Consider the following 57,671-nt stretch of genomic DNA (forward strand, 5'->3'; position numbering starts at 1 on the left):
GCCGACGAAGTAACGGTCGGCCGCACCACCCGGCACCAACCACCAACTCCATACCACCCCATCCGGACCAGCTAGGGGCCCACCTGTCCTGGTTCGGCTGGATTCGCCATGCCTGAAACGAGGAGACACGACCGTGGCTGTCGAGATCGAGATGCGCGCCCGCTTCGACAAGGAGACCCACGAACGGCTCATGGACCGTCTGAGGCGCGACGGCGAGGACCTGGGCGACGACGCCAAGCACATCTACTTCTATGTGCTGCCCGAGCAGCTACTCAAGGTCACGGACAACACCGCCGCCGGCACCGCCAAGATCACGCTCAAGGGCAGCAAGATCGGACAGGGTGCCGCCTTCCCCGAGACCGAGTTTGCCATCGCACGCGAGGACGTCCCGGCGGCCGTGAAGGTGTTCAACGCGCTCGGCTTCGAGTCCGCGATGCACGAGGCGTCCAACTTCCGCCACAACTTCCGCTTCCAGGGTGTGGAGATCGCCCTCAAGTGGAGCGAGGCATGGGGCTACCACGCCGAGTTCGAGGTGCTGCTCGACGACGGTGCCTCGGACGCCGCCCGCGACGAGGCGTCCGCCCAGATCGTCGATGTCGCCGCCGAGCTCGGCGTGACGCTGATGAGCGAGCAGGAGCTGGCCGACTTCGCCGCCGCCTTCGAGGCCGCCGAGCAGGAGCGCAAGGCCCGCGAGGCACAGGCCGCGCCGATCCGGTAGGAGCACGTCACCGCGGTAGACCACCAGAAGGGGGTGGGCACAGATGAGCACGACCCCGACGACCACGAGTCTGGTCGACCTGGCTGCCCGAAGGCAGCTGCCGTACCACCAGTACATGGACCCGGCAACCGTTGAGTGGATCAAGGCCAACCGGCCCGGCCTCGGCGCGGCCTGGCCGCCGCCCCTGCGGCCGGCCTCGAAGCACCTCCTGAGCCGGTCCGCTCTTCCAGCAACGTGGCTGGCGGAGCCTCGCCTCCACGACTCGCTCCACGGTCTCAGGCACAGCATGCGGACCGCCGCACTGGCCGCTCTGCTCGCTGAGATCCACGAGCTGGACGACACCGAGACCGCCACGGTCGTCCTGTCAGCAGCCGTCCACGACTGCCAGCGCCTGCACGACCAGGACGACCGTGGCCACGGTGCTCGTGCCGCCGTCTGGCTGGCCGCCAACGCCGACACCGTCTGGACCCACTTCGGCTTGGCGGCAACGCCCCGGCGGATCATCCAGGCAGCAACCGCCATCCGCCTGCACGACGTGCCGTACGGCGCCTTCTGCTTGGACGACCAGGCCGACTACCACCGCGCCGGGCTCATCTGCGACTTGGTCAAGGCGGCAGACGCGCTCGACCGTTACCGCCTGCCGAAGCTCAGCTGGTGGCCCGACGCGCGGCACGTTCGTGAGCCGGCCTTCGACCAGCTCCGCGCCGTGGCCTTCGACCTCGTCGCCGTCTCCGAGACCGCGCACCTCGCCGGAGCCAGCAGCGCCGAAGCCGTCCTGTACGCGCTCGCCGAGAAGGGGCTGGTATAGCCGTGAGCCTCCGCGACGCCTACGACCTGTGGGCCGACGCGCATGCCTTCTTCGACTCCGCGCTGCTGCCCCACGCCGGGCAGGCCGACCCGCTGGCAGCCCAGACGGCCGCCTGGCACAAGCGCCTGACCGACGAGACGCCGAACGGCAGCTTGCTCCGCAAGAACGCGCTCTTCGACAGCCTCAACAGCGACGGCAAGCTGCACCTGCTCCACGTCACCCACGCCCTGGAAGAGATCAGCGAGGAGGGGGTGCTCTACCCCTCCGGCGGATGCCTCGTGGGCAGCATCTACTGCGCACCGCTCACAGCGACCGAGCACGGCTTCCGCATGCACAACCTGGCCGCCTACGTCCTCACGAAGGAGGCCCCAGCCTCCCTCGCCAAGGTCGGCCTGAGCGGACGCGCACCCACACCGCTGATCTTCGAGATCACCGCGCCGCCCCAGGCGTACCGCGGATTGGCGGGCGTGGACTACCTGCGGCTGGGCTCGATCCACCTGCAGATCTACACCGACCTGGAGTACCTGCTCAGCAAGACCGAGCGACACCACCTGCGCGAGACCGTCGTCGGCCGGATCAAGAACTCGGCCGCGTTCCTGGCCCTGGCCGCCAGCATCGTCTACCAGGGCTCGACCGTGGCCACGGAGGGCTTCTTCCAGCTGCTGGATGCAGCCATCCCCCGGCTGCCCATCCTCGGCTACCTCTACTTCGAGGCCCTCGCCGAGCACCTGATGCTCCACTCCACTTCCGAACGAACCCGACAGCTGTCCGACCTCGGGGAGTTCAACAACTGGCTCTACAAGGAGATGCTGTTCGCCTCCTTCCCGGACATGGCCGGCAAGTTCAACCTCGCCAGATTCCGCCCCCGCCTGCAGGAGCTGGCGACGCTTCTCCAACGGGTGGACCCGACCATCGACGCTGACCACGCTCGCACCTACTTGGTCCAGCGGATCAGCTACCTCGTCGCCGCCCGGTTCTTCACCAGCGGCCAGGTACCGGAAGCCTGGCACCGCACGCGATGGGAGTTCGACAGCCTCGCCACCCAGCTCGGCCCACTGCTCGGCCACCTCATCCACCGCGAACTCCGCAGCTTCGGCCGCTACCCCGACTTCTACTTCTACTTCGACCAGCACAAGGCCCTGCAAGCCTGGAACTACTGGAACCACATGGACATCGTCGCGCCGTTCAACGGCACGATGCCCAAGGGCGAGATCGGCATCAACCCCGCCTACCCGAACCTGGACTACCGCGTCTGGCGTGCCGAGCCGGACGACGCCGGGCACCTCCATCCGACCGAGCAGCTGGCGCTGAGCATCGCGCCGCGCCTGGTCGACATCAAGTACACGCTCATGCGCAACAGCAGCCGCTGACCGCTGCCCCACGCCCCTCGACGACGATCGCAGAGGAGACGCATGCCCACCCACGGCCCCGCCGCCCCGTCCACCGCTGCCTGGCCGGCACCCACCCAGCCTGCAGAGACCCTCTTCACCGAGATCTACCGCACCAACCACTGGGGATCTCCCGAGTCGGTCTCCGGTCCCGGCTCCGAGATCCGTCAGACCGAGGCCGTCCGGGCAGCCCTCGCCTCGGTGCTCGCGCGCTACCCGATCCGCACCGTCACGGACGCCGGATGCGGTGACGTCAACTGGATCCGCCAGGTCGACGGGTTCGACCAGCTGGACGGCTACGTCGGCCTCGACGTCGTCCCCGACCTCGTCCAGCTCAACCAGGAACGGCACGGCAGCGAGCGCATCTCCTTCCGGCAGGCCGACCTGAGCAGGGACGACATCCCGGCAGCGGACCTCGTCATCGCACGGGACTGCCTCGTGCACCTCACCCACCACGAGGTACTCGCGTTCCTCGACCGTGTGGCCACCAGCGGCTCGACGTACCTGCTCGCCACCACGTACGTCGGTGTGGCCGAGAACCGCGACACCTCGGACACCCACTGGCGCCCGCTCAACCTCCAAGCGGCCCCGTTCCACCTGCCCGAGCCCGTCGAGCACTTCGACACCGACTTCACCGACGGCGGCCGGCACCACCCCGGCAACGGGCTGGGCCTGTGGACGATCGACGAGCTCAGCTCCCGAACCATCTGAACCAACAGCCCAGGCGACCCAGGAAGCGAGCCCCCCGATGACTCCGCACGACCGGCAGATAACCGCCCTCCTCGCCCAACTCGACCAGGCCCTCGACTCGCCCACGACCACGCACGGCCTCGCCCGCACCCTCCGGGCTGCGGTCAAGGAAGTCGAACTGCACCGCCACCACCGGGCCAGCGTCGCCGCCTTGCCCGATGGCGTCCTCAAGCCCGGCCCCGACAAGGTCCAGATCGGCGGCGGCGGCCACCGCATCGACGGCTTCTTCAACATCGACATCGTCCTGCCGGCAGACCTCGTGTGGGACGTGCGCGAGGGCATCCCGCTCGCCGATGCCAGCGCCGAGACGATCTTCTCGGAGCATTTCCTGGAGCACATCGACTACCCGCGCTCTGCCAAGTCCTATGCCCGCGAGGCCCACCGCGTCCTCGCCTCCGGCGGACAGCTCATCACCGGCGTCCCCGACGCGGCCTTCGTCCTGAACCAGTACCCGGCACCGCCGGACCGGACTGCCGAGATGATCGACCGGTGGTACGCCAAGCGGCAGTGCCGAGGTGACATCAACACCTATCTCGACCTCATCAACTACGTCTTCCGCGACCAGGACGATGACCCGACCTACAACCCCCACTACTGGGCGTACGACCACGAGAAGCTCGCCCAGCTCTTCAACGAGGCGGGCTTCAGGACCGTCGAGCCGTGGACCTTCGACCCGACCATGGCCAGCCCGAAGCGCCAGTGGGCCAGCGTCTACGTGATCGCCACGAAATAGCCCACGGGAGTGATGTCGTCCACCAACGAGCCGCCGCCCACACCGCCGCCCTCGACGAGACCACCACATCCCTGACCGGGCAGCGGGTGAGCGAGCACCTGGGCGACTTCCTGCTCGTCAAGTGCTTCTTCTTCCTCGCCCTCACGCGGCCCATGGACCCCGCACGGAACGACAAGCACGTCAAGTGGCAGTACCGACCAGCCCTCTTCGCGATGGGATTGATCAGTACGAGTTGTCCGGCGCGATCGACACTGGCACCTTCCCCACGCTGGAACGGTTCGCCGCTGAACACCGCTAGGCGGGTGCCCATGGTGGAACGCCGCGTCCAACCACCGGGCGTGCTCGACGACCACGGCCGGGTCGGTGATGATCTCGGCCCCGAGCAGGTCGGCTCGACGAGAAATATTCTTCCCCGGTCGCGGCAACCTTCGGGCGTGCGGCGGCAACTGGCAGGTAACCGAGGCCGAGACGAAGGCCCACTGTGTCAGAGGGACAAGCCCTTGCCAGATCAGAAAAGCTCTCATCGCCGCCGCCCGGCGACCCGCCGCGTGATCGCCATCTCGGCGGCCCTCGCGGCGGCGGGTGCCGCCGTACCGCTGGTCGCCATGGCCACCAACTCGACCGACGCCCCGACCGTGGCCGCCGACGCGGCCGCTCGCACCGGGCGCTACTTCGGTACGGCAGTGGCCTCGGGCAGGCTCGGCGACTCGACCTACTCGGGCATTCTCGACCGGGAGTTCAACACGATCACCCCGGAGAACGAGATGAAGTGGGACAGCACCGAGCCGTCCCGCGGCTCGTTCAACTTCGGCCCCGCCGACGGGATCGTCAACCACGCCGCCGCGCACGGCCAGAAGATGCGCGGCCACACCCTGGTCTGGCACTCCCAGCTGCCCAACTGGGTCTCGTCGATCAACGACGCCACCACCCTGCGCAGCGTGATGAACAACCACATCACCCAGGAGATGAGCCACTACAAGGGCAAGATCTACGCCTGGGACGTGGTCAACGAGGCGTTCGCCGACGGCGGCAGCGGCCAGCACCGCAGCTCGGTGTTCCAGAACGTGCTGGGCAACGGCTTCATCGAGGAGGCCTTCCGCACCGCCCGCGGCGCCGACTCCTCGGCCAAGCTCTGCTACAACGACTACAACATCGAGAACTGGACGGACGCCAAGACCCAGGGCGTCTACAGCATGGTCAAGGACTTCAAGGCCCGCGGTGTGCCCATCGACTGCGTCGGCTTCCAGAGCCACTTCGGTGCCGGCGGCCCCCCGGCCAGCTTCCAGACCACGCTGTCCAACTTCGCCGCGCTCGGCGTCGACGTCCAGCTCACCGAGCTCGACATCGCCCAGGCGTCCACCACCGCCTACACCAGCGCCGTCCAGGCCTGCCTCAACGTCGCCCGCTGCACCGGTATCACCCTGTGGGGCATCCGCGACAGCGACTCCTGGCGCGGCGGCGAGAACCCGCTGCTGTTCGACGGCAACGGCAACAAGAAGCCCGCCTACAACGCCGTCCTCACCACCTTCGGCGGCGCCGGCGGCAGCAATCCGGACGGCGCCATCAACTCCGGCACCGTCTACACGCTCTCCGCGATGGGCGCCGCCGGGCGCGTCCTCGACGAGCCCGCCGGACAGAACGGCAACGGCACCCGGCTCCAGGTCTGGGACGCCAGCGGCGCCACCAACCAGCAGTGGCGGGCCACCAGGAACGGCGACGGCTCCTACACCTTCACCAACGTCGCCAGCGGCCGGGTCCTGGACGATCCGGCCGGCCAGGCCGCCAACGGCACGAAGGTGCTGGTCTGGGACAACAACGGCGGCGCCAACCAGCACTGGAAGGCCGCCCGCAACAGCGACGGCTCCTACACCCTCACCAACGTCGCCACCGGCAAGGCCCTGGAGACGCCCGGCAACCAGACCGCCAACGGCACCGCCGTCCAGATCTGGGACTCATGGGGCGCCGCCAACCAGCACTGGACGCTCCGGTCGACCGGGTCGTCCACCCCGGCGCCGACCCCGACCACGCCCGCCCCGGGCGGCACGTGTGCCCTTCCCTCGACGTACCGGTGGTCCTCCACCGGCGCGCTGGCGCAGCCGGCCAACGGCTGGCTCGCGGTGAAGGACTTCACGGACGTCGTGTACAACGGCAAGCACCTGGTCTACGCGTCGAACGTGTCGGGGTCGTCGTACGGCTCGATGATGTTCAGCCCGTTCACCAACTGGTCCGACATGGCGTCGGCCGGGCAGAGCGGCATGAGCCAGGCCGCGGTGGCGCCCACGCTGTTCTACTTCGCGCCCAAGAAGATCTGGGTGCTGGCGTACCAGTGGGGTCAGTCGCCGTTCGTCTACCGCACCTCGACCGACCCGACCAACCCCAACGGCTGGTCCGCGCCGCAGCCGCTGTTCACCGGCAGCCTCCCCAAGTCCAGCACCGGCCCGATCGACCAGACCCTGATCGCCGACGACCAGAACATGTACCTGTTCTTCGCCGGTGACAACGGCAGCATCTACCGCGCCAGCATGCCGATCGGGAACTTCCCGAGCAGCTTCGGCTCCTCCTACACCACCGTCATGACCGACACGACCGCGAACCTCTTCGAGGCCCCGCAGGTCTACAAGGTCAAGGACCGGAACCAGTACCTCATGATCGTCGAGGCGATGGGCGCGAACGGACGCTACTTCCGCTCGTTCACCGCCACCAGCCTCAACGGCTCCTGGACCCCGCAGGCCGCCAGCGAGAACAACCCCTTCGCCGGCAAGGCCAACAGCGGCGCCGACTGGACCAACGACATCAGCCACGGCGACCTGGTCCGCGACAACCCCGACCAGACCATGACCATCGACCCCTGCCACCTCCAGTTCCTCTACCAGGGCAAGTCCCCCACCGCCACCGGCCCCTACGACCAGCTCCCCTGGCGCCCGGGTGTCCTCACCCTGCAGCGCTGATCCGGCCGATCGAAGTTGATCGCGATCGGGTGCGCTCTGCCGGCACGTGGACGAGCGGTTCACGGCCGGGGTGACCCCACCCGCTGACCGACACCCACCGCGTCGAGGAACCCCAGCCGTGCGTCGGCTGGGGTTCCTCCGGTTTCGCGGTGTCGGGCTGCGGCGAGACTCGCGCGGGTCCCGCGGCTGCCTCAGTGAGCGGCTCGGTCGGCGGCCTCCGCGGCCGGGAAGGCGACGGGGTTGTGGCACGGGTACGCCGTGACGGCCGCCCTGGCGGCCTTCAACGCGATGTCCAGCCGGGCCCGGTGCATCGAGGGCAGCGTCGGATCGGTGAGCCGGGAGTCCCCCCACACGCGGACCTCCGCGTACGGGAGGCTCCGGCCGTCCGCCACCGGGTTCTCGCACCGGAAGGCCAGGTGAACCGTACCGTCCGGCCACATCCACCCCTGGACGTCCTGACCGAGGTCCAGCCTCCGCGGCACCGGCTCGGTCACGGGAACGGCGCCCGGCCCGTAGTCCACGTGGTACGAGAGGTCGGTCAGCGGGCCCACCTTCAGGTCCAGCAGCACGGAGTGATCCCGCTGCACCAGGCACGTCTGGTCGTGCCCGCCCGCGCGGAGGCCGGCCCCGCCGCTGCCGCCGTCGGGGCCTTCCGCGTACCGCACGCCGAACGTCCCGCTCGCCCGGTCCGTCAACGGCCGCAGGTCGTTCCGGTCGAGCAGCGACCAGCAGGCGGTCGCGGGCAGGGTCAGCGGATCGCGCGCGGACCACCACCACAGCCCGCCGCCGGCCGCCGCGACGACGGCGGCCGACACGGCGGCGAGCAGCACCCGGTGCCGGCGGTACCGGGCCGCCCCGCGCCCGGCTCCACCGGCCGGGTGCGACGCCGGCGCGTCAGCCATGGATGGCCCTGCCGAACAACGTGGCACCGTCGCCGAGCCCGTTCTTGGTCTCGTTGGCGGCCGAGAGGGCCAGCGTGTTGAGGTACGGCTCTTCGAGCCCGGCGGCCCGCCCGGCCTTCACCACCGCGGCCTGGGCCGCCGCCGCCGCGGAGTTCTTCCCCGTGTCGTAGGCCACCGTCGCGTCGTCGCTCGGATGCGCCTCGATGTGGTACGCGTCGGCGATGCTGTCGATGAAGCCGTTCACCGGGTACGACAGCCCCGGGCCGACCCCGGGGATGTTGCCGAGGGCCTTGCCGCCGGTGATCGCCCAGACGGTCTTCGCCCAGACCCCGTTCTGGTCGATCGCGTCGTTGTACGCGGTCGCCTCGGCCTGGGCCCTGACGTAGACCTCGTCCGTCCGCGCGGCCGTGAGGATGCCGGCCACCTCGCCGCCGGGGCGGGCGGCGTTGCGGACGGCGTCACCGAACAGGTCCTTGTACTGGTCGCGGTGCTGCATCACGTCCTGGATGTGCGCCGTGGTGTAGGCCTGCTGCGCCTGCGCGATCGCGCCGTAGGCGTCGGGGTTGCGCCCGAGCGCGCCGAGCAGCTTCTCGGTGTTCTCCTGGTTGAGCGCGGCCCGGGCGCCGTGCGTCGGGAGGGTGTTGTCGCCCGGGTTGAGCGCGGCCTGGACGTCGCCCATGTACACCGCGGTCATGTGGCCGAGGCTGCCGTTCGTGCCCGCGAAGAGCCCGGACTTGGCGAGCAGCCCGGGACCGTCGCCGTTCCCGAAGCGGTCCACCACCTGCGCCATCACGGCCGCCATCTCCGGGGTGTGCGGCGGCAGCGGCGCGTCGGTCGCGTCGTACGCCCGGCCGGTCGTGGCGGCCTCCAGGGCGTGGCCGAGCGCGCCGGCCTCCATCGGCGCGGCCTTGCCGTGCGGACTGAAGTGGTCGGGCTGGTAGTCCTGGAGGAGGGAGTCGAAGCCGGTGCCGGTCAGCTGCTTCAGGTAGGTGTTGGGCTGGCCGGTGGCCTTGACCGTGCCGTCCTCGTCGTAGACGGTGGCCTGGTCGTGGAAGTACTTCGTCGCCGCCGCCGGGTTGTGGCCGAGGGCCTCCAGCGCGCCCGACATCGGGTTGATGCCGGAGCCGTCCCTGCCGAGGAAGAACACCTGGCCGATCGGGTTGGCCTTGCTGACGGCGTCCTCCCACCGGCCCGGGTTCTGCGCGCTGAGCTGGGTGACGTGCTCGACGACCGGGTTGAGGAAGTGCGGGTCGTACGTGCCGGTCCGCAGGATGTTGGAGAGGATCTGGTAGCCGTACGGGTTGCCGCCCTGGAGCCGGTCCGGCAGCAGCTGGTACTGCGCCGCGCCGGCCTTGCGCAGCCCGGCCTGCCAGGCGTCGCCCAGGTGGGGCACCTTGGTGCCGTCCGTCGCCGTGGCGAGGGTGCGGCCGAGGTTGCCCTGCAGTTCGAGGAGCGCCTTCTTGGTCGCGTCGCTGCCGTAGTAGCCGCCGAACTCGCTCAACGCGCCGTAGGAGCTGAGGAAGCCGTCCGGTCCGGTGGAGGAGTAGAACGCGGTGGCGAAGCGGGGGTCCCCGGCGTGGCTCCTGACCAGCTGGTTGAGTTCGAGGACCTGCGCCTCCGTCGCCCTGTCCCCGAGCCGCAGCAGGTCGGCCGCCTTCTTGGCCTCCTCCTCGGGCTGCCCGCCGAGCGGCTTCGCGTTGAAGGACGTGCGGTTGGCGCCGGTGTCCGCCGCGAGGGCGGCGGCCGCGGCGGCATCGGCCGCGGTGGCCCGGGCCACCGCCCTGGCGATCGCGTCGGCGACGCCGGTCGCCTTCTGCCGGTAGCTGTCGGCGTAGTCCGCGTCCTTCTTGTCCGCCGGGTTGGTCGCCGGCGGCCAGTGGACGCCGCCGGTGTCGTCCACCGTCAGCCCCTGGTCGGCGGCCGACTGGATGGCCGCCTTCAAGTCGGCCTGGGCCCCGGCGAGTTCGGTGTGCGCGTCGCGCAGGGCGAGGGCGATGGCACTGGCCTCGTCGAAGGCCGCGTCGATCTCGGTCCGCACCTTCTGGATGCCGCCGGCGGCCTGCTCGGCCGCGATGCCCCGCCAGCCCGAGCCCTGGAGGGGGTTGATCACGTCACCGGTCAGTTCGGAGGAGAACTCCCAACTCCGGACGAGCGATTCGAAGGCGCCGGCCACCCGGTCGATGCCGGAGAGCGGCGCGTACCGCAGTTCCCTGAAGTCCACCATGACGAGTCGCCTCAGCCCTTCCCGAAGTTCTGTGCGTTCGACTGCTCGGCGCGCGCGTAGGAGTCGGCGTTGGTGCCCAGGAACTCCGACACCCTCCCGAGTGCCGCGTCGAGCGCGTTGACCTGCGCCATCCAGACCTCGTCCGCGGTCCACAGCGCGCCCACCAGCGCCCAACCGCGCGGCAGGTCCTCCGTCGCTTCGTGCAGGCGCTCGAAGGGCTTCCGGCATGCCTGGGTGAACTTCGTCTGCAAGGTGGCCGCGTTGTTCGCGGCCTTGCGCAGGGCGTCCGGACTGACCGTCAGCGTCGGCCCCGCCGGCCCCGGCGTGCCCGGCGTGGCGGGCGTCCACGACGGTGCGGGCGCGCCCGACGCGACGGTCGCGAGGTCCGGGAACTGCTTCTTCGCCGCCTCCGTCAGATTTCCGGAACTGTCGAAGAGCCACGGATTCATCCGCCGCTCGAAGTCGAGATCGACCATTGTGGAACCCCCGTGAAGTGGCCGCCGAAGGGACGGCCCGTCCAACCCGCGGCCCGCCCTCCGATCTGGAGGAGAGACGGCCGCGCCCCCGACTGTGCGCAGCTTCTGCTGCCGGACGAACCCTTGCACGGGATTCCCGTCCGCCGTGGTGGAGTTGAGCGAACCTTGAGGATCACGTCCGCCGGGTGCGGCCCGGACCGGCGGTCGGCTCGCCGGGGGGCACCCGCCGCCGACGCGCGCGACGGCGCGCCGCCGGGCGGGAAGACGGCGGCCCCTCGCTCGACGGTGCGAGCGAGGGGCCGCCGACTGGCCTGACCGAGCGTCAGCCCTGGTTGCCGCCACGGCGCTTGCGGGCGACCAGGACGAGCGCGCCGCCGAGGAGCACCACGCCGCCGCCGACCGCGGCGATGAGCGGGGTGGAGTCGCTGCTACCGGTCGCGGCGAGCGCCGGGCCCGGGGTCGCGGTGCTCGGCGCCGGGGTGGGCGTCTTGGCCGGAGTGGTGGTCGCCGTCGGGCTGGCGGTCGCGGTGGGCGAGGCCGTCCCGGTCGGCGTCGTGGTCGGGGTCGGGGTCGGGGTCGGCGTCACCGTCGGAGTGGCCGTCGGCGTGGGGGTGGGGGTCTTGGTGGGCGTCGGCGTCGGGGTCGGCGTCGGGGTGTGGCAGACCTCGATCGTCTTGGTCTCGGTCTTGTTCCAGTCGTGGTTCTTCGGGTCCTCGGTGGTGGTGACCACGAAGGTCGCGCTGACCGGCTTGTTGTGGTCCTTGACCGGGTACGTCCCGTGGAACTCCCTGCCGAACTCCTTCTGGTCCAGCACCTTCTCGCCGTCGACGGTCAGGCTGACGACGTTCTTGACGCCCGCCTTGTCGCTGTAGTTGGTCAGGTCGATCTGGATCTTGTCGCAGCTCACCTGCCAGCTCGGCGTGTGCGCCGAGGCACTGGTGGCCAGTGCCATCGGCAGCAGGACGGCGGCCGCCGCCGTCCCGGCCAGTGCCGCACTCCTGATGCCGAGCTGCCGCTGCTGTCGCGCCATTTCGTTGTCCCCTCCGAACGGTCCTGTGCAGCAGGCGTGTTGAGTGGTCTGGCGGTGGCCCGCTACGAGTGTCCGGGGGACTCTACCGGCACTCCCGCCTCTCCCCACACCCCGTCGCACGGCCGGATTTCGCCTGTCCGTCCGGCCCCGGATGTGCATGACCAGCCCATCACACCTGTGACCTCGGAGGACACCGGTTCGGCACACTTGATCTGTTTCCGTCACACCGGCCAAAAAGTGACGCCCCCGGCGGTCGAACCCGACCACCGGGGGCATCGGAACGGTCACCCGCGGGGCGCTCGGGCCCGCTTGCCCGCCCGGCGGCGCGCCGCCACCACGATCGCGCCACCGGCGGCGATCACCCTGCCCCGCCGATCGCCAGCGGGACGACCGGACCGGAGCCGGTGTGCGCGAGGTCGCCGCCCCCGGTGGCCGTGGCCGAGGGGCTCGCCGGGGCGCCCGGCACGGCCGCCGAGGCGGAGGCGGAGGCGGACGGGGCCCCGTCGGTGCCGAGGCGGCGCGCGCCCGCCCCGCCCCAAGATCGGCTGTAAGGCCGCCTACGATTGACCCCGTGCGTACCCCCTTCTCCCTGCTCGCCGAGCGCTGGCAGCCGTCCGCCGCCGTGGTCAGGCGCGCCGCGTTCGCCGCGCTGGTGATGAGCGTGGTGATCGTCGTCACCGGCGGCGCCGTCCGGCTCACCGCCTCCGGCCTCGGCTGTTCCACCTGGCCCCGCTGTACCCCGGACAGCCTGATCCCGACGCCCGAGATGGGCTACTACGGCGTCGTCGAGTTCACCAACCGGATGCTCACCTACGTGCTGAGCGCCGCGGTCGGCTGGGCGATCCTGGCCGCCCGCTGCCACCGGCCGTGGCGGCGCGGCCTGACCAAGCTCGGCTGGGCGCAGTTCTGGCTGGTGATGAGCAACGCCGTGCTCGGCGGCATCACCGTGCTGACCGGCCTCAACCCGTACACGGTCGCGCTGCACCTGATCGCCGCGATGGGCCTGGTCTGGGTCGCGCTGCTGATGTGGGAGCGCGCGAAGGAGGGCGACGGCCCGCCGAGGCTCGCGGTGGCCCGGCCGATCCACCGGCTCTCGTACGTGGTGGTCACCGTGATCGGCCTGCTGGTCGCGGCCGGCACGCTGGTCACCGGCGCCGGCCACCACCCCGGCACGCCGAGGGACAACAAGATCGTCCCGCGCATCCCGCTGGACTACGACCGGCTCGCCCAGGCGCACGCCGACCTGGCCTTCGTCTCGGTCGGCCTGGCCATCGCGGTGATCTTCGTGTTCGCCGCGGTGAAGGCCCCGCCGGCCGCCCGCGCCCGGGCCCGCGACCTGCTCGTGGTGCTGCTGCTCCAGGGCGTGCTGGGCTTCGTCCAGTACTTCACGGACGCCCCCGAGCTGCTGGTGGGCCTGCACATGCTGCTCGCCACGCTGACCTGGATCGCCGCGCTGCGCGTCCCGCTCGCGCTGCGGGTCCGCACCGACGAGGGCGCGCCCGCCGCGCCGAAGGCCCGCGAGCCGAAGGCCCGCGAGCCGCAGGCCGCGGCCGTCTGAGCCGGCATGCGGAAGGGGCCCCGGTCACCGGACCGGGGCCCCTTCCGCGTGCTCGGGACCGGCGTCAGCCGCCGATCTGGATGCCCGCCATGCGCTTCCACTCGTACGGGCCGGTCCTCACCTTCAGGCCCAGCTCGCCCTCGAAGTCGTCGTGCAGGGTCACCCCGGCCAGCTCCGCGGCCCGGCGGCCCACGGCGTAGCTCGGGGCCACCTGGTCGCCCCAGGTGCCGTCCGCGCCGACCACCACGATGCGGGTGGCCACGGCGCCGACGTACTCGACGACACCGTCGGCGCTGCCGCCGTGCTGCTTGGCGAAGCTGGTGAGGTGCTTGGCGATGCGCTTGGCGCGGCGCTCGGCGCGGGCGTCCGTCGCGGCGGGGGTGGCGGTCTCTGCGCTGCTCATGACCGCATGCTACCCAGCGGTAGCGGCGCTGGCGACGGGAGCGGACTGTGCACCGGGCCACACCCCGCCCCGCCGCCCCACATACTGGCCGTGTGACCTTCCAAGGCTGGCCGGACGAGGCCCTCGACTTCTACGAGGGCCTTGAGGCCGACAACTCGAAGACCTTCTGGCAGTCCCACAAGGACCGGTACGAGCACGCCGTGCGGGAGCCGATGGAGCTGCTGCTCGCCGAGCTGGAACCCGAGTTCGGGCCGGGCAAGATCTTCCGCCCGAACCGCGACGTCCGGTTCAGCGCCGACAAGTCCCCGTACAAGACGCACATCGGCGCGCACCTGGAGGCCGGCGGCTACGTCCAGCTCTCCGCCGACGGCCTGGCCTGCGGCAACGGGTTCTACCGGCTCGCCCCCGACCAGCTGGAGCGCTACCGGGACGCCGTCGCCGAGGACGTCTCCGGCGCCGAGCTGGAGCGGGTGGTCGCCCGGGTCCGCGAGGCCGGCCCGGAGGTGGTCGGCCGGGACAGCCTGAAGTCCGCCCCGCGCGGCTACCCCAAGGACCACCCGCGGATCGAGCTGCTCCGGCACAAGGGCCTGATCGCCTGGCAGGAGTGGGCGCCGGAGGCCTGGCTCGGCACCCGGGCGGCGTACGACCGTGTCACCGGCTTCCTGCGGGCCTCCCAGCCGCTCAAGGACTGGCTGGACGGCCACGTCGGCCCGTCCGAGCTGCCGCCGCGCTGAGGGCGGAGCCGCTCCGGAACGCCGAAGGGCCCCTGCCGGTTCGGCAGGGGCCCTTCCGGGAGCGCGTCACTTCACGAACGGGTCGACCGCGATCACCACGAACAGCAGCGTCAGGTAGGTGATCGACCAGTGGAACAGCCGCATCTCCTTCAGCTTGGCGCCGACCACCCCGGCCTTGGCCCGGGCGTACAGCCCGTGCGCCTCCTTCAGCCAGGCCCCGCCGAGCACGGCCGCCGAGACGGGGTAGAGCCAGCTGGTGTCGGCCAGCGGCCAGAGCGCCATCGAGACGGCCACCATGACCCAGGAGTAGGCGACGATCTGCTTGGCGACCGCCAGGTTGCCCTTGATCACCGGCAGCATCGGCACGCCGGCCCGCTCGTAGTCCTCGCGCACCTTCATCGACAGCGGCCAGTAGTGCGGCGGCGTCCAGAAGAAGATCACCAGGAAGAGCACCAGCGCCGACCAGGACACCGAGTTGGTCACCGCCGCCCAGCCGACGAACACCGGCATGCAGCCGGCGATGCCGCCCCAGACGATGTTCTGCGCCGTCCGCCGCTTCAGCCCCAGCGTGTACACGAACACGTAGAAGAGCAGCGCCGAGAGCGCCAGCAGCGCCGAGAGCGGGTTGACCAGCGCGCCCAGCCAGATCGTCGAGCCGACGGCCAGCGTGATGCCGAAGACCAGCGCCTCGCGCGGCGAGACCATGCCGGTGACGAGCGGCCGCCGCTCGGTGCGCGACATCACCGCGTCGATGTCGCGGTCGATGTACATGTTGAGGGCGTTGGCACCGCCGGCCGACAGGTAGCCGCCGATGACCACCTCCAGCACCAGCAGCGGGTCCGGAACACCGCGCTGCGCCAGGAACATCACCGGCACGGTGGTGATCAGCAGCAGCTCGATGATCCGAGGCTTGGTCAGTGCGACGAAAGCGCCGACACGGGCCCCGAACGGCCGGTGCGCAGGCGTCGCCCCGGTGACCCCGGCGGGACGGGATTCGACGGCGGTCACTAACACCCCAACTGAAGATGAATCCTCACAGGCGGCCACAGGAACGAAGGTCCCGAAATCGTCCGCTCTGCGCGTACCACGCCACCTTAGACGCTCCATATCTCCCCATCCGCTCCGGGGTCCCCCGGCGAGGCGGAACGCACACCCCTGGGTGAACCGACGAAGCTGACCCCGTGCGCCACCGGTCCCTCGTCCTGACCATCGGAGGGGCAGAGGCCACGAAATCAGGAGAGCCTGAGACAAAACCCCCCATCGAACCCTCGTGGGAATCACCATACGGAAATCCCGGTTGTCTCAGCACGGAGGGTGAGCCTCGGCACGGACGGTAGGCTCGCTTCGAGAAGCGGGATCTACCCTCCGTGACCGGCACCACCCAAGCGTCCGGCCCCAGCGACGTGGCCGACCCGGTCCCCTTCACGGGGTCACTCTTCACAACGGAAGGAGCCCTGAGACAGGGTGAGCACGACGCCGACGAATGCATTCGAGTGGTCCGAACTGGACGAGCGGACTGTCGACACGGCCCGCGTCCTGGCCATGGACGCGGTCCAGAAGGTCGGCAACGGACACCCCGGGACGGCCATGTCGCTGGCCCCGGCTGCGTACCTGATCTTCCAGCGCTTCCTGCGCCACGACCCCACCGACCCGTCCTGGGCGGGCCGGGACCGTTTCGTCCTCTCCCCCGGGCACACCAGCCTGACCCTGTACACCCAGCTGTACTTCTCCGGCTACGGCCTGGAGCTGGACGACCTCAAGGCCTTCCGGGTCGCCGGCAGCCGCACCCCCGGCCACCCCGAGCACGGCCACACCGCGGGCGTCGAGACCACCACCGGCCCGCTCGGCCAGGGCATCGCCAACGCCGTGGGCATGGCGATGGCCGCCCGCTTCGAGCGCGGCCTGTTCGACCCGGACGCCCCGGCCGGCGAGTCGCCCTTCGACCACACCATCTGGGCCATCGTCTCCGACGGCGACCTGGAGGAGGGCATCTCCGCCGAGGCCTCCTCGCTGGCCGGCCACCAGAAGCTGGGCAACCTGGTCGCCCTCTACGACGACAACCACATCTCGATCGAGGGCGACACCGAGACCGCCTTCTCCGAGGACGTCCTCAAGCGCTACGAGGCGTACGGCTGGCACGTCCAGCGGGTCGCCCCGAAGTCCAACGGCGACATCGACGTGGCCGCCCTGGCCGACGCGCTGGCCGCCGCCAAGGCCGAGACCTCCCGCCCGTCGATGATCGCTATGCGCACGATCATCGCCTGGCCGGCCCCGGACGCCCAGAACACCGCCAAGGCCCACGGCTCCGCGCTCGGCGCCGCCGAGATCGCCGCCACCAAGAAGGTCCTGGGCTTCGACCCGGAGAAGACCTTCGAGGTCAGCGACAAGGTCATCGAGCACGCCCGCCTGGTCATCAAGCGCGGCAAGGCCGCCCGCGACCAGTGGCAGCAGTCCTTCGAGGCCTGGCGCGCCGCCCACCCGCACCGCGCCGCCGAGTTCGACCGGATCCAGGCCGGCGAGCTGCCCGAGGGCTGGAAGAAGGCCGTCCCGGTCTTCGAGGCCGGCAAGGACGTCGCCACCCGCAAGGCCTCCGGCGAGACCCTCAAGGCGATCGGCGCGGTGATCCCGGAGCTGTGGGGCGGCTCGGCCGACCTCGCGGAGTCCAACCTCACCACCATCGACGAGGAGAGCTCCTTCCTCCCCGAGGGCAACCCGCTGAAGACCGCCAGCCCGTACGGCCGGACGATCCACTTCGGCATCCGCGAGCACGCCATGGGCTCGACCATGAACGGCATCGCGCTGCACGGGAAGACCCGCGTCTTCGGCGGCACCTTCCTGGTCTTCGCCGACTACATGCGCCCCGCCGTCCGCCTGGCCGCGCTGATGAAGCTGCCGGTCACCTACGTCTGGACGCACGACTCGATCGGCCTCGGCGAGGACGGCCCGACCCACCAGCCCGTCGAGCACCTGGCCTCGCTGCGCGCCATCCCGGGCCTGACCATGGTCCGCCCGGCCGACGCCAACGAGACGGCCGTCGCCTGGCGCACCGTGATCGAGCGGCAGACCACCCACCCCGGCCCGGTCGGCCTGGCGCTCACCCGCCAGAACGTCCCGACCTTCGACCGCGAGGTCCACGGCTCCGCCGAGGGCACCGCGAAGGGCGGCTACATCCTGGCCGAGGCCTCCGACGGCAACCCGAAGGTGATCCTGCTCGGCACCGGCTCCGAGGTCCAGCTGGCCGTCAAGGCCCGCGAGGTCCTGGAGGCCGAGGGCATCACGACCCGCGTGGTCTCGCTGCCGTCCTTCGAGTGGTTCCAGGAGCAGGACCAGGCCTACCGCGACAGCGTGCTGCCGCCGTCGGTCAAGGCCCGCGTCTCGGTCGAGGCCGGCATCGCCCAGGGCTGGCGCGAGCTGGTCGGCGACCACGGCCGGATCGTCTCGCTGGAGCACTTCGGCGCCTCCGCCGACTACAAGGTGCTGTTCGAGGAGTTCGGCCTGACCGCCGAGCGCGTCGTCGCCGAGGCCCACAACGCCCTGCGCTCCCTCGAAGCCGTCAACCGCTAGCCCCACCGAGCACGAGCCGAAGGGCGCGCCGATGCCGAGAGCGACGAGCGACGAGCGACGGGTGAGCGAAGCGAGCGCCGGAGCGAGGAACGTCGGCACCCGGTACGAGCGCCCGACGGCGAGTGCGGAATAGCGGGCCGCGTACTCGCCCGCACGCGAGTACGCGGCCCCTCCGACGACCCCACGAAGACAGAAGAAAAAGGACTGAAGCACCATGACTGACGCACTGAAGCGCCTCAGCGACGAAGGCGTGGCGATCTGGCTGGACGACCTCAGCCGCGAGCGGCTGAACACCGGCAACCTGGCCGAGCTGGTGCAGAACAAGCACGTGGTGGGCGTCACCACCAACCCGACCATCTTCCAGAAGGCCATCGGCGGCAACGGCGCGTACGAGGGCCAGCTGCGCGACCTCGCCGTCCGCAAGGTCACCACCGACGAGGCCGTCCGCATGATCACCACCTCGGACGTGCGCGACGCGGCCGACGTGCTGCGCCCGGTCTACGACGCGTCCAACGGCCGCGACGGCCGGGTCTCCATCGAGGTCGACCCGCGCCTGGCCCACCAGACCGCGCCCACCGTCGCCGAGGCCAAGCAGCTGTGGTGGCTGGTCGACCGCCCGAACGTCTTCATCAAGATCCCCGCCACCAAGGCCGGCCTGCCCGCGATCAGCGAGGTCATCGGCAAGGGCATCAGCGTCAACGTCACGCTGATCTTCTCGCTGGAGCGCTACAAGGCCGTCATCGACGCCTACCTGACCGGTCTGGAGTCCGCCAAGGCCAAGGGCCTGGACCTCTCCCAGATCGAGTCGGTCGCCTCCTTCTTCGTCTCCCGCGTGGACACCGAGATCGACAAGCGCCTCGACAAGATCGGCGGCGACGCCAAGAACCTGCGCTCCAAGGCCGCCCTCGCCAACGCCCGCCTCGCCTACCAGGCGTACGAGGAGGTCTTCGGCACGGTCGACGGCAAGACCGAGGGCAGCGCCCGCTGGAAGGCCCTGGAGGCCGCCGGCGCCAAGCCGCAGCGCCCGCTCTGGGCCTCGACCGGCGTCAAGGACCCGGCCCTGCCGGACACCCTGTACGTCACCGAGCTGGTCGCCCCGGGCACCGTCAACACCATGCCCGAGGCCACCCTGGACGCCACCGCCGACCACGGCGTGGTCACCGGCGCCACCATCGTCCCCAACTACGCGGACGCCAAGGCCGTGATGGACGCGATCGCCGCCGCGGGCGTGGACTACGACGACGTCGTGCAGGTCCTCGAGGACGAGGGCGTGGAGAAGTTCGAGCAGTCCTGGAACGAGCTGCTGGACACCGTCACCGCCTCGCTCACCGCGCACGCCGACGAGAAGTGACCCCCCTGCTCACACAGCGCACGAAAGCGGAGCCCATCAAGTGAGCACTGATTTCCCCGAGTTGACGGCCGAATCGGACGCGGGCAACCCCCCGCCGGCGCCCGTCAACCCGCTTCGTGACCCCGCAGACCGACGGCTCCCGCGCATCGCGGGGCCGTCCGGTCTGGTCATCTTCGGGGTCACCGGCGACCTGTCCCGCAAGAAGCTGATGCCGGCCATCTACGACCTGGCCAACCGCGGCCTCCTGCCGCCGGGCTTCTCGCTCGTCGGCTTCGCCCGCCGCGAGTGGGAGGACGAGGACTTCGCCAAGGAGGTCCACGACGCGGTCAAGGAGCACGCCCGGACCCCGTTCCGGGAGGAGGTCTGGCAGCAGCTCGCCAAGGGCATGCGCTTCATCCAGGGCACCTTCGACGACGACGACGCCTTCGACAAGCTCCGCGAGACCATCGAGGAGCTCGACAAGGCGCAGGGCACCGGCGGCAACTTCGCCTTCTACCTGTCCGTCCCGCCGAAGTTCTTCCCCACGGTCGTCCAGCAGCTCAAGAAGCACGGCCTGGCCGACCCGCCGAAGGGCTCCTGGCGGCGTGCCGTCATCGAGAAGCCCTTCGGCCACGACCTGGAGAGCGCGCAGGAGCTCAACAAGGTCGTCCACGAGGTCTTCCCCCGGGACGAGGTCTTCCGGATCGACCACTACCTGGGCAAGGAGACGGTCCAGAACATCCTGGCGCTGCGGTTCGCCAACCAGATGTTCGAGCCGATCTGGAACCGGTCGTACGTCGACCACGTGCAGATCACCATGGCCGAGGACATCGGCATCGGCGGCCGGGCCGGCTACTACGACGGCATCGGCTCCGCCCGCGACGTCATCCAGAACCACCTGCTGCAGCTGATGGCGCTCACCGCCATCGAGGAGCCGGCGTCCTTCCACCCCAAGGCGCTGGTCGCCGAGAAGCTCAAGGTGCTCAGCGCCGTCAAGCTCCCGGCCGACCTCGGCCGGCACACCGTGCGCGGCCAGTACGCGTCCGGCTGGCAGGGCGGCGAGGAGGTGGTCGGCTACCTGGACGAGGACGGCATCAACCCGGACTCCAAGACCGACACCTACGCGGCCATCAAGCTGGAGATCAACAACCGCCGCTGGGCGGGCGTGCCGTTCTACCTGCGCACCGGCAAGCGGCTCGGCCGCCGGGTCACCGAGATCGCGGTGGTCTTCCAGCGCGCCCCGTACCTGCCGTTCGACTCCTACGCGACCGAGGAGCTGGGGCAGAACGCCCTGGTCATCCGGGTCCAGCCGGACGAGGGCGTGACGGTGCGGTTCGGTTCCAAGGTGCCGGGCACGTCCTTCGAGGTCCGGGACGTCACGATGGACTTCGCCTACGGCGAGTCCTTCACCGAGTCCAGCCCGGAGGCGTACGAGCGGCTCATCCTCGACGTGCTGCTCGGTGACGCCAACCTGTTCCCGCGCCACCAGGAGGTCGAGCTCTCCTGGCAGATCCTCGACCCGATCGAGAAGTACTGGGACACCCACGGCAAGCCCGCCCAGTACCCGGCCGGCACCTGGGGCCCGGCCGAGGCGGACGAGATGCTCGCACGAGACGGCAGGAGCTGGCGCCGGCCATGAAGATCGACCTCACCAACACGACGTCGAGCAAGATCAACGCGGCCCTGATGGAGGCGCGCCGGGCCAGCGGCTCCACCGCCGCCGGCATGGTGCTCACCCTGGTGATCGTGACCGACGAGGGCAGCGCGTACGACGCCCTCAAGGCCGCCAACGACGCCTCCCGCGAGCACCCCTCGCGCACCCTGGCGGTCATCAAGCGCGCCGGGCGCTCGCCCCGGGCCCGCGCCGAGACCCGCCTGGACGCCGAGATCCTGGTCGGGAGCGACGCCGGCTCCGGCGAGACGGTCATCCTGCGCATGCACGGCGAGCTCGTCGCGCACGCCCAGTCGGTCGTCCTGCCGCTCCTCCTGCCGGACGCCCCGGTGGTGGTCTGGTGGCCGGAGAACGCGCCGCTGCACCCGGCGCAGGATCCGCTGGGCGCCATCGCCCAGCGCCGGATCACCGACGCCGTCACCGCCGAGTCCCCGGTCGGCCAGCTCGCCCAGCGGGCCCAGAGCTACACGCCCGGCGACACCGACCTGGCCTGGACCCGGATCACCGGCTGGCGCTCCATGCTGGCCGCCGCGCTGGACCAGCGGCCGTCCACGATCACCTCCGCGGTCGTCGAGGGCGAGTCGTACAACCCCAGCGTCGAGCTGCTCGGCCTCTGGCTGCACAACCGGCTGCACGTGCCGGTCGAGCGGGTCGTCACCGGCGGCCCGGGCATCACCGCGGTGCACCTGCGCACCAAGGACGGGGACATCACCCTGGACCGCCCGGACGGCCTGATGGGCACGCTCTCCATGCCCGGCTCGCCGGACCGCCAGGTGGCGCTCAAGCGCCGCGAGACCTCCGAGCTGATCGCCGAGGAGCTGCGCCGGCTCGACCCGGACGACATCTACGCCTCGGCCGTCCGCACCCCGGTCGACCGGCTGCGCGAGCCGGTCAACGCCGAGACGGTGGCGGCCGCGAACGCGGCCCAGGCCGTGGTCGAGGCCGCGGTGGCCAACCCGGCCCGGGTGACCGCCAAGCTGCCGGCCGCCAAGAGCACCACGGCCAAGGAGACCGTCGCCAAGAAGGCCGCGCCGGAGAAGGCCGCCGCGAAGGGGGCCCCGGCCAAGCCGGGCGCCAAGCGTGCGGCCAAGAAGGCGGACTCATGAGCGGGCGCGGCGAGCTCCGGACAGCGCTGAGGCCCGCGCGGGCATCCGCCGACGAGCGCGGCGAGGAGTGCGCATGACCGCTTCCACTCCGCAGCTGGTCGTCCACCGGGACAAGGAGCTGATGGCCCAGGCGGCCGCGGCCCGGCTGATCACCCGGATCGTGGACGCCCAGGCCGCCCGCGGCACCGCCTCGGTGGTGCTCACCGGTGGGCGCAACGGCAACGCGCTGCTGGCCGCCATCGCCGCCTCCCCGGCCCGGGACGCGGTCGACTGGGCCCGGCTGGACCTCTGGTGGGGCGACGAGCGCTTCGTGCCCTCCGCCGACCCGGAGCGCAACGCCGTCCAGGCCCGGGCGGAGCTGCTCGACGCCGTACCGCTCGATCCGGCGCGGGTGCACGAGATGCCCGCCTCGGACGGTCCGGACGGCTCGGACGTGGAGGCCGCCGCGGCCCGCTACGCCGAGGAGCTGGCGAAGGCGGCCGGGCCGGGCGACCGGCTCGGTGTGCCGGCCTTCGACGTGCTGCTGCTCGGCGTCGGCCCGGACACCCACGTCGCCTCGCTCTTCCCCGAGCACCCGGGCGTCCGGGAGACCGAGCTGACGGTGGTCGGCGTGCGCGGTGCGCCGAAGCCCCCGCCGACCCGGATCTCGCTCACCCTCCCGGCGATCCGGGCGGCCCGCGAGGTCTGGCTGCTCGCGGCGGGCGAGGACAAGGCCGACGCGGTCGCGATGGCCCTGTCCGGCCCGGGCGAGCTCCAGGCGCCCGCCTCGGGCGCGTACGGCCGCAGCCGCACGCTGTGGCTGCTGGACCGCTCCGCCGCGACCCGGATCCCGCCGCAGCTCTACCCGCCGGCCTCCGCCTGATCCACCGGGGCCGGGTACGCGCGAAGGGCGCCACCGTTGCGAACGGTGGCGCCCTTCGTGCTGTGTCGTCTCAGATCTCGCCGCGCAGCTTGGCCAGCGCCTCGGCGAGGATCGCCTCGCCGTCGGCGTCGGTGCGCCGCTCACGGACGTAGGCGAGGTGGGTCTTGTACGGCTCGTTGCGCGAGGGGGCGGGCGGGTTGTGCTCGTCCTGGCCGGCCGGGAAGCCGCAGCGCGGGCAGTCCCAGGTGTCCGGGATGACCGCCTCGGCGGCGAAGCTGGGACGGGTCTCGTGCTTGTTGGCACACCAGAAGGAGATCCGATTGCGCGGGGCGGACTCGCCGCGCTCCGCCTCCCCCATCGGGCCGGCTCCGACCCTGCTGCCACGGATGGCGTTGCCACTTGCCACGGTCTGACTCCCTGCGTGCTGGTGCGCCGACCCGTCGCGGTCCGCGTCGGTGGCGAAAGTCGTCCTAGTGTAAGCAGGAGTTAAGGATCCTCCACCACCGGCTCCGCCCCGGACCGTTCCAGCATAGGTCTCGGGGCGACGGGACGTCAGGGTTACGTCAGCTCTTGTACTTCAGCACCAGGCTGAGCACGATGATGCAGGCGAACCAGGCGATGCCGACCACGATCGTGATGCGGTCCAGGTTGCGCTCGGCCACCGCGGAGCCGCCGCCGGTGGACATCGCGCCACCGCCGAACATGTCGGACAGGCCGCCGCCCTTCCCCTTGTGCAGCAGCACCAGCAGGATCATCAGCAGGCTGAAGATGATCAGGGCAATCGAGAACCCGATAACCACGACGGGACCAACTCTCTCGTATCTTCGGCGAAGGGGCCGGGCCCGCGGTGAGCGGTCCGGCCCCAAAGCCTACGTTGCTGCGGCGGCGTTAGCCTACTGCCTGCTCACGGTACCGCACGATCTTGACGAACTCCTCGGCGTCCAGGGAGGCACCGCCGATCAGGCCGCCGTCGATGTCGGGCTTGGCCATCAGACCGGCCGCGCTCGACGACTTGACCGAACCGCCGTACAGCACGCGGACCTTGTCGGCCAGCTCGGCGTCGTACAGCTCGGCGATCCGCCGGCGGATCGCGGCGCAGACCTCCTGGGCGTCCTCGGGGGTCGCCACCTCGCCGGTGCCGATCGCCCAGACCGGCTCGTAGGCGACCACGATCGACTCGGCCTGGGCGGCCGGGACGTCCTGCAGGGCGCCGTCGAGCTGGGCCAGCGTGTACTCGACGTGGGTGCCGGCCTTGCGGACCTCCAGCGGCTCGCCGATGCAGAGGATCGGGGTGAGCCCGCTGCGGTAGGCGGCCTTGACCTTGGCGTTGACGATCTCCTCGTTCTCGCCGTGGTACTGGCGGCGCTCCGAGTGGCCGATCACCGCGTAGGTGCACTTCAGCTTGGCCAGCATCGGGCCGGAGACCTCGCCGGTGTAGGCACCGGAGTCGTGCTGCGAGATGTCCTGCGAGCCGTACTTGATCTTCAGCTTGTCGCCGTCGACCAGGGTCTGCACCGAACGCAGGTCGGTGAACGGCACCAGGACCGCGACCTCGACGGACTCGTAGTCCTTGTCGGCCAGCGCGAAGGCCAGCTTCTGGGTGTGCTGGATGGCCTCAAGGTGGTTGAGGTTCATCTTCCAGTTGCCCGCCATCAGCGGGAGACGCTCAGTCATTGCCTCAGCCTTCCAGGGCGGCGAGACCGGGGAGCGTCTTGCCCTCCAGGTACTCGAGGCTCGCGCCACCGCCGGTCGAGATGTGCCCGAACTCCGTCTCGTCGAAGCCCAGGATGCGGACGGCCGCGGCGGAGTCGCCGCCACCGACCACGGTGAACGCGTCGCTGTCGAGCAGGGCCTGCGCGACGGCCTTGGTGCCCTCGGCGAAGGTCGGGTGCTCGAAGACGCCCACCGGGCCGTTCCAGAACACCGTCCTCGCGTCGGCCAGCTTCGCCGCGAACAGCTCGCGGGTCTTCGGGCCGATGTCCAGGCCCTCCTTGTCGGCGGGGATCTTGTCCGCGTCGACGATCTCGAAGTCCTTGACCGGCGCGTGCGTCTTGGTGTCGGGGAAGTCCGCGGAGACCGCGACGTCCACCGGCAGCACGAACTCGACGCCGTTCTGCTTCGCCCGCTCCAGGTACTCCAGAACGGTCGGGACCTGGTCCTTCTGCAGCAGCGAGATGCCGACCTCGTTGCCCAGCGCGTGCAGGAAGGTGTACGCCATGCCGCCGCCGATCAGGATGCGGTCGGCCTTGCCGAGCAGGTTGTCGATCACGCCGACCTTGTCGGACACCTTGGAGCCGCCGAGCACCACCACGTACGGGCGCTCGACCTCCTCGGTGAGGCGCTTGAGCACGCCCACCTCGGTGGCGATCAGGTCGCCGACGGCGTGCGGCAGCAGGGCCGGGAGGTCGTAGACGGAGGCGTGCTTGCGGTGCACCGCACCGAAGCCGTCGCCCACGTACAGGTCGGCCAGCTGCGCCAGCTCGGCGGCGAAGGCGCCGCGCTCGGCGTCGTCCTTGCTGGTCTCGCCGGCGTTGAAGCGCAGGTTCTCGAGCAGCGTGACCTCGCCGTCGGCCAGGGCGGCGACGGTGGCCTTCGCGCTCTCGCCCACGGTGTCGGTCGCGAACGAGACCGGCTTGCCGATGATCTCGCCGAGGCGGACGGCCACCGGCGCGAGGGAGAACTGCGGGTCCGGCTCGCCCTTCGGGCGGCCGAGGTGGGAGGCGACGACGACCTTCGCGCCGCGCTCGACGAGCTTGGCGATGGTCGGGGCGACGGCACGGATCCGGCCGTCGTCGGTGATCGAGCCGCCGGACAGCGGCACGTTCAGGTCCGCGCGCACGAACACGCGCTTGCCGGTGACGTCGAGGTCTTCGATGGTCTTCACGGTCTTCGGTCTCCTGGGGACAAGGTGGCGCAAACGACGGCACAACGTCGGGCCGTCAAAGGGGAGTTGAGGGTGCGCAGACGAGGGCCCGGATGGCGTCGCAGCCTTCCGGGCCCTCCCCCTTACTTCACGTCAGCTCCCGCAGCGTCAGAGCCGGCCACCGACGAGGGTGGTCAGGTTGACGAGGCGGTTCGAGTAGCCCCACTCGTTGTCGTACCAGCCGAAGACCTTGACCTGGTTGCCCTGGACCATGGTCATCAGCGAGTCGAAGATCGTGGAGAACGGCGAGTTCACGATGTCGGAGGAGACGATCGGGTCCTCGGTGTAGTGCAGGATGCCCTTGAGCGAGGTCTCGGAGGCCTTCTTGAAGGCCTCGTTGACCTCGGCGACGGTGACGTCGCGCTCCAGGGTGACGACGAGGTCGGTGATCGAGCCGGTCGGGACGGGGACGCGCAGCGAGGTGCCGTCCAGCTTGCCCTTGAGCTCCGGCAGGACCAGCGCGGTGGCCTTGGCGGCACCGGTGGAGGTGGGGATGATGTTGAGGGCCGCGGCGCGGGCGCGACGCAGGTCCTTGTGCGGGAAGTCCAGGGTGACCTGGTCGTTGGTGTACGCGTGCACCGTGGTCATCAGACCCTTGACGATGCCGAAGTTCTCGTTCAGCACCTTGGCCAGCGGCGCCACGCAGTTGGTGGTGCAGGAGGCGTTGGAGATGACGGTGTGCTTCGCGGCGTCGTACTTCTCGTCGTTGACGCCCATGACGATGGTGATGTCCTCGTCGGTGGCGGGCGCCGAGATGATGACCTTCTTGGCGCCGGCGGCGATGTGCTTCTTGGCCGCCTCGGCCTTGGTGAAGATGCCGGTGGACTCGATGACGATGTCCGCGCCCAGCTCGCCCCAGGGGAGGTTGGCCGGGTCGCGCTCGGCGATGACCTTGAAGGTCTTGCCGTCGACCGTGATGCTGTCCGTGGTGTGCGAGACCTCGCCCGGGAAGGTGCCCAGGATCGAGTCGTACTTCAGCAGGTGCGCCAGGGTCTTCGTGTCGGTGAGGTCGTTGACACCGACGATCTCGATGTCCGCGCCCTGGGACTGAACCGCACGGAAGAAGTTGCGGCCGATGCGGCCGAATCCGTTGATGCCTACCCGGATCGTCACGAACCGATCTCCTCGTTAGGTACGCCGGACGCTATGCCGACGGGGTGGAATTTTGGGATGTCCCCGACCGCCTATGACCCTACCCCTCCGGAGCCTTTCAGGGCACATCCGCCCGGGTCGGACACCTTGGCGTGGCGTGTCAAGAGGCCGGGATCAGGCCTTCCGCCCTTGCCCTCCCGGGCATTTGGTCCAGACCAGCTGAGCGGGTCCGGAATCTCCCGTTCCGGCGTCCGGACACACGACGGCCGGTGTCCGCATTGCGGACACCGGCCGTCGGTACGCACGGACCGTGATCGCTAGTTCAGCGCCATCTCGTCGGTCAGGTTGGCCTCGGTGCTGGGGAGGCCGAGTTCGGAGGCGCGCTTGTCGGCCATCGCCAGCAGCCGGCGGATCCGGCCGGCCACCGCGTCCTTGGTCAGCGGCGGGTCGGCGAGCGCGCCCAGCTCCTCCAGCGAAGCCTGCTTGTGCTGCATCCGCAGCTGGCCGGCGGCGGCCAGGTGCTCGGGCACCTCGTCGCCGAGGATCTCCAGCGCGCGCTGCACCCGCGCGCCGGCCGCCACCGCGGCGCGCGCCGAGCGGCGCAGGTTGGCGTCGTCGAAGTTGGCCAGCCGGTTGGCGGTGGCCCGGACCTCGCGCCGCATCCGGCGCTCCTCCCAGGCGAGCACCGACTCGTGGGCGCCGAGCCGGGTCAGCAGCGCGCCGATGGCGTCGCCGTCGCGGATCACCACCCGGTCCACGCCGCGCACCTCGCGGGCCTTGGCCGGGATGCCGAGCCGGCGGGCGGCGCCGACCAGGGCGAGGGCGGCCTCGGAGCCGGGGCAGGTGATCTCCAGCGAGGAGGAGCGGCCCGGCTCGGTGAGCGAGCCGTGCGCCAGGAACGCTCCGCGCCAGGCCGCCTCGGCGTCACAGGTGGCGCCGGACACCACGGCCGGGGGCAGGCCCCGGATCGGCCGCCCGCGACCGTCCACGAGACCGGTCTGGCGCGCGAGCAGCTCGCCGTCCTTGACCACCCGGACCACGTAGCGGCTGCCGCGGCGCAGCCCGCCCGGGGCCATCACGACCAGGTCCGAGGAGTGTCCGAAGATCTCCAGCAGGTCCTTGCGCAGCCGGCGCGCGGCCGCGCCGGTGTCGAGCTCCGCCTCGATCACGATGCGGCCGCTCACGATGTGCAGCCCGCCCGCGAATCGCAGGATCGCCGACACCTCCGCCTTGCGGCAGCAGGCCCGGGTGACCGGGAGCCGGCTGATTTCGTCCTTCACCGCTGGAGTCATCGCCATGGCCCGATCCTTCCATGTGTCCGGAAAATCCGGTCGTACGCGGCCGCCAAGAGCTCCGGGTCGTGTCGCGGCGTGCCGTCGGTGCGGGCGACCCGGCCGAGCACCAGGGCGGCGCCCATCCGCTCGGCGGCCTTCTCCAGACCGGCCAGGTCCGCCTGGCCGAAGGCGCCGCCGGTGACGGCGCGCTCGTCCACCAGGATCGCATCCACCGCGAGGTCGGGTGCGTGGTCGGCGATGACCTCCAGGTGGCGCTGCGGGGTGAAGCCCTCCGTCTCGCCGGGCTGGGGCGCCAGGTTCAGGGTGAGCAGGCGGCGGGCGCGGGTCTCGGTGAGCGCCTGGGCCAGCTCGGGCACCAGCAGGTGCGGGAGCACGCTGGTGAACCAGGAGCCGGGGCCGAGCACCACCCAGTCCGCCTCCCGCACGGCGGTGACGGCCTCCGGCACGGCCGGCGGCTCGTCCGGCAGCAGCCGGATCGACTGGACCGTACCCGGCGTGACGGCGACGCTGGCCTGGCCGCGGACGGCCGACAGCTCGCCGGGGCGCGCCGGGTCGTGCCCGCGGACTATCGCCTCGATGTCCAGCGGCACCGCCGACATCGGCAGCACCCGGCCCTGGACGTTCAGCAGCCGGCCCACCCAGTCGAGGGCGGCCACCGGGTCCCCGAGCTTCTCCCAGAGCGCGACGATCAGCAGGTTGCCCACGGCGTGGCCGCCGAGCTCGCCGGTGCCGGTGAAGCGCTGCTGGATCACCTCGGACCAGGTGCGGCCCCAGTCGTCGTCGCCGCAGAGCGCGGCCAGCGCCTTGCGCAGGTCGCCCGGGGGCAGCACCCCGAGCTCCTCGCGCAGCCGGCCGCTGGAGCCGCCGTCGTCGGCCACCGTGACCACGGCGGTGAGGTCGGTGGTGAGCCGGCGCAGCGCGGAGAGCGAGGCCGAGAGGCCCTGGCCGCCGCCGAGGGCGGTGATCCGGGGGGCCTGTTTGGTCCGGGGCGGTTGGCTGGTGCGGGCGGGACTGGTGCGGGCCTGGCTGGTCCGGGCCTGTCCGGGCCTGGCCCGGCCGGTCGCCGCGGCGCGCGACGGGACTCCCGTCCGGTCGGCGGTCTTGTTCTGCAGCTGCCGCCCGGGCACGTATCCCGTCACACCCACCTCGCGTTCCTCTTGCCCGCCGCCGGCCTCCGCCGGCGGCCCGGCAGGGGGGGCGGCGGCTACTCCCGTCCCATGTCACGGTGGACGAGCACCGTTTCGACGCCGTCCGCGATGAGACGCTTCGTCAACCGCTCGGACATCGCGACGCTGCGGTGCTTGCCACCGGTGCAGCCTACGGCAAGCGTCATGTAGCGCTTCCCCTCGCGCCGGTACCCCTCGGTGACGATGCGCAGCAGCTCGGCGTAGCCGTTGAGGAATTCGTTGGCCCCGGGCTGCTGGAACACGTAGTCGGCGACGTCGGCGTCGGTGCCGGTACGGGCGCGCAGCTCGGGGACCCAGTGCGGGTTGGGCAGGAAGCGGCAGTCCACCACGAGGTCGGCGTCGACCGGCAGGCCGTACTTGAAACCGAACGACATCACGGTGGCGCGCAGCTCGGGCTCGTCGTGGTCGGCGAACTGGGCGTCGAGCTTGGCCCGCAGCTGGTGCACGTTGAGGTTGGAGGTGTCGATCACCAGGTCGGCCTCGCCGCGCAGCTCGCGCAGCAGGTCGCGCTCCTGGGCGATGCCGTCGACGATGCGGCCGTCGGCCTGGAGCGGGTGCGGGCGCCGCACGCTCTCGAAGCGGCGGACCAGGGCGTCGTCGGAGGAGTCCAGGAAGACCACGCTCAGCCGGACGCCGCGCTTCTCCAGCTCGTCCAGCGAGGTCAGCAGGTCGTCGAAGAACTGCCGGCCGCGGACGTCCACCACGACGCCGATCCGGGCCACGTTGCCCTGGGAGCGGGCGCCGAGGTCCACCATGGTCGGGATGAGGGCCGGCGGCAGGTTGTCCACCACGAACCAGCCGAGGTCCTCCAGACACTTGGCGGCGGTGGAGCGACCGGCTCCGGACATGCCGGAGATGATCACCAGCTCCGGGGCGTTCTCCCCGCCGGCCTCCGGCCGGGAGGTACTCCCATAATCGGACACGCTCACTTCGGTTCCCCGCTCTCGATGATTCTGCTGAGGAGAACGCGCGTCGCGCGGGCACGCTTCCCCGGCTCACTCGGGCGAGTGAGCACGGGGCGCGCCGGCTGACGGGCGGCGTCGGCCGTCATGGCGTCTCCTGGGACGGTGCGGTCTGGGGCGCTGCGCCGGCCGCGGTGCCGGCCGTTTCAGCGCTGTCATCGATGATCTCGCCGGTGGCGGTGTTCACGGCGAGTGCCGCGGGTGTACGGGACGACAACACTGCCGCAACAGTCTCCGCCGTCCGGCGTCCGATGCCGGGGACGGCGCAGAGCTCGTCGACGGTGGCCGCGCGGAGCCTCTTCAGCGAGCCGAAGTGCTTGAGCAGCGCCTGGCGGCGAGTCTCGCCGAGGCCGGGGACGGAGTCCAGCTCCCCGGCGGTGAGTCGCTTGGAACGCTTGCTGCGCTGGTAGGTGATGGCGAAGCGGTGCGCCTCGTCGCGGACGCGCTGGAGCAGGTAGAGGCCCTCGCTGCTGCGCGGCAGGACGACCGGGTCGTCCTCGCCGGGCAGCCAGACCTCCTCCAGGCGCTTGGCGAGCCCGCAGAGGGCGACGTCGTCGATGCCCAGCTCGTCCAGGGCGCGCCGGGCGGCGGCGACCTGCGGCTGGCCGCCGTCGACCACCAGCAGCTGCGGCGGGTAGGCGAAGCGGCGGGGGCGGCCCCCGTCGTCCCGCGCGGTCCCCGGGTCGACCGGGCCGGACGGCGTGCCCGGCTCGTCGTCGGCGCCCTCCTCCGGGACGGCCCACTCCCCGGTCTGCTCGCGCTCCTGCAGGTAGCGGCGGAACCGGCGGCTGATCACCTCGTGCATCGAGCGGACGTCGTCCTGGCCCTCGAAGCCCTTGATCTGGAACCGGCGGTACTCGCTCTTGCGGGCCAGGCCGTCCTCGAAGACCACCATCGAGGCGACCACGTCCTCGCCCTGGAGGTGGGAGATGTCGAAGCACTCGATGCGCAGCGGGACGGAGTCCAGCTCCAGGGCGTCGGCGATCTCCTGGAGGGCACGGCTGCGGGTGGTGAGGTCGGAGGCGCGCTTGGTCTTGTGCAGCGCCAGCGCCTGCTGGGCGTTGCGCTGCACGGTGGCCATCAGGTCCTTCTTGTCGCCGCGCTGCGGGACGCGCAGGTCGACCTGGGCGCCGCGCAGGCCGGACAGCCACTCCCTCACCGGGCCGGCCGGCTCGGGCAGGGCGGGGACCAGCACCTCGCGCGGGACGGCCTCGCTCCGCTCGTCCGGGCCGGCTCCGCCGTAGAGCTGCTGCAGGGCGTGCTCGACCAGGCCGGCGGTGTCCACGTCCTCGACCTTGTCGGTGACCCAGCCGCGCTGGCCGCGGACCCGGCCGCCGCGGACGTGGAAGATCTGGACGGCGGCCTCCAACTCGTCCTCGGCGAGGGCGAGCAGGTCGGCGTCGGTGGCGTCGGCGAGCACGATGGCGTTCTTCTCCATCGCGCGCTTGAGCGCCCCGATGTCGTCGCGCAGCCGGGCCGCCTTCTCGTACTCCATCTCCGCGGCGGCCTCCTGCATCTGCTCTTCCAGCCGGCGCAGGTAGTTGCCGGTGCGGCCGGCCATGAAGTCGCAGAAGTCCTCGGCGAGCGCCCGGTGTTCGTCGGCCGAGACCTTGCCGACGCAGGGCGCGGCGCACTTGCCGATGTAGCCGAGCAGGCAGGGGCGGCCGACCTGGCGGGCGCGCTTGAACACGCCGTTGGAGCAGGTGCGGACCGGGAAGACCCGCAGCAGCAGGTCGACCGTCTCGCGGATCGCCCAGGCGTGCCCGTACGGGCCGAAGTAGCGCACGCCCTTCTTGTGCGCCCCGCGCATCACCTGGACCCGCGGGTACTCCTCGTCGAGGGTGACCGCGAGCTCCGGGTAGCTCTTGTCGTCGCGGTACTTGACGTTGAAGCGGGGGTCGAACTCCTTGATCCAGGAGTACTCGAGCTGGAGCGCCTCGACCTCGGTGGAGACGACCGTCCACTCGACCGCGGCCGCGGTGGTGACCATCGTCGCGGTGCGGGGGTGCAGCCCGGCGAGGTCCTGGAAGTAGGACGACAGCCGCGGCCGCAGGCTCTTGGCCTTGCCGACGTAGATGACCCGCCCGTGGGCGTCACGGAACCGGTAGACGCCCGGCGAGGTCGGAATCGCGCCCGGCGCCGGGCGGTAGGTGGACGGGTCAGCCATGGGTCCACCGTACCGAGTCGGGCCGGGCGGACGGCAGGGAGATCACCGGAGCGGGGATCGACGGAGTGGAGATCAACTGCTTCAGCTCGGAGTCACCTTGAGGTTGCCGCCCTCGACCGCGACCTGGTACTCGGGCAGCGGCTTGGTCGCCGGGCCCTCGACCCGGGCGCCGGTGGAGAAGTCGAAGTTGCTGCCGTGGCACGGGCACTTGATCAGCTTGTCCTCGACCTTGTCGACCACGCAGCCGGCGTGGGTGCAGACCGCGCTGAACGCCTCGTAGGTGCCCTCGGTCGGCTGGGTGACGACGATCTTCTTCTCCCGGTAGACCTTGCCCCCGCCGACCGGGACGTCCGTCGCCGGGCCGACGACGACCGGCTCCTTGGGGGCCTTCGACGCCGACGCCGCGGGAGCGGAGGAGCCGCCGGAGGAACCGCTGGAGGCGCAGCCGGAGAGCGCGACCGTGCCACCGGCGGCGAGGACGGCGGCGGCACCGCAGAGCACGGTGCGACGGGAGGCGGCGGGGCTCTCGGGGGCCTCGGACATCGGTGGCTGCTCCTGCGGGTGGGCGGTCGTGGGTCAGCGGCAGTCTATGCGCAGCGCACCCGGCTGCCCCCCGCCGATCGGGGGCAGCCGGGTGCGGCCGCGGGCTACTTCTTCGCGGCGGCCCGCTTGCGCGGGGCCCGCACCGGGACCTGGGCGTCGTTGAACTCGCCCGGCAGGATGTCCCGCAGGAACTTGCCGGTGTGGCTGTCCGGCACCGCGGCGATCTGTTCCGGGGTGCCCTCGGCGACCACCGTGCCGCCGCCGGAGCCGCCCTCGGGGCCCATGTCGACGATCCAGTCGGCGGTCTTGATCACATCGAGGTTGTGCTCGATGACGATCACCGTGTTGCCCTTCTCCACCAGGCCGGAGAGCACCTTGATCAGCTTGCTGATGTCCTCGAAGTGCAGGCCGGTGGTGGGCTCGTCCAGGACGTAGACCGTCCGCCCGGTGGAACGCTTCTGCAGCTCGGAGGCCAGCTTGACGCGCTGCGCCTCACCGCCGGAGAGGGTCGGCGCGGACTGGCCGAGCCGGACGTAGCCGAGGCCGACGTCGTTGAGCGTCCTCAGGTGGCGGGCGATCGCCGGGACGGCCTCGAAGAAGTGCAGCGCCTCCTCGATCGGCATGTCCAGCACCTCGGCGATGGACTTGCCCTTGTAGTGGACCTCCAGCGTCTCCCGGTTGTACCGGGCGCCGTGGCAGACCTCGCACGGCACGTAGACGTCGGGCAGGAAGTTCATCTCGATCTTGATGGTGCCGTCGCCGGAGCAGTTCTCGCAGCGGCCGCCCTTGACGTTGAACGAGAACCGGCCGGGCAGGTAGCCGCGGACCTTGGCCTCCTGCGTCTCCGCGAACAGCCGCCGGACGTGGTCGAACACACCGGTGTAGGTGGCCGGGTTGGAGCGCGGGGTGCGGCCGATCGGCGACTGGTCGACGTGCACCACCTTGTCCACCAGGTCGGTGCCGGTGATCCGGGTGTGCCGGCCCGGCACGCTGCGGGCGCCGTTCAGCTCCCGGGCGAGGTGGGTGTACAGGATGTCGTTGACCAGCGTCGACTTGCCGGAGCCGGAGACCCCGGTGATCGCGGTGAAGGTGCCGAGCGGGAACCCGACCGTGACGTCCTTGAGGTTGTGCTCGCGGGCGCCGTGGACGGTCAGCTGGCGCTTCCGGTCCCGGGCGCGGCGGGCGGCCGGGATCGGGATGGAGCGCTTGCCGGAGAGGTACTGGCCGGTCAGCGACTGCTTGTTGCCGAGCAGCTGCTCCAGCGAGCCGGAGTGCACCACCTTGCCGCCGTGCTCGCCGGCGCCGGGGCCGATGTCGACCACCCAGTCCGCCGTCTTGATGGTGTCCTCGTCGTGCTCGACGACGATCAGGGTGTTGCCGATGTCCCGCAGCCGGACCAGGGTCTCGATCAGGCGGTGGTTGTCGCGCTGGTGCAGGCCGATGGACGGCTCGTCCAGCACGTAGAGCACGCCGACCAGGCCGGAGCCGATCTGGGTGGCGAGCCGGATCCGCTGGGCCTCGCCGCCGGACAGGGTGCCGGCCGCGCGGTTGAGCGAGAGGTAGTCCAGGCCGACGTCGACCAGGAAGCGCAGCCGCTCGTTGACCTCCTTGAGGACGCGCTCGGCGATCTTCTTGTCCCGGGCGGTCAGCCGCATCGCACCGAGGAACTCCGCGCAGTCGCTGATCGACATCGCCGAGACGTCCGCGATGGACTTCCCCTCGACGGTGACGGCGAGCACCACCGGCTTCAGCCGGGTGCCCTCGCAGGTCGGGCAGGGCACCTCGCGCATGTAGCCCTCGAAGCGCTCGCGGCTGGAGTCGCTCTCCGCCTCGCTGTGCCGGCGCTGGATGAACGGCACCGCGCCCTCGAAGCCCGTGGTGTACGAGCGGTCCCGCCCGTAGCGGGTGCGGAACCGCACCTCGACCTGGTGCTTGTGCCCGTACAGCAGCGCCTTCCTGGCGCGGGCCGGCAGCCCGGCCCAGGGGATGTCGGTGCGGAAGCCCAGCTCGTCGGCGAGCGCGCCGATCAGGCGCTGGAAGTACTCCTTGGTGTGGCCGCCGGACCAGGGGTGGATCGCGCCCTCGTCCAGCGACCTCTCCTCGTCGGGGACGACCAGCTCCGGGTCCACCTCCATCCGGTTGCCCAGGCCCGAGCAGTCCGGGCAGGCGCCGAACGGCGAGTTGAAGGAGAACGAGCGCGGCTCCAGCTCCTCGAACGACACGTCGTCGTACGGGCAGTAGAGGTGCTCGGAGTACATCCGCTCGCGCTCCGGGTCGTCCTCCGGGAGGTCGACGAAGTCGAGCACGACCATGCCGCCGCTCAGCCGCAGGGCCGTCTCCACCGAGTCGGTCAGCCGGCGCTTGGCGCTCTCCTTGACGGTGAGGCGGTCGATCACCACCTCGACGGTGTGCTTCTCCTGCTTCTTCAGCTTGGGCGGCTCGGCGAGCTGGATCGTCTCGCCGTCCACCCGGGCGCGGGCGTAGCCCTTGGACTGGAGGTCGGCGAAGAGGTCGACGAACTCGCCCTTGCGCTCGCGCACCACCGGGCTGAGCACCTGGAACCGGGTGCCCTCGGCGAGCTCCAGCACCTTGTCGACGACGGCCTGCGGGGACTGCTTGGCGATCGGGCGGCCGCAGTGCGGGCAGTGCGGCTTGCCGATCCGGGCGAACAGCAGGCGCAGGTAGTCGTAGACCTCGGTGATGGTGCCGACCGTGGAGCGCGGGTTGCGGTTGGTGGACTTCTGGTCGATCGAGACGGCCGGGGAGAGGCCCTCGATGAAGTCGACGTCGGGCTTGTCCATCTGCCCGAGGAACTGCCGGGCGTAGGAGGACAGCGACTCGACGTACCGGCGCTGCCCCTCGGCGAAGATCGTGTCGAAGGCCAGCGAGGACTTGCCGGACCCGGAGAGGCCCGTGAAGACGATGAGGGAGTCGCGGGGCAGGTCGAGCGAGACGTTCTTGAGGTTGTGCTCGCGAGCACCGCGGACGATGAGGCGGTCGGCCACTGCTTCTGGCGCCTTTCTCCGGGGCGAGATGGCTGGTGAAAGTGATGCGTACTTCTTCCAGGATGCGGCAGCCAGCCTACTAGCTCACGCGTTCGATTATCGAGCTCGTCCAGCCGGGTCCACCCGAACGAGTGAAGGTCCCCTCCGGGGGTGACCCGGGCAATTCGGGAAAGCCCCAGATCAGGCCGGAGATCGGGGGTAGCGTCACCTCGTCAACGAGCGAACGCCCGCCCGGGCAACGCCCACACCGACGGAGGCCGTACCCGATGACCGACCCAGCGACCGACCCCGCGACCGACCCCGCGGCCGCCGCCGCCCTCGCCGACGAGCGGCTGCGCCTGGTCGCCACCAGCACCGGCCACCTCCTGCACACCGTGGCCGAGCTGAAGCCGGAGGCCTTGGCCGAGCCCTCCGCCCTCCCCGGCTGGACCAGGGGCCACGTGCTGGCCCACCTGGCCCGCAACGCCGACTCGCTGGTCAACCTGCTCAACGGCGCCCGGACCGGCACCGACATCCCGCAGTACGCCAGCGAGCAGGCCCGCGACCAGGGCATCGAGGACGGCGCCGGCCGTCCGCTCGACGTCCAGCTCGACGACCTGCGCGACTCCGACCGGAACTTCGCCGCGGCCGCCGCGCTGCTGCCGGACGAGGCCTGGGCGGCCGTGGTCCGGCACCGCTCCGGCGCCACCTTCCCGGCCTCCGAGCTGCCGTGGAAGCGCCTCGCCGAGGTCGAGTACCACCACGTCGACCTGGACGCCGGCTACACCCCCGCGCACTGGCCGGAGCCGTTCGCCGTCGCCGAGTTCCGCAAGCTCGCCGCCAGGCTGGCCGGGAACGCCGAGCTCCCCGCCGTCGAGCTGATCGCCGACGACACCGAGGACCGCGCCGTGATCGGCACCGCCCCGGGCGGGCCCGCGCTGACCGCCGAGGGCCCGGTCCGGGCACTGCTCGGCTGGCTCTCCGGCCGCTCCGACGGCGACGGCCTCCAGGTCCACCGGGACGGCGTCCAGCTCACCGACGGTCGCGGCGCGCTGCCCCGACTTCCCCCGCTGGGCTGACGGCGCGAGGATGATCCTGAACGCTGGAACGACCGGACTAGGAGCGGACGGATGACGTACCACGGAGCGGTCAAGGTCGGCGGACCGCCGGACGTGCGCGAGCTGGCCCACCTGATCATCACCAAGGTGGCCGTCGGCCCGTACGACAACAACGCCTACCTGCTGCGCTGCCGGGCCACCGACGAGCAGCTGCTGATCGACGCCGCCGCCGACGCGCCGGTCCTGCTGGAGACGGTCGGCGACGAACTGGCCACCGTGGTCACCACCCACCGGCACCACGACCACTGGGGCGCGCTCGCCGAGGTGGTCGCCGCCACCGGCGCCCGCACCGCGGCCGGGGAGCACGACGCCGAGGGCATCGACGTGCCCACCGAGCTGTGGCTGGCGGACGGCGACAAGCTGCGGGTCGGCCAGGCGGAGCTGACCGTCCGGCACCTGGTCGGCCACACCCCCGGCGCGATCGTGCTGGTCTACGACGACCCGCAGGGCCACCCGCACGTCTTCACCGGCGACTGCCTGTTCCCGGGCGGCGTGGGGAACACCTGGGGCGACGCGGCGGCCTTCGAGAGCCTCTTCAAGGACGTCAACGAGAAGATCTTCGACGTCCTGCCGGACGAGGCCTGGGTCTACCCCGGCCACGGCAACGACACCACCCTCGGCGCCGAGCGCCCGCACCTCGCCGAGTGGCGCGAGCGCGGCTGGTAGGGCGCGTCCGGCACGCCCCGAGCCCCGGCACCACGAACGGCGGGCCCGCGACCACTGCTCGGTCGCGGGCCCGCGTCGGGGGGGCCCGCCGCGGCCCCCCCCCGCGGGGCCCCCCGGGGGGAGGCGGGGGGGGTGGGGGGGGCGCCCGCCGGCCCCGGGAGTTAAAAAAAAAATAACAACCCCCCAATTTTTGTGTGTTTTTAGTGTGTCGGGGTTTCTTTTTTTTTTATCAGCGGGGGGGGGCGGGGGGCGGGGGCGCCGGGGCGCCCCCCCCCGCCGCCCCCGCCGCCCCCCCCCACCCGGGGATCAGGCGTCGAGCTTCTGCGGCTCGCGCTCGGCCCGCTCCTGCTTCCGGGAGGCCGTCAGGCTGGTCACGGTGGTGACGGCGAGCACCACCACGATGAAGCCCAGCGAGAACGGGATGCCGATCTCGGGGACGTGCACGCCCTGCTCGTGCAGCGCGTGCAGCACCAGCTTCACGCCGATGAAGCCGAGGATCACCGACAGGCCGTACGAGAGGTGGACCAGCTTCTTCAGCAGGCCGCCGATCAGGAAGTACAGCTGGCGCAGACCCATCAGGGCGAAGGCGTTGGCGGTGAAGACGACGTACGGGTCCTGGGTGAGGCCGAAGATCGCGGGGATCGAGTCCAGCGCGAACAGCACGTCCGTGGTGCCGATCGCCAGCATGACGATCAGCATCGGGGTCATCAGCCGGCGGCCGTTCTCCCTGACGAAGAGCTTGGTGCCGTGGTACCTGTCGGTGGACGGGAAGCGCCGCTCGATCGACTTGAGCAGGCGGTTCTCCTCGAACTCCTCGTCCTCCTCGTCAGCCCGGGCCTCCTTGATCAGCTTCCAGGCGGTCCAGACCAGGAAGGCGCCGAAGACGAAGAACACCCAGGAGAACTGCGCCACCAGCGCCGCGCCGCCGGCGATGAAGACCGCGCGCAGCACCAGCGCGATGATCACGCCGAACATCAGCACGCGCTGCTGGTAGATCTTCGGCACCGCGAACTTGCCCATGATCAGGATGAACACGAACAGGTTGTCGACGCTGAGCGACTTCTCGGTGATGTAACCGGCGAAGAACTCACCGGCCGGCTGCGAACCCGAGTGCCACCAGAGGAACCCGCCGAAGACCGCGGCCAGCACGATCCAGACCGCGGTCCAGATGCCGGCTTCCTTGATCGACACCTCGTGCGGCTTGCGGCCGCCGATGAAGAAGTCGGCCACGATCAGCGCCACCAGCACACCGATCGTGCCGACCCACATGCTCACGGAAACGTCCACTACTGCTCCTCCGGCAGGTAGGCGAGACGGTCATCGTCACTGCCGGAGGTCTCTTCCGCCCGTCGGGTTCGTCACTGCGAACGCCCGGACCAGCGCCCCGGGGCGCCGCACTCCGGGGCGCCCGTGATGACGGGACGACTGCTGCAGGGAATACTCCCCTCCGCTGCCATCGAGAGTAACAGGAAGTCCAAAGGAAGGTAAAGAAGGTAAAGAGCGCCCTCGTGCCGGGGCTCGGCAGGGCTCGGGCCCGGGCGCCTGGGCCAGGGCCGGGCCCAGGCCCGGGACCCGCCTCGGAGGACCTCAGAGGAACGGCTCGATGGCCGGCAGCAGGTCCTGGAAGGTCCGGCCACGGGCCGGCGCCCCGATCGCCAGCATGCCCCAGCCGCCCGAGGGCTCGCGGAACACCTTGGCCATGATCTGCCCGGTGTGCGGGCCGCCGCCGGCCAGCTCGTACCGGGCCAGCTCCAGCCCGGTGGACTCGTCCACCAGCCGGCAGTACGCGTTCTGCACCTCGGCGAAGGTCTGCCCGGTGTACGAGCTGACCGTGAACACCACCTGGGTGATGTGCGCCGGCACGTGCGCCAGGTCCACCAGGATCGACTCGTCGTCCTCCCCCGCACCGGTGCCGCCGACCAGGTTGTCCCCGGTGTGCCGGACGGATCCGTCGTTGCTCTCCAGGTGCTGGAAGAAGACCACGTCGGACGGGGTCTGCTCGGCGTACAGCAGCGCCGAGGCGTCCAGGTCGATCTGCCGGGTGCGGCTGCCGAACAGGCCCCGCTTGGGGGCCGCCTTCCAGCCCAGCCCCATCCGGACGACCGTCAGCGACTCGCCCGACCCCTTCTGCAGGCTGACCTGCTGCCCCTTGGCAAGGTTCACCGACACGGCGTTGTCCTCTCTGCCCGGCCGCGCGGTCGGTCGCCGCGCCGGCTCCACGGTGGAACACCCCGTTGCCGTCCCCCGGCTGAGGCCCCCTGGTGCGACCGCCCCGTCCCGGAGGCGATACCGCAGGAAAGCCTAGGCCCTGCGGTCGGGCGCACTCGTCAGCGTCTACCCGTTTGTGGCAAGGCTGAGACACCGCCGGGCTTGACCGGTGCCAGAACCGGCCAAGCCCGGCGCGGGTGCTCCGCGTACGCCGCGCCGGCGTCAGGCGATGCCGGCCTCGCGCATCTGCCGCAGCTCCTTCTTCAGCTCCTTCACCTCGTCGCGCAGCCGGGCCGCGACCTCGAACTGGAGGTCCGTCGCGGCCGCGTGCATCCGGTCCGTCATCGACTGGATCAGCTCGGCCAGCTCGGCGGCCGGCATGGACTTGGCCGGCTTGCGGTCGGCGCCGAGCGCCGGCACCGGGGCCTTGCCGCCCTTGCCCGCCCCGCCCCGGTACCCGGTGGAGAGCAGCTCGTCGGTGTCCACGTCCTCGCGGGCGAGGGTGTCCAGGATGTCGCCGATCTTCTTGCGCAGCGGCTGCGGGTCGATGCCGTGCTTCTTGTTGTAGGCCTGCTGGACGGCCCGGCGGCGGTTGGTCTCCTCGATCGCCCGCTCCATCGAGGGGGTGATCCGGTCCGCGTACATGTGGACCTGGCCGGAGACGTTGCGGGCGGCACGGCCGATGGTCTGGATCAGCGAGGTGCCGGAGCGCAGGAAGCCCTCCTTGTCGGCGTCCAGGATCGCCACCAGGGAGACCTCGGGCAGGTCCAGGCCCTCGCGGAGCAGGTTGATGCCGACCAGCACGTCGTACTTGCCGGCCCGCAGCTCGCGCAGCAGCTCGACCCGGCGCAGCGTGTCGACGTCGCTGTGCAGGTACCGCACCCGGATGTCCAGGCCGAGCATGTAGTCGGTGAGGTCCTCGGCCATCTTCTTGGTGAGCGTGGTGACCAGGACGCGCTCGTCCCGCTCCACCCGCTGGCGGACCTCGTGCACCAGGTCGTCGATCTGGCCCTCGGTCGGCTTGACGATCACCTCGGGGTCGATCAGGCCGGTCGGGCGGATGATCTGCTCGACCTGGCCGTCGCCGCGGGACAGCTCGTACGGGCCGGGGGTGGCGGAGAGGTAGACGGTCTGGCCGATCCGCTCCAGGAACTCCTCCCACTTGAGCGGGCGGTTGTCCATCGCGGAGGGCAGCCGGAAGCCGTGCTCGACCAGGGTGCGCTTGCGCGAGGCGTCGCCCTCGTACATCGCGCCGATCTGCGGGACGGTGACGTGCGACTCGTCGACGACCAGGAGGAAGTCCTCCGGGAAGTAGTCGAGCAGGGTGTTCGGCGGGGAGCCGGGCTCGCGGCCGTCGAAGTGCATCGAGTAGTTCTCGACGCCCGAGCAGGTGCCGATCTGGCGGAGCATCTCGATGTCGTAGGTGGTGCGCATCCGCAGCCGCTGGGCCTCCAGCAGCTTGCCCTGCTTCTCCAGCCGGGCGAGCGTCTCCTCCAGCTCCCGCTCGATGCCGTTGACCGCGCGCTCCATCCGCTCCGGGCCGGCCACGTAGTGCGACGCGGGGAAGACGTAGACGGAGTCGTCCTGGCTGATGATCTCGCCGGTGAGCGGGTGCAGCGTGTAGAGCGCCTCGATCTCGTCGCCGAACATCTCGATCCGGACGGCCAGCTCCTCGTAGACCGGGAAGATCTCGATGGTGTCGCCGCGGACCCGGAAGGTGCCGCGGGTGAAGGCGAGGTCGTTGCGGGTGTACTGGATGTCGACGAAGCGGCGGAGCAGGACGTCGCGGTCGATCTCCTCGCCGACCTTCAGCCGCACCATCCGGTCCACGTACTCCTGCGGCGTGCCGAGGCCGTAGATGCAGGAGACGGACGCGACCACGACCACGTCGCGGCGGGTGAGCAGCGAGTTGGTCGCGGAGTGGCGCAGCCGCTCGACCTCCTCGTTGATCGAGGAGTCCTTCTCGATGTAGGTGTCCGTCTGGGGGACGTACGCCTCGGGCTGGTAGTAGTCGTAGTACGAGACGAAGTACTCGACCGCGTTGTTCGGCAGCAGCTCGCGGAACTCGTTGGCCAGCTGGGCGGCCAGGGTCTTGTTCGGCGCCATCACCAGGGTGGGGCGCTGGAGCTTCTCGATCATCCACGCCGTGGTGGCCGACTTGCCGGTACCGGTGGCACCCAGCAGGACGACGTCCTTCTCCCCCGCGCGGATCCGGCGCTCCAGCTCGGCGATCGCCGCCGGCTGGTCGCCGTTGGGCTGGTAGGGGCTGACGACCTCGAAGGGCGCCACTGACCGCTCAATACTCGTGATGGGTCGCACGAGTCCACCGTACGACCCACCACCGACAAAGACGGCCTACTCGGCGCGGTCCCCAGCGCCGCCCTTGGCGCTGTCCCGGGCCAGGGCGACGAGGCGGGAGACGGCGCGCAGGTACTTCTTGCGGTACCCGCCGCGGAGCATCTCCTCGGGGAACACCTGGTCGAAGGGGATGCCGGAGGCGGTGATGGGCAGTTCGCGGTCGTACATCCGGTCGGCGAGGACGACCAGGCGCAGGGCGGTGGACTGGTCCTCGACCCGGCGCACGCCGCGCAGGCAGACCGCCCGGACGTCGTCCAGCAGCGCGCCGTAGCGGCTGGGGTGGACGGCGGAGAGGTGGTCGAGCAGGGCGCCGAAGTCGTCCAGCGAGGCGCCCGGGGTGCGGGCGGCGACGGCGTCCACGTGGGCGTCGGAGTAGGGCGGCGGGGCGTCCGGGAGGCCGCGGTGGCGGTAGTCCTGGCCGTCGATCCGCATCGGGCGGAAGTGCGCGGACAGGCCCTGGATCTCGCGCAGGAAGTCGGCGGCGGCGAACCGGCCCTCGCCGAGCTTCTCGGGCAGGGTGTTGGAGGTGGCGCAGAGCTTGACGCCGTTGTCGACCAGGCGGCCGAGCAGGGTGGAGACCAGGACGGTGTCGCCCGGGTCGTCCAGCTCGAACTCGTCGATGCAGAGCAGCTTGTGGCCGGAGAGCGTGGTCACGGCCTGCTGGAAGCCGAGCGCGCCGACCAGGTTGGTCAGCTCGACGAAGGTGCCGAAGGCCTTGGGGCCGGGCGCGGCGTGCCAGAGCGAGGCGAGCAGGTGGGTCTTGCCGACGCCGTAGCCGCCGTCGAGGTAGACGCCGGCCGGGCCGGCGGGCGCGGGGGCGCTGCGGCGGAACCAGCTCCGCTTGGGGGCGGAACCGTTCCCGCCGTTGAGGGCGCCGGCGAACTGCTCCAGGACCTGCACGGCCTCGTACTGGCTGGGCTGGTTCGGGTCGGGGAGGTACGTCCCGAAGCTCACGTCGGAGAAGCGCGGCGGCGGGACCATCTCGGCGACCAGCCGCTCGGCGGGGACGACGGGGCGCCGGGCGGTGAGCGCGACGGGGGCGGCGTCCGGGGTCGCGGTCGCTATGGACTCGCTCGCACCGGTCGCGGCTTCGGGGTGTGGGGCTGCTGCTGCGGGCACGGTAGTAGAGGGTACGCCTGGTCGTGCACGCCCCAGGCCCGGGCCGGGTACCGGCCGGGTACGGGCCTGGCGGCGGCCGGGCCGGTCGGGCGGGGCCGCCGGTGGAACACTGGTGCCATGCAACAGTTGATCAGCCCGCTGGACCGGCCGTCCGCCGATCCGGGCTCGCTGGAGTCGCTCGCCGCGGTCTACGCGTACCCCGACCAGGTGAATCACGGCCGGCCGTGGCTGCGCGCCAACATGGTGGCCGGCCTGGACGGCGGGGCGAGGCTGGACGGGCTCTCCGAGGGGCTCTCCGGGGACGCCGACAAGCGGATCTTCAGCGTGCTGCGGGCGCTGTCGGACGTGGTGCTGGTGGGTGCCGAGACGGTCCGGGCCGAGGGCTACCGCCCCGCGCGGGCGCACTCCGGGTTCGCCGGCGCGCGCCGGGCGGCCGGACAGGCCCCGGCACCGGTGATCGCGATCGTCACCCGCTCGCTGGGGCTGGACCTGGCCGCGCCGCTGTTCACCGAGCCGCTGGTGCGCACGGTGGTGATCACCACCGCGGACACCCCGGAGGAGAGCCGGCGGGCGGTCGCCGAAGTGGCCGACGTGATCGTGGCCGGGGAGGGCTCGGTGGACCTGCGGACGGCCGTGTCGGCGCTGGCGGAGCGCGGCTGGACGCGGTTGCTGAGCGAGGGCGGGCCGCGGCTGCTGGGACAGCTGGCGGCCGCGGACCTGCTGGACGAGCTGTGCCTGTCGCTGGCTCCGTTGATCACGGCCGGCGACGCGCCGCGCATCATCCACGATGCGGAAATGCCCGACGTGCAGCGGATGCGGCTGGTCTCATTGATCGAGCAGAAAGGATTCCTCTTCACCCGCTACCTGCGGCCTCACCCGCACTCCGCCCCGTCGGCCACGTGACCTCCGGAGCGTGATCCCGGTCCCGCTCCGGGAACCTTCCTCCGCGTGGCCCGTGTGACGGGTGAGCCGCGTGCGGAAAGCTTCCGCCGGGCAGTATGGGATGCGATGCCGGGGCCCGGGGGCCGGCCACTGGAAGGGACTCACGTGTTCAAGACGGTACTGATGATCGAAAAGGCGCTCTCCGACGCCGACGTGGAGCTGGTCACCACGCTCCACAGCGAGGAGAAGGTGTCCTTCGTCGTCCTGATGCAGCCGCGCGGCAAGCAGGACGAACTGCTGCGGGCACTGGACGACGTCGCACTCGGCCACCTCGACAAGGTGGTGCACGAGCACGACGAGTCCGAGAGCGGGCCGACGGTGGCCGGCGAGTCGCTCCAGCACAGCCTGCGCCACCTGCGGGCGGCCGGGGCCGAGGCGGTCGGCGAGCTGGTCGAGGACAAGCCGCTGGACCGGCTGCGCGCGGTGGTCGAGGAGCACCGGGCCGACGAGGTGGTGGTGCTCACCTCCCCGCACTTCGTGGAGGAGTTCTTCCACCGCGACTGGGCCTCGCAGGCCAGGCACAAGGTGGGCGTCCCGGTGCTGCGGCTGTTCGCCAGCGACTCCTGACCGGGTGCGCCGGTGGTGCAGAATCGTCCTTGCGGTCCGCCGCGAGGACGATCCGCATCTCGTCCGCCCCTGTTCCCCTCCCTCCTCGCCCGCCACCGGGCGGGAGGGCCCATCGCCCGTACGGAGCCCCGCCTTGAACGACGCCGCGCACGACCTGCACGCCCCGCACTTCATCGGCATCGGCGGCGCCGGGATGTCCGGCCTGGCGAAGATCCTCGCGGTGCGCGGCGCCAGCGTCTCCGGCAGCGACTCCAAGGAGTCCGAGACCGTCCTCGCGCTGCGCGCCCTCGGCGCCGAGGTGCACATCGGCCACGCCGCCGAGCACGTGCCGGACGGCGTCAGCAGCGTCGTCGTCTCCAGCGCCATCCGCGCCGACAACCCGGAGCTGGCCGCCGCCCGCGAGCGCGGCGTCCCCGTCGTCCACCGCTCCGACGCGCTGGCCGCGCTGATGGGCGGCCGCCGGGCGCTGGCCGTGGCCGGCACCCACGGCAAGACCACCACCACCAGCATGCTGGCCGTCGCCCTCGGCGAGCTGGGCCTCGACCCCTCGTACGCGATCGGCGGCGACCTCGACGCGCCCGGCTCCAACGCCCACCACGGCACCGGCGAGATCTTCGTCGCCGAGGCCGACGAGAGCGACCGCAGCTTCCACAAGTACGCGCCCGAGGTGGCGATCGTGCTCAACGTGGAGCTCGATCACCACGCCAACTACGCCTCGATCGAGGAGATCTACGAGTCCTTCGAGACCTTCGTCGGCCGGATCACCCCCGGCGGCACCCTGGTGGTCTCCGCCGACCACGACGGCGCCCGCGAGCTGACCGCCCGGGTGGCCGGCCGTGAGGGCCTGAACGTGGTCACCGTCGGCTCCGCCGAGGACGCCGACGTCCGCGTCCTGTCGGTCGCCGCCCGCGGCATGACCAGCGAGGTCACCGTCCTGCTGGACGGCGCCGAGCTGTCCTTCACCGTCTCGGTGCCCGGCCGGCACTACGCGCACAACGCGGTCGCCGCCCTGGCCGCCGGCGTCGCGCTCGGCGTCCCGGCCGCCGACCTGGCCAAGGCGATCGGCGCCTACACCGGCGTGCGGCGCCGGCTCCAGCTCAAGGGCGAGGCCGGCGGCGTCCAGGTGATCGACTCCTACGCCCACCACCCGACCGAGATGGCCGCCGACCTGGAGGCGATCCGCGAGGGCCTGGAGGGCGAGGGCCGGGTGCTGGTGGTCTTCCAGCCGCACCTGTTCAGCCGCACCCAGCAGCTGGCCGAGGAGATGGGCGCCGCGCTGGCCCTGGCCGACGCCTCCGTCGTCCTCGACATCTACCCGGCCCGTGAAGACCCGATCCCCGGCGTCACCAGCGAGCTGATCATCGACGCGGCCAAGCGGGCCGGCGCCGAGGTCACCGCCGAGCACGTCTTCGACGACGCCCCCGCCCGGCTGGCCGGCCTGGCCCGCCCCGGCGACCTGCTGCTCACCATGGGCGCGGGCGACGTCACCAACCTCGGGCCCGAAATTCTCAAGCACCTCGCGAACGTTGCCACCAACGTCTGAGTCGCCCGACCGGGAGCCGTGATGAGCTACGAGATCCAGAAGACCGACGCCGAGTGGCGCGCCCAGCTGACGCCGGAGGAGTACCACGTCCTCCGCGAGGCGGGCACCGAGCGTCCCTTCGTCGGCGAGTACACCGACACCAAGACGGTCGGCGTCTACAGCTGCCGGGCCTGCGGCGCCGAGCTGTTCAGCTCGGAGACCAAGTTCGACAGCCACTGCGGCTGGCCGTCCTACTACGCGCCGCTGGCCGAGGACCGGGTCGAGTACATCGAGGACAACTCGCTCGGCATGCGCCGGGTCGAGGTCCGCTGCGCCACGTGCGGCGGCCACCTCGGGCACGTCTTCGAGGGCGAGGGCTACGGCACGCCGACGGACCAGCGGTACTGCATCAACAGCATCTCCCTGACGCTGAAGCCGGCCGAGTAGCGCTGCCCTCGGTAGCGCCGGCCTCGGTGGCGCCGGCAGGAGGCCCGGGAACCGGATCGGTTCCCGGGCCTCCGCGCCGTCCGCCCCCTCGCCCCGGCGCCGCCTCGCCCCCGGGCTACCCGGAGACCGGCTGGAAGCGGACCGGGAGGTGGACCAGGGCGCGGTGGAACGGGCCCGGGCGCCAGAGCAGCTCCTCGGCCGGGGTGGCGAGTTCGAGGTCGCCGAGGCGGCTGGTGAGCTGCTCGATCGCGGTGATCGCGATCAGCAGCGCGGGGTCGCGGGCGGGGCAGGCGTGCGGGCCGGCCGCCCAGGCCAGGTGGGCGGACTCGCCGCTGCGCAGTCCGGTGCCGCCGGTGGGCGGCGCGGCCTGGGAGTTGGCGGCCGCGTAGGAGACCAGCACCAGCGAGCCGGCCGGGATCTCGCGGCCGTGGAAGGTGATGTCGTAGCGGGGGTAGTGCGCGGAGAGGTTCGCCATCGGCGGCTCGTGCCAGAGCACCTCGTCGATCGCCTGGTACGCCGTCATGGCGCCGCCGAACAGCGAACCGGCGTACCGGGCGTCGGTGAGCAGGCGCAGCAGCGCGTTGCCGATCAGGTTGGTGGTCGGCTGGTGCCCGGCGATCATGGTGAGCGTGATCTGCCGGACCACCTCGTCGTCGTCCAGCCCGGCCGGGTGGGTGAGGAACCAGGACGTCAGGTCGTGGCGAGGGCGCTCGCGCCGCTCGGCCACCATGGCGGTGACGACCGCGAGGAGGTCCCCGTACGCGGCGACCGCCTTCTCGGTGGACTCGATCAGGCTCCCGATGCCGGCCACCAGCCGGGCGCTGTGCTCCTCGGGCACGCCGAACCAGGTGTTGAAGACGAACACCGGCAGCTGCCGGGCGTACTCGGCGATCAGGTCGGCCGTGCCGGTGGCCTCGAAGGTGTCGATCAGCCGGTGCGCGACCTCGGCGACCCGGCGCTGGAGCACGTGCGGTTCGAGCAGGGCGAGGCCGTCGGTGATGACCTGGCGGTAGCGGGCGTGCACCTCGCCGTCGCTGAACAGGGCGGTGGGGCGGTAGCCGAGCACCGGCAGCAGCGGGGAGGTCGGCGACACCGTCCGCTGCCAGGCCCGGGAGTCCTTGGAGAAGGTGTCGGTGTCGCGCAGCAGGTCCAGCGCGGCCTGGTAGTCGGTGACCAGCAGGGCTTCGACGCCCGGCGCGATCTCCACCGGGGCGACGGGGCCGTGGCGGCGCAGCCGCTCGTAGACGCGGTGCGGGTCGGCGGCGAACGCCGGGCCGTGGATCGGGACCGGCCGGTCGGGGTGGTCGGCGTGGTCGGCGCGGTCCGGGTGACCGGAGTGGTCTGCGGGGTCGGCGGGCTGCGCGTCGACGGTGGGGGCGGATGCGTCGGTGCTGGTCACGGCTGCTCCGGGGCGGCGTCGGGGGCTGCGGGCAGGCCGTGCAGCACGTGCTCGGCCAGCGCGATCAGCGCGTCCAGGCTGGCGCGGCGCTCGCGGGCGTCGCAGAGCACCAGCGGGGTGTCGGTGTGCAGGTCCAGGTGCTTCCGGAGCACCTCGACCGGGTGCACGGGCGCGTCGGGGAAGCAGTTGACGGCGACCGCGTACGGCAGGCCCTGCTCCTCGACCATGTCCATGATCTCGAACGAGTCGGCCAGCCGACGGGTGTCCGCCAGCACCAGGGCGCCGACCGCGCCGCGGGCGATGTCCTGCCAGAGCGGGAAGAAGCGGCGCTGGCCGGGCGTGCCGAACATGTAGAGCACCACCCGGCCGGGCAGGGTGAGCCGGCCGAAGTCGACCGCCACCGTGGTGGTGGCCTTGTCCGGCAGCAGCGCGGTGTCGTCCACCGGGGCGCCGGTCTCGGTCATCGCCTCCTCGGTGTGGAGGGTGGGGATCTCCGAGAGGGTGCGGATGAGCGTCGTCTTCCCGACGCCGAACGGGCCGGCGACGACCAGCTTCATCAGCGTCTGGTCCCGGTCGGGCAGGTAGCCCACCCGACCCGTCCCGGACGCCCGGTCGTCGGTCTGGTCGACGGTCTGGCCGTCGGTCTGGCCGTCGGTCCGGTCGACGGTCCGGCTGCCGGACGGCCCGGCGGCGCCACCGGAGGGTCCGGCGGGGCTACCGGAGAGTGCGGAGTCCAACGAGGAGCCTCTCGACGATGGAACGGTCGGTCTGCTGGGCACGGGGGATCGGGGCGCGGGCGCGGAGGCAGCCCGCCTCGACGAGGTCCGCCGCGAGGAAGACGGTGGCGCTGACCGGGAGCCGCAGGTGGGCCGCGGCCTCCACCACGGTCAGGGCGCCCGGCTGCAGCAGCTCCCAGAGCCGGCGGTGCTCGTCCTCCAGCTCGTACAGCGCCTGCGGCGGCTCGGCGCCGGTGGCGTGCAGGACGGTCAGCCGCTCGAAGCCGGCCGAGCCGGGCCGGGCGCGGCCGCCGGTGGCCAGGTAGGCGGGGACCATCCGCCTGCGGGGGACGGCGGTCATGACCGGGCGCTGACGCCCTGCCGCCTGGCCGGACTCGCCAGGGCGCGGCCCAGGGCGGCGACCTGGACCTGCATCTGGTAGGCCACGTTGCCGAGCTGGGCGTCCGGGGTGGTGAACACCGCCAGCGAGGTGTTCTCGCCGGCCGGGACGACGATCGCGAAGCCCTGCTCGGACTCGACCACGGTCTGCGCCAGCCGGGGCTGCTCGGTGTCGGTGAAGGCGGTGGTGAACGCGCGGGCGGCGGCGTGCACGGTGGCCGTCATCGCGGCGACCCGCTCGGCGGAGGCGCGGCCGAGGCCGTCCGAGGCGCCCTCGACGAGGCCGTCACCGGTGGCGATCACCGCGTGCACGACGCCCGGCAGCTCCAGCAGCGGGGTCAGCACCCACGAGATCTCGTCGGTGGTGGTCGGGCTGGGCGTGCTGCTCACTGCTCGGCTCCTTCGGAGGACTGGGCGGGGCCGGCCTGCTCGGCCGGACCACCGGTGCGGTCGGCGGTACCGGTGTCGTCGGTGCTGCCGGTGGTGTCGGCGCCGGTGGGGGCGGCGGTGTCGGCGCCGGTGGTGTCGGCGTCGGCGGTGTCCGGTGCGGCGGGGGCGGTCGCGGCGGCGGCGGGCGCTGCGGCTCCGGCGGGCGCTGTGGCTCCGGCGGCCTCGGAGGCCTCCGCGGCCTCGGTGGCCGCCTCGGCGACGGCGGCCCGGCCGGAGCCGGTGGTGTCGGCGCCGGTGGGGGCGGCGGTATCGGCGCCGGTGGGGGCGGCGTCGGCGGTGTCCGGTGCGGCGGGGGCGGTCGCGGGGGCGGCGGGCGCTGCGGCTCCGGCGGTCCCGGAGGCCTCCGCGGCCTCGGTGGCCGCCTCGGCGACGGCGGCCCGGCCGGAGCCGGTGCCCTGTTGCAGTGCCTGCCAGCGGGCGGCGGCCTCCTCGGGGGTCCGCCGGGCCAGGCCGCCGCCGGGGGCCTCCCGCGTGCCGCCGGCCGCCGTACCGTCGGCCGTCCCGGCGGGCCGTGCGGTCCGGCCGTCCGTGCCGCCGGCCGGCTGCTGCTGGGCGAGCGGCTGGCGACGGCGACGGCTGGGCAGCCCGGTGCCGTCGGACGGCACGTCCTGCACCGACGGCACGACGTGCATGGCCGGCGCGGCGTGCCGGGGCGGCAGGCCGTGCCCGTCCGGCGCACCGTGCCCGCCCGACCCGCTGTGCCCCTCCGACCCACTGTGCCCGTCCGACCCACCGTGCCCGTCGGACCCGTCACGCGGGGAAGGCACCACCTGCACGGTGGGCGCGGGGGCCGGCCCCGCGCCGGCGCGCAGCGGCAGCGGGGTGAGCACCGAGAGCGGCTGCTCCTGGTCCACGACGGTCAGCAGCCCGGCCGGGATCCGCACGATGGTCCGCATGCCGCCGTACGGGGAGGGCTCGATGTGGCAGGCGAAGCCGTACTGCCGGGCGAGCTTGCCGACCACCGCGAAGCCGGTCTTCGGCGGGTTGCCCAGCTCGGTCAGCAACACCTCGGGCGGGCCGGCCAGCAGCCGGCGGGCCCGGCGCAGCTGGTCCTCCTCCATGCCGATGCCGCTGTCGTCGATGATCACCAGCGCGCCGCGGCCGCCCTGCTGGACGGTGACCGGGACGTCGGTCTCCGGGTGCGAGTACGCGGTGGCGTTGGCGAGAAGCTCGGCCACCGCGATGGCGAGCGGCTCGGCGGCCCGGGCCACCACGGCCAACCGGCTCTCCCGCAGGTGGTTGGCGACCTTGATCCGGGCGTAGCCGGGCACCCGGGAGAGGGCTCCGACGACCACCTCGGCCAGCGGCGAATCGGTCCGGGCCAGGCCGGGCCACGCCTCGCAGAGCACCGCGATGGTCTGGATCCGGCGCAGCGCGACCTCGTTGCGGAAGTCGACCTCCAGCAGTCGCGGGTCGTCGTTCTCGTGCTGGAGCTGCTGGACCAGGCTCTGGATCTGGTAGAGCAGCGTCTGGATCTTGGAGGTGGCGCCGCGCATCGCGGCCCGGGCGGCGGCGTCGACCCGTTCGCGCTCGTCGGTGACGGCGGCGGTGGCGGCGTCCAGGACGGCCTGCAACGCGAGCACCGCCTCCGGGCCGACGGCTCGCGCGTCCAGCGGTCCGGCGGCGGGCGCGTTGGGGTGGCTGAGCCGCAGGGCGGCGGCGGCCACCCGCTCGGCGGCGAGATGGCCGACCTCGGCCAGCAGGCCGGCGGTCCGGCGGTCCGCTTCCTCGGCCCGCCGGCCGGCCTCCGCGGTGCGCTCCTCGGCCGCGCGGACGTGCAGCTCGGCCTCGGCCGCGCGGTGCTCCGCCGCGGCGGTGCGCTGGTCGGCCTCGCGGGCCCGGCCCTCGGTGGCCAGGGCCCTGGTCTCGGCGCGCCTGGCCTCCTCGGTCGCCCGGCGGGTGACCTCCTGCGCCTCGCGCAGCTGGCGCTCGCCCCGGGCCAGCCGGCCGTCGGCGGCCCGGGCCCGCTCCTCGCTGTGGGCGGCGGCCGTCTCGGCGGTGACGGCCCGGGCGAGCGCCCGGGACCGTCCGCGGGCCAGGGCACCGGTCGCCGCGAGTGCGGCGATCGCGATCACCGCCAGGGCGAGCTGCGCGGTCTGCGTCATCGACGTCCTCGGAAGTCCTCGATCGAAGGGGCTGGAAGGTGCGGCCGGTCGAGCCGGACCGGGGTGGACCGGCGGTCAGGCGGGGGCGCCGGCGGCGTCCCCGGGTCGGGGCCGCGTCGGGCGGGCGGCGTCCTGGGCCAGTTCCCGGGCGACCAGCGCGACCTGGCTCATCGCCTCCAGGACGTTCGGCACCTCGCTGCCGTCCAGGTGCCGGTACTCGGCGGCCACGGTGAGCACCAGCCGCTCGGGCAGGCCGAGTTCGGGGTGGCGCTGCTCGGCGATGACCCGCCGGGCGGCGTCCAGCGCGGGTATCCCGGCGGCGTGCAGCGTGTGCGCGCGCTCGCGCACGTAGGCGAGGTACGCGATGTGGGCCCGGACGCCGGCCCGGTCGAGCACCGGGCCGTGGCCGGGGACGAACACCTCGGCGCCGGTGGCGAGCGCCTGCTCGCAGGCGGCGATGACGTTCTCCAGCGGGCCGGCCCAGTGCGAGGGGTGGTCGCCGGGCTGTTCGGGCGTCGAGCCGAAGATCACGTCACCCGTGAACACCGCGCGCTGGTGCGGCAGGTGCACCAGCAGGTCGCCGCCGGTGTGCGCGGCCGGCAGGGCGGTGATCTGCACGGGGTACTCCCCCACCCGCAGTTCCAGCTCGCCGCGGAACACGGTGTGCGGGTGGACCGGCTCGGTCGCCGACCAGTCGAACTGGCCGAAGTGCTCCTGGAGGTAGCCGCCGAGGAGCGAGTCCGGGTCGCCGCCGGTGACCAGCGCGTGCTGCTGCTTGGGCGTCGGCTCGTAGTGGATGTGGTCCAGTGCCTCGCGGGTGGCGATCACCTCGGCGTCCGGGAGCACCCCCGCGCCCCACAGGTGGTCCCCGTTGGCGTGGGTGACGACCACCCGGTCGACGGTGACCCCGTCGGCCAGCCGCTTGCGGCTCTCGGCGAGGAACTCGGCGGCGAGGGAGGGGTCGTAGGGCGTGTCGATCCAGAGTGCGGTGCGCGGCGAGGCCAGCAGCCCACAGTTGGCCAGCCCCCAGCCGCGCTTCGGCGGAAGCCACACGTACAGGTCTTCGGCAATCGCGCTCACGTTCGCGCGGCTGATCGTCATGGGCGCGATTATGCCGATGATGTGACAGGAGCGGAGCAAAACCCCTGCGATTCCGGCCACTTCCTGCCCCAGAACCTCCCGACCTGTCCCCCTTCGCACCGGTGCGGTCTGAACCACTTCGTCTCAAGGGGCAGGACGGAGGACGGGAAGGGCTCAGGCCGCCGGGAGGAGGCGGCACACCTCCACCGTCACGTCGACGGTGTCCAGGCCGATCACGCGGCCCTCGACGGCGGCGAATCCTTTCTCCCCGCTGCGGAAGAGCGCGGCCAGCGGGGACTTGCGGGTCGCCGCGGCCAGCGCCTCGACCGCCATCGCCGAGCCGAAGGCGAAGACGCCGCAGAGCACGATGCAGGGAGCGTGCCGCGAGGTGTGGGTGACGAAGACGAAACCGTGGTCGCGGATCAGCTCGTCGGCGGCGTTGTACTGCGCCTCGAAGGCCATCCCGCCCCAACGGGCCCGGGCCGCCTCCGGGTACTCGATGCAGAAGTCCGGGAAGGCCGCGCCGAGCACGCTCGCCGAGTACGGGTTGACGCTCGGGCCGCCGACCGAGAAGGTCGGCATCCGCGGGTCCTGCGCCCCGGCGGTGACCAGCTCGATCGTCGCCTTGCGGTTGATCTTCCTTAGCAGATCGGTGAGTTGGGCTATCGCCCGGGCTTCGGCCATCGGCATGAAGAGGACGTTCCGCGGGCCGCGGCTGGTGAACCGGCGGCCGTCCTTGGCGAAGGCGAACTCCGCCACCTCGATGCTCGGGGTGATGATCTGCACCCGGCTGTAGGGGGCGAGCAGCGCCCGGAGGAAGCCGTAGCGGAGGAAGAGCCGGGCGCGGGCGAGGGAGCGGGCCGCGAGGAAGCCGATCACGGCCGGAACGAATCCGACCAGGACCTGAAGCAGGATCTCCATACCATCCCCCCGCGCGGAAGACTCGGGCACGAACTGTCTGCCGTGAGGTGATGCCCCGTAGAACACCAGGAACTCCCGGCACAGCAGCACACCCGGCGCGTCGTGCCGGGTGTGCGCCCGATTCACTCCTGCGGGTGAGGGAGAGCCGGGCCCCCGCCTCGGCCCTGGCCCGCGCCCTCCCGTCCGTCAGCCCGTCAGCCCGTCAGCCGCCCAGTCGCTTGGTGAACTTCCGCTCGCTCGCGCAGCGCTCGTACCCGAGCCACTCGTTGATCGCGAGCATCGGTGCGTTGGTCGCGTCGTTGCTGGTGTACGCCCGCCGGAAGCCCGCGGCCCGCGCCCGGCGCAGCGACTCGTACTTGGCGAGCTTGCTCAGGCCCCGCCCCCGGAAGTCCCGCCGGCAGGCCGTGAAGGCCGACCAGTAGCGGTCGACGCCGTCCGTGTGCACCGCGCTGAACGCGACCGGCTCGCCGTCGACCACCGCGACCACGGTGAGCTCGTGGTGGAGGTCCGGCCGGGCCCAGTCGCCGTTCAGGAACTCCTCGTAGTCCGCGGCGTCCATCACGATCTCGCCCGGCTCGTCCCGGATCGCGTCCGCCTCGACGACGAAGATCGGGTACGGGTCGTCCAGCCACTCGCTCGACGGACGCAGCTCCACGCCCTCCGGCAGTGCGGGGGCCGGCGGCAGCGGCAGCGCGAGGTCACGGCCGGCGAAGTGGGCCGTGCTCCCCGGGGTGAAACCGCGGTTCGCCGCGAACTCCAGCGCGGCCGGCTCCTCGTCCACCCAGCTGTGCACCTCGACCACGCCGTGCTCGGCGAGGTGGGCCTCGGCCGCTTCGAGGAGCGCGGTGAACGCGCCGCGGCGCCGGTACGCGGGCAGGATGCTGCCGTTGGCGTAGCCGATGCCCTTGGTGGTGGTGCCGGTGACCAGGCCGCAGCGCAGCGCGCCGGCCACCCGGCCGTCGAGCTCGGCGACGAGGGTGCGGTGGTGCCGCTCCGCCGGGAGGTGGGCGTCCATCCACACGAACACCTCGGGCCGGAGCACCAGGTGCTCACGCCCCGCGCTGTGGGCGGCGGCCACGGCCTCGGCGTCGGCGGGCCGGAAGTCACGAATCGTCAGTCTCGTCATAGGCGGGCCACGGTAGCGTCCCGGAGGCCCCGGCCGCCTCCGAATTTCCGCCACCACCTGCGGTTCTTCCGCCGGGAGGGGGCTAGAGTCCCTCCTGCACGGGCCGGCAAGCTCAAGTAATGCTCTGAGATTACCGGGCAATGCTTGGCAGCCACCGCGCCCGGGGACATCCTCAGCAGCACGGCCCGGACCGGCCCTGGCGACGACGCCCGCGCCGGCCGACGGCCTCCCACCCAGCCCTCCGAAGGGGGCGCACCGATGACCTCCCCTGCACTGAACACCCCTGCCCGGCGGGCCGACGGCGGCACCCTGGGCGTCGGCCTCGGCTGGCGCAGCGAGATCGACCTCGTGGTCGAGCGCCAGCCGGGCCTGGACTGGGTCGAGGTGGTCGCCGAGAACGTCTGCGCCGGCCACCTGCCCGAGTCGCTGCGGGTCCTGCGGGCGCGCGGCGTCACCGTGATCCCGCACGGCGTCTCGCTCGGCCTCGGCGGCGCCGACCGGCCCGACCCGGCCCGGCTCGGCAGGCTCGCCGAGACGGCCGGGGCGCTCGGCTCGCCGCTGGTCACCGAGCACCTGGCGTTCGTCCGGGCCGGCGGCCTGGAGGCCGGGCACCTGCTGCCGGTGCCGCGCTCGCGCGACGCGCTCGACGTGATCGCCGAGAACGTCCGGATCGCGCAGGACCAGCTGCCGGTGCCGCTGGCCCTGGAGAACATCGCCGCCCAGCTGGCCTGGCCGGACGACGAGCTGACCGAGGGACAGTTCCTCGCCGAGCTGGTCGAGCGCACCGGCGTCCGGCTGCTGATCGACGTCGCCAACCTGCACACCAACCGGGTCAACCTCGGCCTGGACCCGGCCGCCGAGCTGGACCGGCTTCCGCTGGAGGCGCTCGCCTACGTCCACGTGGCGGGCGGCCGGCTGGTCGACGGCGTCTGGCACGACACCCACGCCCACCCCGTCACCGAGCCCGTGCTGGAGGTGCTCGCCGAGCTGTGCGCACGGGTCGCACCGCCCGGCGTGCTGCTGGAACGCGACGCCAACTTCCCGCCGCCCGCGGAGCTGGCCGCCGAACTGGACGCCATCCGGCGCGTCCTGGACGGAGCCCGGCAGCCGTGACGACCCCGGAGATCCTGACGCCCCCGGAGGACGCCGGCCTCGCCGCCGCCCGCGCCCGGCTGGCCGAGCGCCAGGAGGCCCTGCTGGCCGCCCTGGTGGCGGGCGGGCCGGTCCCACCGGGCTTCGACGAGGCCCAGGTCCACGCCCAGGCGCTGGGCCTGGCCCACAAGCGCCGGGACACCGCGGCCAAGGTGGCCCCGGACCTGCCCCGGCTGCTCGGGCCGCAGTACGGGCCGCTGTTCCTCGCCTACGCGCGCCGGCACCCGCAGACCGGCGGGTACCGCGCCGACGCCCGGGCCTTCGCCGCCTGGGCGCTGGCCAACACCTCGGCCTACGGCCCCGGGGAGGGGCTCGGCCCCGAGCAGCGCCGGGCCCTGGAGCGGTGGCTCGACGGCCCCGCCCCGGAGCAGCCGCCCGGCCCGCTCACCCGCCTGCGCCGGGCCCTCACGCCCGGCCGCCGGCCCACCCACTGACCGCATCGAGAACCGCACCAACCCGTTCGGGGGGACCGCCCATGTGGCACAACAGCTACTTCCTCATCCCGGCCGTACCACTCGCCGCCGCCGCCCTGTACGCGGCGCAGGCCAAGCAGCAGGTCGGGCGGGTCCGCCACGCCCTCGGCCTGCCCGGCCGCGGCCTGCCGCTGCTGGAGACCGCCTTCCTCGCCGGCGGGCCGGGCCGGGTGTTCGACACCGCGCTCCTGCGGATGCACCAGGCCGGCCGCGTCGTGATCAACCGGGACCGCCTGGTCACCATCACCGACGCCACCCCTTACGACGCCGTGGACCAGGCGATCATCGACGCCGTCGGACCGACCGGGCAGCGCGAACTCGGCCCGCTGCGCCGCACCGTGATGCGCTCCTCCGCCGTCCAGAAGCTCGGCGACGGCCTCGCCGACCGGGGACTGCTGCGCCGCCCGGACCGGATGCGCAGGGCCCGCTCGGCGCACCGGCTGATCTGGTTCGCGCTGCTCGCCGTGGTGGCCACCACCGTCCTGGCCTACGTCCTGGACGACGGCACCGCCGGTTCCGACAGCCCGGCGCTGTGGATCCCGCT

49 protein-coding genes and 1 pseudogene (1 of these 50 running past the window's edge) are annotated in these 57,671 nt (G+C 72.0%); 21 read left to right on the forward strand and 29 right to left on the reverse strand.

The window, feature by feature from the left end:
• Positions 1-133 precede the first annotated feature (133 nt).
• The 6 genes from ACFVHB_RS18410 (at position 134) to ACFVHB_RS18435 (ending at position 7,345) form a co-directional block, all read left to right on the forward strand.
• Positions 134-718 carry a hypothetical protein gene (locus ACFVHB_RS18410; RefSeq protein ID WP_380322688.1) on the forward strand — a complete coding sequence of 195 codons (585 nt, stop codon included), beginning with the start codon at positions 134-136 and terminating at the stop codon, positions 716-718.
• Positions 719-761: 43 nt separating this feature from the next.
• Positions 762-1,526: a hypothetical protein gene (locus tag ACFVHB_RS18415; RefSeq protein WP_380322691.1), complete on the forward strand. Its 765-nt coding sequence runs from the start codon at positions 762-764 to the stop codon at positions 1,524-1,526.
• Between the two features lie 2 nt (positions 1,527-1,528).
• On the forward strand, positions 1,529-2,896 hold the full coding sequence (locus ACFVHB_RS18420) for a hypothetical protein (protein ID WP_380322694.1): 1,368 nt from the start codon (positions 1,529-1,531) through the stop codon (positions 2,894-2,896).
• Between the two features lie 42 nt (positions 2,897-2,938).
• Complete coding sequence (locus tag ACFVHB_RS18425; RefSeq protein WP_380322697.1) at positions 2,939-3,625, forward strand: class I SAM-dependent methyltransferase; 687 nt, start codon at positions 2,939-2,941, stop codon at positions 3,623-3,625.
• Between the two features lie 37 nt (positions 3,626-3,662).
• Positions 3,663-4,397 (forward strand): class I SAM-dependent methyltransferase, encoded by a 735-nt coding sequence (locus tag ACFVHB_RS18430; RefSeq protein ID WP_380322700.1) that lies wholly within the window; start codon positions 3,663-3,665, stop codon positions 4,395-4,397.
• Between the two features lie 605 nt (positions 4,398-5,002).
• Positions 5,003-7,345 (forward strand): non-reducing end alpha-L-arabinofuranosidase family hydrolase, encoded by a 2,343-nt coding sequence (locus tag ACFVHB_RS18435; protein ID WP_380322830.1) that lies wholly within the window; start codon positions 5,003-5,005, stop codon positions 7,343-7,345.
• A 191-nt stretch (positions 7,346-7,536) separates the two neighbouring features.
• On the opposite strand, the gene ACFVHB_RS18440 is transcribed toward ACFVHB_RS18435, so the two are convergent.
• The 4 genes from ACFVHB_RS18440 to ACFVHB_RS18455 all read right to left on the reverse strand — a co-directional run bounded on the left by ACFVHB_RS18440 (position 7,537) and on the right by ACFVHB_RS18455 (position 11,977).
• On the reverse strand, positions 7,537-8,247 hold the full coding sequence (locus tag ACFVHB_RS18440) for a hypothetical protein (RefSeq protein WP_380322702.1): 711 nt from the start codon (positions 8,245-8,247) through the stop codon (positions 7,537-7,539).
• Positions 8,240-10,471, reverse strand: coding sequence for a hypothetical protein (locus ACFVHB_RS18445; RefSeq protein ID WP_380322705.1), 2,232 nt, complete (start codon positions 10,469-10,471; stop codon positions 8,240-8,242). Before ACFVHB_RS18445 ends, ACFVHB_RS18440 begins: the two co-directional genes overlap by 8 nt.
• An 11-nt stretch (positions 10,472-10,482) precedes the next feature.
• Positions 10,483-10,947, reverse strand: coding sequence for a WXG100 family type VII secretion target (locus ACFVHB_RS18450; protein WP_380322708.1), 465 nt, complete (start codon positions 10,945-10,947; stop codon positions 10,483-10,485).
• Positions 10,948-11,269: 322 nt separating this feature from the next.
• Positions 11,270-11,977 carry an LAETG motif-containing sortase-dependent surface protein gene (locus tag ACFVHB_RS18455; protein ID WP_380322711.1) on the reverse strand — a complete coding sequence of 236 codons (708 nt, stop codon included), beginning with the start codon at positions 11,975-11,977 and terminating at the stop codon, positions 11,270-11,272.
• Positions 11,978-12,539: 562 nt separating this feature from the next.
• Between ACFVHB_RS18455 and ACFVHB_RS18460 the strand changes: the two genes are divergently transcribed.
• Positions 12,540-13,535 carry a heme A synthase gene (locus ACFVHB_RS18460; protein WP_380322833.1) on the forward strand — a complete coding sequence of 332 codons (996 nt, stop codon included), beginning with the start codon at positions 12,540-12,542 and terminating at the stop codon, positions 13,533-13,535.
• A 64-nt stretch (positions 13,536-13,599) separates the two neighbouring features.
• Here the strand turns inward: ACFVHB_RS18460 and ACFVHB_RS18465 are convergent, their stop codons facing one another.
• Positions 13,600-13,938 carry a hypothetical protein gene (locus ACFVHB_RS18465; protein WP_380322714.1) on the reverse strand — a complete coding sequence of 113 codons (339 nt, stop codon included), beginning with the start codon at positions 13,936-13,938 and terminating at the stop codon, positions 13,600-13,602.
• 92 nt (positions 13,939-14,030) lie between these two features.
• On the opposite strand from ACFVHB_RS18465, the gene ACFVHB_RS18470 reads away from it, so the two are divergent.
• Complete coding sequence (locus tag ACFVHB_RS18470) at positions 14,031-14,672, forward strand: DUF2461 domain-containing protein (protein ID WP_380322717.1); 642 nt, start codon at positions 14,031-14,033, stop codon at positions 14,670-14,672.
• A gap of 66 nt (positions 14,673-14,738) precedes the next feature.
• On the opposite strand, the gene ACFVHB_RS18475 is transcribed toward ACFVHB_RS18470, so the two are convergent.
• Positions 14,739-15,680 carry a heme o synthase gene (locus ACFVHB_RS18475; protein WP_380322720.1) on the reverse strand — a complete coding sequence of 314 codons (942 nt, stop codon included), beginning with the start codon at positions 15,678-15,680 and terminating at the stop codon, positions 14,739-14,741.
• Between the two features lie 456 nt (positions 15,681-16,136).
• Here ACFVHB_RS18475 and tkt point away from each other — a divergent pair, with 456 nt between their 5' ends.
• The 5 genes from tkt to pgl all read left to right on the forward strand — a co-directional run bounded on the left by tkt (position 16,137) and on the right by pgl (position 23,206).
• Positions 16,137-18,236, forward strand: coding sequence for a transketolase (gene tkt / locus ACFVHB_RS18480; RefSeq protein ID WP_380322723.1), 2,100 nt, complete (start codon positions 16,137-16,139; stop codon positions 18,234-18,236).
• Between the two features lie 214 nt (positions 18,237-18,450).
• Positions 18,451-19,587, forward strand: a complete 1,137-nt coding sequence (gene tal / locus ACFVHB_RS18485; protein WP_380322726.1) for a transaldolase — start codon at positions 18,451-18,453, stop codon at positions 19,585-19,587.
• Positions 19,588-19,648: 61 nt separating this feature from the next.
• Positions 19,649-21,205, forward strand: coding sequence for a glucose-6-phosphate dehydrogenase (gene zwf / locus ACFVHB_RS18490; RefSeq protein WP_380322835.1), 1,557 nt, complete (start codon positions 19,649-19,651; stop codon positions 21,203-21,205).
• Entirely contained in the window at positions 21,202-22,344 is a 1,143-nt protein-coding gene (gene opcA, locus ACFVHB_RS18495; protein WP_380322729.1) for a glucose-6-phosphate dehydrogenase assembly protein OpcA, read from the forward strand. Before zwf ends, opcA begins: the two co-directional genes overlap by 4 nt.
• Positions 22,345-22,417: 73 nt before the next feature.
• The gene (pgl, locus tag ACFVHB_RS18500) at positions 22,418-23,206 is read left to right on the forward strand and encodes a 6-phosphogluconolactonase (protein ID WP_380322732.1); all 789 of its coding nucleotides are present in this window, start codon (positions 22,418-22,420) and stop codon (positions 23,204-23,206) included.
• A gap of 70 nt (positions 23,207-23,276) precedes the next feature.
• Here pgl and ACFVHB_RS18505 read toward each other — a convergent pair whose 3' ends face one another.
• The 11 genes from ACFVHB_RS18505 to uvrA form a co-directional block, all read right to left on the reverse strand.
• Positions 23,277-23,612: an RNA polymerase-binding protein RbpA gene (locus ACFVHB_RS18505; protein ID WP_035841977.1), complete on the reverse strand. Its 336-nt coding sequence runs from the start codon at positions 23,610-23,612 to the stop codon at positions 23,277-23,279.
• 157 nt (positions 23,613-23,769) lie between these two features.
• Positions 23,770-24,006, reverse strand: coding sequence for a preprotein translocase subunit SecG (secG, locus tag ACFVHB_RS18510; protein WP_380322735.1), 237 nt, complete (start codon positions 24,004-24,006; stop codon positions 23,770-23,772).
• An 88-nt stretch (positions 24,007-24,094) separates the two neighbouring features.
• Complete coding sequence (gene tpiA, locus ACFVHB_RS18515; protein WP_380322738.1) at positions 24,095-24,880, reverse strand: triose-phosphate isomerase; 786 nt, start codon at positions 24,878-24,880, stop codon at positions 24,095-24,097.
• A gap of 4 nt (positions 24,881-24,884) precedes the next feature.
• Positions 24,885-26,090 carry a phosphoglycerate kinase gene (locus ACFVHB_RS18520; protein ID WP_380322741.1) on the reverse strand — a complete coding sequence of 402 codons (1,206 nt, stop codon included), beginning with the start codon at positions 26,088-26,090 and terminating at the stop codon, positions 24,885-24,887.
• 147 nt (positions 26,091-26,237) lie between these two features.
• Entirely contained in the window at positions 26,238-27,242 is a 1,005-nt protein-coding gene (gene gap, locus ACFVHB_RS18525) for a type I glyceraldehyde-3-phosphate dehydrogenase (protein ID WP_380322744.1), read from the reverse strand.
• A 296-nt stretch (positions 27,243-27,538) separates the two neighbouring features.
• Positions 27,539-28,519 (reverse strand): DNA-binding protein WhiA, encoded by a 981-nt coding sequence (whiA, locus tag ACFVHB_RS18530; protein WP_209411690.1) that lies wholly within the window; start codon positions 28,517-28,519, stop codon positions 27,539-27,541.
• Entirely contained in the window at positions 28,510-29,643 is a 1,134-nt protein-coding gene (yvcK, locus tag ACFVHB_RS18535; protein ID WP_380322838.1) for a uridine diphosphate-N-acetylglucosamine-binding protein YvcK, read from the reverse strand. Before yvcK ends, whiA begins: the two co-directional genes overlap by 10 nt.
• Before the next feature lie 77 nt (positions 29,644-29,720).
• Positions 29,721-30,551 (reverse strand): RNase adapter RapZ, encoded by an 831-nt coding sequence (gene rapZ / locus ACFVHB_RS18540; protein WP_380322841.1) that lies wholly within the window; start codon positions 30,549-30,551, stop codon positions 29,721-29,723.
• Positions 30,552-30,750: 199 nt separating this feature from the next.
• Entirely contained in the window at positions 30,751-32,832 is a 2,082-nt protein-coding gene (uvrC, locus tag ACFVHB_RS18545; RefSeq protein WP_380322748.1) for an excinuclease ABC subunit UvrC, read from the reverse strand.
• An 81-nt stretch (positions 32,833-32,913) separates the two neighbouring features.
• A complete protein-coding gene (locus tag ACFVHB_RS18550; RefSeq protein ID WP_380322750.1) occupies positions 32,914-33,375 on the reverse strand; it encodes a Rieske (2Fe-2S) protein in 462 nt (153 codons plus the stop codon).
• Between the two features lie 104 nt (positions 33,376-33,479).
• On the reverse strand, positions 33,480-36,380 hold the full coding sequence (gene uvrA / locus ACFVHB_RS18555; protein WP_380322753.1) for an excinuclease ABC subunit UvrA: 2,901 nt from the start codon (positions 36,378-36,380) through the stop codon (positions 33,480-33,482).
• Positions 36,381-36,646: 266 nt separating this feature from the next.
• Here uvrA and ACFVHB_RS18560 point away from each other — a divergent pair, with 266 nt between their 5' ends.
• The gene (locus ACFVHB_RS18560; protein ID WP_380322756.1) at positions 36,647-37,438 is read left to right on the forward strand and encodes a maleylpyruvate isomerase family mycothiol-dependent enzyme; all 792 of its coding nucleotides are present in this window, start codon (positions 36,647-36,649) and stop codon (positions 37,436-37,438) included.
• Positions 37,439-37,489: 51 nt separating this feature from the next.
• The gene (locus ACFVHB_RS18565) at positions 37,490-38,143 is read left to right on the forward strand and encodes an MBL fold metallo-hydrolase (protein ID WP_380322758.1); all 654 of its coding nucleotides are present in this window, start codon (positions 37,490-37,492) and stop codon (positions 38,141-38,143) included.
• A 306-nt stretch (positions 38,144-38,449) separates the two neighbouring features.
• Here the strand turns inward: ACFVHB_RS18565 and ACFVHB_RS18570 are convergent, their stop codons facing one another.
• The 4 genes from ACFVHB_RS18570 to zapE form a co-directional block, all read right to left on the reverse strand.
• On the reverse strand, positions 38,450-39,430 hold the full coding sequence (locus ACFVHB_RS18570) for a TerC family protein (protein WP_380322761.1): 981 nt from the start codon (positions 39,428-39,430) through the stop codon (positions 38,450-38,452).
• A gap of 300 nt (positions 39,431-39,730) precedes the next feature.
• Complete coding sequence (locus ACFVHB_RS18575) at positions 39,731-40,312, reverse strand: TerD family protein (RefSeq protein WP_380322764.1); 582 nt, start codon at positions 40,310-40,312, stop codon at positions 39,731-39,733.
• A gap of 261 nt (positions 40,313-40,573) precedes the next feature.
• Complete coding sequence (uvrB, locus tag ACFVHB_RS18580) at positions 40,574-42,670, reverse strand: excinuclease ABC subunit UvrB (protein ID WP_380322767.1); 2,097 nt, start codon at positions 42,668-42,670, stop codon at positions 40,574-40,576.
• 36 nt (positions 42,671-42,706) lie between these two features.
• The gene (gene zapE, locus ACFVHB_RS18585) at positions 42,707-43,774 is read right to left on the reverse strand and encodes a cell division protein ZapE (RefSeq protein WP_380322844.1); all 1,068 of its coding nucleotides are present in this window, start codon (positions 43,772-43,774) and stop codon (positions 42,707-42,709) included.
• A 171-nt stretch (positions 43,775-43,945) separates the two neighbouring features.
• Between zapE and ACFVHB_RS18590 the strand changes: the two genes are divergently transcribed.
• The 4 genes from ACFVHB_RS18590 to msrB all read left to right on the forward strand — a co-directional run bounded on the left by ACFVHB_RS18590 (position 43,946) and on the right by msrB (position 47,306).
• Positions 43,946-44,731: a pyrimidine reductase family protein gene (locus ACFVHB_RS18590; protein WP_380322770.1), complete on the forward strand. Its 786-nt coding sequence runs from the start codon at positions 43,946-43,948 to the stop codon at positions 44,729-44,731.
• Between the two features lie 144 nt (positions 44,732-44,875).
• Positions 44,876-45,337 carry an indole-3-glycerol phosphate synthase gene (locus ACFVHB_RS18595; RefSeq protein WP_380322773.1) on the forward strand — a complete coding sequence of 154 codons (462 nt, stop codon included), beginning with the start codon at positions 44,876-44,878 and terminating at the stop codon, positions 45,335-45,337.
• A gap of 133 nt (positions 45,338-45,470) precedes the next feature.
• Positions 45,471-46,880, forward strand: coding sequence for a UDP-N-acetylmuramate--L-alanine ligase (gene murC / locus ACFVHB_RS18600; protein ID WP_380322776.1), 1,410 nt, complete (start codon positions 45,471-45,473; stop codon positions 46,878-46,880).
• A gap of 21 nt (positions 46,881-46,901) precedes the next feature.
• A complete protein-coding gene (gene msrB / locus ACFVHB_RS18605; protein ID WP_380322779.1) occupies positions 46,902-47,306 on the forward strand; it encodes a peptide-methionine (R)-S-oxide reductase MsrB in 405 nt (134 codons plus the stop codon).
• Between the two features lie 115 nt (positions 47,307-47,421).
• Here msrB and ACFVHB_RS18610 read toward each other — a convergent pair whose 3' ends face one another.
• The 8 genes from ACFVHB_RS18610 to ACFVHB_RS18645 all read right to left on the reverse strand — a co-directional run bounded on the left by ACFVHB_RS18610 (position 47,422) and on the right by ACFVHB_RS18645 (position 55,502).
• Positions 47,422-48,705: a cytochrome P450 gene (locus ACFVHB_RS18610; protein WP_380322783.1), complete on the reverse strand. Its 1,284-nt coding sequence runs from the start codon at positions 48,703-48,705 to the stop codon at positions 47,422-47,424.
• Positions 48,702-49,262, reverse strand: coding sequence for an ATP/GTP-binding protein (locus tag ACFVHB_RS18615; protein WP_380322847.1), 561 nt, complete (start codon positions 49,260-49,262; stop codon positions 48,702-48,704). The genes ACFVHB_RS18610 and ACFVHB_RS18615 overlap by 4 nt, the downstream gene beginning before the upstream one ends.
• A gap of 157 nt (positions 49,263-49,419) precedes the next feature.
• Complete coding sequence (locus ACFVHB_RS18620) at positions 49,420-49,782, reverse strand: DUF742 domain-containing protein (RefSeq protein WP_380322786.1); 363 nt, start codon at positions 49,780-49,782, stop codon at positions 49,420-49,422.
• Entirely contained in the window at positions 49,779-50,210 is a 432-nt protein-coding gene (locus tag ACFVHB_RS18625) for a roadblock/LC7 domain-containing protein (protein WP_380322789.1), read from the reverse strand. Before ACFVHB_RS18625 ends, ACFVHB_RS18620 begins: the two co-directional genes overlap by 4 nt.
• The gene (locus ACFVHB_RS18630) at positions 50,207-52,375 is read right to left on the reverse strand and encodes an ATP-binding protein (protein ID WP_380322792.1); all 2,169 of its coding nucleotides are present in this window, start codon (positions 52,373-52,375) and stop codon (positions 50,207-50,209) included. Before ACFVHB_RS18630 ends, ACFVHB_RS18625 begins: the two co-directional genes overlap by 4 nt.
• A 75-nt stretch (positions 52,376-52,450) precedes the next feature.
• A complete protein-coding gene (locus tag ACFVHB_RS18635) occupies positions 52,451-53,476 on the reverse strand; it encodes an MBL fold metallo-hydrolase (RefSeq protein ID WP_380322794.1) in 1,026 nt (341 codons plus the stop codon).
• Between the two features lie 153 nt (positions 53,477-53,629).
• Positions 53,630-54,376, reverse strand: coding sequence for a hypothetical protein (locus ACFVHB_RS18640; protein ID WP_380322797.1), 747 nt, complete (start codon positions 54,374-54,376; stop codon positions 53,630-53,632).
• Positions 54,377-54,578: 202 nt separating this feature from the next.
• Complete coding sequence (locus ACFVHB_RS18645; RefSeq protein ID WP_380322800.1) at positions 54,579-55,502, reverse strand: GNAT family N-acetyltransferase; 924 nt, start codon at positions 55,500-55,502, stop codon at positions 54,579-54,581.
• A gap of 258 nt (positions 55,503-55,760) precedes the next feature.
• Here ACFVHB_RS18645 and ACFVHB_RS18650 point away from each other — a divergent pair.
• Positions 55,761-57,088, forward strand: a pseudogene (locus ACFVHB_RS18650) (DUF692 domain-containing protein).
• Positions 57,089-57,129: 41 nt separating this feature from the next.
• Positions 57,130-57,671, forward strand: the 5' portion of a protein-coding gene (locus ACFVHB_RS18655; RefSeq protein ID WP_380322803.1) for a TIGR04222 domain-containing membrane protein. It continues 523 nt past the right edge of the window; the window shows 542 of its 1,065 coding nt (coding positions 1-542); the start codon lies at positions 57,130-57,132; its stop codon lies off the right edge, out of view.

This window comes from Kitasatospora sp. NPDC127111 (assembly GCF_042677465.1).
Taxonomy (GTDB): Bacteria; Actinomycetota; Actinomycetes; order Streptomycetales; family Streptomycetaceae; genus Kitasatospora.

What these genes read in the sequence shown, in the direction of transcription:
- ACFVHB_RS18415 (WP_380322691.1), top strand. Translation starts at nt 762, where the DNA reads ATGAGCACGACCCCGACGACCACGAGTCTGGTCGACCTGGCTGCCCGA.
- ACFVHB_RS18425 (WP_380322697.1), top strand. Translation starts at nt 2,939, where the DNA reads ATGCCCACCCACGGCCCCGCCGCCCCGTCCACCGCTGCCTGGCCGGCA.
- ACFVHB_RS18430 (WP_380322700.1), top strand. Translation starts at nt 3,663, where the DNA reads ATGACTCCGCACGACCGGCAGATAACCGCCCTCCTCGCCCAACTCGAC.
- ACFVHB_RS18435 (WP_380322830.1), top strand. Translation starts at nt 5,003, where the DNA reads ATGGCCACCAACTCGACCGACGCCCCGACCGTGGCCGCCGACGCGGCC.
- ACFVHB_RS18440 (WP_380322702.1), bottom strand. Translation starts at nt 8,247, where the DNA reads ATGGCTGACGCGCCGGCGTCGCACCCGGCCGGTGGAGCCGGGCGCGGG.
- ACFVHB_RS18445 (WP_380322705.1), bottom strand. Translation starts at nt 10,471, where the DNA reads ATGGTGGACTTCAGGGAACTGCGGTACGCGCCGCTCTCCGGCATCGAC.
- ACFVHB_RS18450 (WP_380322708.1), bottom strand. Translation starts at nt 10,947, where the DNA reads ATGGTCGATCTCGACTTCGAGCGGCGGATGAATCCGTGGCTCTTCGAC.
- ACFVHB_RS18455 (WP_380322711.1), bottom strand. Translation starts at nt 11,977, where the DNA reads ATGGCGCGACAGCAGCGGCAGCTCGGCATCAGGAGTGCGGCACTGGCC.
- ACFVHB_RS18465 (WP_380322714.1), bottom strand. Translation starts at nt 13,938, where the DNA reads ATGAGCAGCGCAGAGACCGCCACCCCCGCCGCGACGGACGCCCGCGCC.
- tal (WP_380322726.1), top strand. Translation starts at nt 18,451, where the DNA reads ATGACTGACGCACTGAAGCGCCTCAGCGACGAAGGCGTGGCGATCTGG.
- opcA (WP_380322729.1), top strand. Translation starts at nt 21,202, where the DNA reads ATGAAGATCGACCTCACCAACACGACGTCGAGCAAGATCAACGCGGCC.
- pgl (WP_380322732.1), top strand. Translation starts at nt 22,418, where the DNA reads ATGACCGCTTCCACTCCGCAGCTGGTCGTCCACCGGGACAAGGAGCTG.
- tpiA (WP_380322738.1), bottom strand. Translation starts at nt 24,880, where the DNA reads ATGACTGAGCGTCTCCCGCTGATGGCGGGCAACTGGAAGATGAACCTC.
- whiA (WP_209411690.1), bottom strand. Translation starts at nt 28,519, where the DNA reads ATGGCGATGACTCCAGCGGTGAAGGACGAAATCAGCCGGCTCCCGGTC.
- rapZ (WP_380322841.1), bottom strand. Translation starts at nt 30,551, where the DNA reads ATGTCCGGAGCCGGTCGCTCCACCGCCGCCAAGTGTCTGGAGGACCTC.
- uvrC (WP_380322748.1), bottom strand. Translation starts at nt 32,832, where the DNA reads ATGGCTGACCCGTCCACCTACCGCCCGGCGCCGGGCGCGATTCCGACC.
- ACFVHB_RS18550 (WP_380322750.1), bottom strand. Translation starts at nt 33,375, where the DNA reads ATGTCCGAGGCCCCCGAGAGCCCCGCCGCCTCCCGTCGCACCGTGCTC.
- ACFVHB_RS18560 (WP_380322756.1), top strand. Translation starts at nt 36,647, where the DNA reads ATGACCGACCCAGCGACCGACCCCGCGACCGACCCCGCGGCCGCCGCC.
- ACFVHB_RS18565 (WP_380322758.1), top strand. Translation starts at nt 37,490, where the DNA reads ATGACGTACCACGGAGCGGTCAAGGTCGGCGGACCGCCGGACGTGCGC.
- ACFVHB_RS18590 (WP_380322770.1), top strand. Translation starts at nt 43,946, where the DNA reads ATGCAACAGTTGATCAGCCCGCTGGACCGGCCGTCCGCCGATCCGGGC.
- msrB (WP_380322779.1), top strand. Translation starts at nt 46,902, where the DNA reads ATGAGCTACGAGATCCAGAAGACCGACGCCGAGTGGCGCGCCCAGCTG.
- ACFVHB_RS18615 (WP_380322847.1), bottom strand. Translation starts at nt 49,262, where the DNA reads ATGAAGCTGGTCGTCGCCGGCCCGTTCGGCGTCGGGAAGACGACGCTC.
- ACFVHB_RS18620 (WP_380322786.1), bottom strand. Translation starts at nt 49,782, where the DNA reads ATGACCGCCGTCCCCCGCAGGCGGATGGTCCCCGCCTACCTGGCCACC.
- ACFVHB_RS18630 (WP_380322792.1), bottom strand. Translation starts at nt 52,375, where the DNA reads ATGACGCAGACCGCGCAGCTCGCCCTGGCGGTGATCGCGATCGCCGCA.
- ACFVHB_RS18635 (WP_380322794.1), bottom strand. Translation starts at nt 53,476, where the DNA reads ATGACGATCAGCCGCGCGAACGTGAGCGCGATTGCCGAAGACCTGTAC.
- ACFVHB_RS18640 (WP_380322797.1), bottom strand. Translation starts at nt 54,376, where the DNA reads ATGGAGATCCTGCTTCAGGTCCTGGTCGGATTCGTTCCGGCCGTGATC.
- ACFVHB_RS18645 (WP_380322800.1), bottom strand. Translation starts at nt 55,502, where the DNA reads ATGACGAGACTGACGATTCGTGACTTCCGGCCCGCCGACGCCGAGGCC.